Below are 57277 nucleotides of genomic sequence, written 5' to 3' on the forward strand. Positions count from 1 at the left end.
TGTTGTGGTTTGCGGACAGGCAGCTTTCAGGAGGTTGAGGCCAGTAGCAGTCATTCATACAATTTTGGCGACGACAGCTTCGCGCCAAATGAACATGTTTAGCGACCTGCTACACGATCCCAAAAGCGGTCGTTCGTTCACAACTGCTAGGGGGATCTTTTCGAACAAGCGGCATTGGCGTTTAGCCGCCGGTCGCATCTAGTCGGCGGGAGGTTCACCGCCTTTCACCTAGATTGCGGAGAGCGCCTGTCTAATGCCCGCCACTGCTTTACATACCAGCGCAATTCAGAATAAACAGCAGTTGGGATGGCTGCGCGGCTTTTGTCACAGTACGAACCAAGAGCGGGGGAATAACATGATCAAATCGTTGCGGCGACTTCTGGCGACCACCTACGGAGAGCATCGCGGTCTTTTTGGGAAGTTCGCGTTTGAGCTAGTGGTTGTGTTCATTGGTGTCACAGCCGCTTTTGCAATAGAGAATTGGCGGCAGGAGGCCGAAGAAGCGCGCTATCGATCAACAGTGGTTGTCGCAGTGGGGCAGACATTTGGGAGCGTTGCCACGCATGGACGCGGAATAAGCCGTGCAATTTCCGATAAGCTCCGTGTTTTCGACGACGGTGTAGCGCGAGGCGACCAGCCTAAACTACCCGTCTACCGTGAGCCGGGTGGTGAAGGGCCCCCAACCCAAATCTGGGACGGGCTCATGTCGACGGGTGCCTTGAAAGCCCTGAAGCCTGATATGGTTTGGCGTTTGGCTGCATTTTACAATGAGTTAAACTCTGTTGGGGACCGCTACCTCCGCTACAACGCCGTCACCGAGACACTTGTCTTCGGGCTAGATCCCGACCAGGCAGACGCTTGGGTGGATGGGCGGCTTAAGCCTGAGTTTCGCGCCTACGTCGAACAGTTGCGCGAGCTGCGGGCCGCGAATGACAGCGTCATCCGGAAAGCCGATCGGCTTCGTCGCGACATAGAACTAGATAACGCAAAGCACTGATCCGGTCCTGTCTGCTTTGTTGTCGAACACGGACTCTTCTGCAGCTAATTCACGACGGAATTTTTGGATCAATCATTATCGTAGAAGATGTGCCCACGATTGTCGGGCTTCAGTAATCGGAAAAAGGGTGCTGGCGTAACTTGTTCTGCATTCAGTTCCAACTTGACTTGGTTCGAATTGAGCCAACCGGTTTGCCGCTCAAGGTTATCGCGGACACGGCGGAAAGCGGTGTCCTGAGCGGAACTGATCGAGGATGCCAATACAAAACGGTGACAATAGAAACCCAATGGTTGCCACGTGTCACCTTCGTCATTATTCGGCGGTGCGGCGGCGGACCATTCCAATCGGCCATGGATCACGACATAGTAACATTGCATTCAAACCAAGATATACGGCGCGCCCACAAAAACAATACCGCCAGAAGCCGAACGTCCGCTTTGTTGTCGTGACCGGAAAGTCCGGTTAGGCAGCTTTGTTGTGGGGAGCGGACTGTCGGCTTTTGCCGAGATAATCGCAAAAGCAGACCCTCGGCGAGCCTAGGAATCAAATATGGTGACCTCGGACTTGTCCGAGGTCCGAGCCACCTAATTGTGGAGCAGACTTAGCGCAGCGGCGGGTAGCCCGAAGGTGCGCCTGAATGTCCTGCTGAAATGCGCAGAATCGGCAAAACCTGCTTCATGGGCAGCTTCAGTCAGCGAAATGCCTCGGGCATAGAGCGCAACGGCGCGCTCGAGCCGCAGCCACAGCACAAAGGTTTTGAAAGGAAGACCTGTTTGCGCCGCAAAAACATGTCGCGCCCGACTGTCAGAGAGACAGACATGATCCGCAGCAGATGGCAATGTAACGGTGTTTTCAAGGTTCTTTCGCGCATATGCAATCATTGCGAGCGCCCGCTGATCGGGTAAGGCTGTTCCATCCGCCTTCGGCAGTGCCTCCATAATTTGCTGGCCCAAACACAGCAGTTCCTCCTCGGCAAAGCCACTGCGAAAGCATCTGCGAAGGTCTTCGAGCGACGAAGCGAACGGCCCGCTGGTAACGTTTGCCCATCGCCGGTGCGCGAACAGAGTCTTGCCGAGTGCGCGGCCCACCGAACTTTCCGGTGCCACGAACAGCAAAGCGACAGCCCCGCTTGCTCTGAAACTATGCGACGTGTCGGACCAGACTGCGGCGACAGGCCCTGTCAGGCATTCGCTCGAAACGCCGATTTCGAATGACCCTTCAAGTTGGAACGTGATCTGTATCGCATGATGCGCATGAGGTTGAAGTTCGGCGGCTTCTTGCTCAACCTTCAGCAACCAAAGACTTGCGCCCTCCCAAAAGACGATGCGCCCTCTGCCGACGACAGTCATAGCCTATACCTCCGTTACTCTCGACGCGCCGACGGCGCATGCAGGCTTCGGGCAAGCTGACTGAATTTAGCCGCTATGTTCAATCAACTGCTCAGGGTTCATCGTATCATATGAACTCCACTAACCTAACGATGGAGTTCACCATGATCAAGAAATGCACATGTAATCCGTGCACTTGCGCCCCCACATGCAAGTGCGCCACCCAGCTCAAAGCCTGTAAGTGCGGGCCGTCGTGCAAATGCGGCGAGGCATGTAACTGCGCGAAATAACCTTCTCGCGGCGGAGCATTCCTTTCTGGCCTTTGGGCGAGTACATGCATCCAGTGTTCCCAGCACAAACGCTCCGTCGCGACAACGCTCAAAGGGAAGGAGGTCTTATGGAATATCTCGTCGGCGTGATCCTTGGTCTGGCAGTCGGTGGTTTTGCCGCGACGAGCGGCTTTGACCGCGACCGCGCCTTTTACCCGACGGTCCTGATTGTGATCGCTTCCTACTACGCGTTGTTTGCAGTGATGGGTGAGTCACCCTACTCGACACTGGCGATTGAGATTGCAGTCGGGTTGGTGTTTTCAGTTTTTGCGATACTCGGCTTCAGAAAGAGTCTGTGGCTGGCAGCCGCTGCTCTCGTCGGTCATGGCTTCTTTGATTTTTTCGTCCATCAAGCACTTGTCACGAACCTTGGTATGCCATTGTGGTGGCCTGGCTTTTGCGGCGCAATTGACCTCGTGATCGGGGGATGGTTAGCGAGCCGACTTTGGAAGGCGTCGAGGACAGTGCGCCGTGAGGGCTCCTTAACGTGAAAGCGATTGTTCGCGAAACATACGGCTCTCCCAGCGTGTTAAGGCTCGATGACGTTCCGACTCCCATTGTTGGTGACGATGATGTGCTGGTGCGCGTCCACGCGGCATCTGCAAATGCAGGCGACTGGCACCTTCTCCGCGGAACGCCGATTCCGTTCCGGCTGGTGGCTGGCCTGAACACGCCCAAATACAAAATCATCGGCAGTGATATAGCGGGAACGGTTGAAGCGGTTGGTCGCAACGTTTCCCAGTTCAAGCGCGGAGATGAAGTTTTCGGTGAAGTCTCTCGTTGTGGGTTCGGCGCGTACGCCGAGTATGTAGCGGCCCGTGAATGTGCATTGGCGCTGAAGCCAACAAACCTCTCTTTCGAAGAAGCTGCCTCAGTTCCAACATCGGGCTGCACCGCGCTTCAGGGGCTTCGAAAGGGCAAGATTCAGTCCGGGCAGAAGGTAGCGATTCACGGCGCCTCTGGCGGTGTTGGGACGTTTGCGGTGCAAATTGCCAAGGCATTGGGAGCGGAAGTGACCGGTATCTGTAGCACGAAAAAAGTCGAGATGATCCGCACGATTGGTGCCGATCACGTGCTCGACTACACACTCGCGGATTTTGTGAACTCCAACCCGAAGTTTGACCTGATTTTGGCCGCGAACGGCGACAGGTCTATTTTGGACTATCGACGTACGCTGACTCCTACTGGTCGATACGTGATGAGTGGTGGGTCGAACCGCCAACTATGTGAAGCGTTGCTCCTCGGCCCGCCGCTTTCGATCGCCCGCCAAAAATTGGGAAACCTGCTGGCGAAGCCCAACCAGTCGGACCTGATGGTGTTGAAAGATCTTATTGAAGCGGGAAAAGTGCGGCCTGTCATAGAGCGCAGCTACCGGCTGAGCGAAGTACCCGACGCTATCCGGTACCTCGAATCCGGGCATGCAAGTGGAAAGTTGGTGGTTGCCATGCCGCTAAAGTACGATTTGAGTCTGTGAGATCTTTTTTGACAGGCAACACACGAGACTGTCTTCAAAGCGATGAACGAACGGTCGCTTTCAGAGCTCGGCAGGTGGCAGTGCTGTTTCCACTTTTGGGTCGTGTTCGGTTAGTCCGCTTTTATCGCATATTCTCGGAAAGCTGCCTTTCATTCAGCTTATGAACAAAGGGCAGCTAACGAGGATTGGAAAATGTTGCCTGAATGTCTGGAAAGTTGGGGGGGCGGACTGTCCCGCAGGCCTCTGCACCAACCAGGCATGGCGGCAGCTTCTCGAAGAAGGGCAACATCTGCGCCCTTCGCAGCGTTTTGCGGACGACAACCTCGCCGGTCGCGTCAATTGCGTGAATCTGAAAAACGTTCTTGGCCAAATCGAGGCCGATTGTGCTAATATCCATGGCGGATGGCTCCTTTGCTCGGGTTTGCATGACAGCAACCCATCTTGGCACTTAAATGCCGTGAGCGGGAGCCATCCACCTCATCCGCTATTTGACTCTGTTATGCGAAAGCTGCCGTTGGGTGTGACTTATGCTGATTGTCCGCAAAGGTCAGTCTGATCACAAAAGATTGACCATATCGTATATAACGATATAGTCTTTTTATGCGACATGATTCGAACTTTGAAATTGCACACGACATTTCCCGAAACTTCGCGGCAATCTATCATCGATGCCATCCGCGATACACGATTGCGCTTAGCCACCAGAGCGTGCGTGTGTTGCAACTTCTCCATGAAGAGCGAGCAGTACAAGTTCAGCGGGTCGCAGAATTCCTAGGCTGCGCGGCGAATACGGCGTCAGAGCTCATCAGTCGTATGGTGAGCAAAGGGCTTATCGAGAAGCAGCGCTCTGAAGCAGATGAGCGGGTTGTGCGTCTTTGTCTGACCGATGCTGGAACAGCAGCATTTGATGAGCATGTCGGGCTAGACGTTCTGCGCTTGGCGCGGGCCCTTGCACTTGGTGATGATCAGGCAGCCAACGACATTCAAACCGCTTTTGCGAAGCTGCTCAACCTGATTGAAACCGCAAAATGATCATGTCACTGCTTGCCAAGTCGGCCTTGTCCGGCGTGATCGTGCTGCTAATTCTCATGGTTGCCAACACCAATCTGAAGCTGGCGGGCTGGTTGACGGCAATGCCGATGATTACTGCCCTCTCACTTGGTTGGCTATGGCTAGAAGGCAATCGAAGTCCCGTCATGACAACTTACCTGACTGGAGTGTTGATTGGTGTCGGGCACACAGCAATCCTGCTTGGAACGATCCTGTTACGCGTCAAAGCTGGGGCTAGTCTGCCAATGTCCTTACTGACTGGCGCGGTCGTTTGGGCGTTCGCTTCGATGGTCATTTATCAGGCAAAGATCATATGACGCACACAAGTTTTTGGGGTCACCGACCCGCCCTTCTTGGCATTGATATGCAAGTCGGCATATTGCGGGGATGTGGTGGAGAAGATCAAACTGCAGCAGACGCCGCGCTTTACGAAATGCTCACCCGAGTTGCGACCGTCCAGGCGCGATGCCGCAACCTCGGTGTCCCAGTTCTGCATGTCCAACATCGTGGCGGTACCGGGCACCGGCTTGATCCGGCGTCCGATGGCTGGGAAATAGATCCTGTCGTTGCGCCTCAAGGGTCAGAGGTGGCGATTTCAAAGAGCTGGTGTGATGCATTTTTCGAGACCGATGTTGACAGGCGATGCCGCGCATTGGGTATCGAAACCTTGATTGTCGCGGGCTGCATGACGCAATTTTGCATCGATACAAGCTGTCGGCGCGCATTGAGCCTTGGCTATAATGTGGTCTTACTGGGGGATGGCCATATGAATGCGGGCTCTCCCAACCTCTCGTTCCGGCAGGTCATCGACCACCATAATGCAACCCTCGCACAAGTCGATGCCGGCAGCGTGTCCCTTCGCGTCCACAGTTCCATAGAAATGCTAGGTTAGATATAGCTGCTACGGAATCGCGGTGGCAGGTGTAACGTCCCCAAATAATGTCCGCTTACAAGGACGACAATAAACTTAACCAAAGACCGAAAAGCTGTCGTGTCCCGACGGTCCGCTTTTATCGCATATTCTCGGAAAGCTGCCGTCACGATGACCGGCATAACTTTGAAAATTTGAGGCCACCCATCCGTATCAAAAATGGGCGGCCTCTCGGTCGGAAGCGATAGGGAGAAAAAGGAAAGCCCTGCCGCTTGTGACGGTTTGAACCGTCCGACCAATTCCGTTGCGGCCTAAACGGGCACAAACTTCGGCGCGAGATACGGCCTGCCAATTTGTAGCGGCAGGCCCACAGCAAGAATATCACCCCTTTCGCGAAGTCCGGTGAGCAACTTCACGGTTTCAGGCGGAACCTCAATTGCCGCCCGATTTTCGGCCGACAGTATGCCCTTGAAATCCAGAATTACTGCCACAGCATCATCAAGACTGGCAGCGGCATTCCGCGAAGAATGATTGCCGGTTGCCCTCTCTATCGCCGAAAGCGATGCCCATGCCGCGACAAGAGTTCGAGCAGCCAAAACGGCCTCTTTCGTCAATTCGGTCGCAACTGTTTCGAATATCGGGGCAGCGCGTGATTTGGCCTCTGCCTGCAATGCCCTTCGAGTGTGATAGGCATCATCAACCCGCCGCCGCAACACTGCCAATCCGGATCGCAATTGATCCCGCTCGGCTTCCAAGGCTGTAGCATTCGGCGTGTCCGAAGCCTGTCCATTCATCAATCGGTTGGCAATTTCCTCACCGTCCAGACCTCGCCAATCGGATAAGGTGCGGGCAATTTCCGACAGCCGCGCTTCTGCCTTTTCCGCCGCTGTAATGGCATCCTTGGCATTGGCGTCGATCTGAGCAAGCCGTGACTCGATATCGGACATATCCAGCGCCGCGATAGCCTTGGCGGTGCTTGCCAGTGTGGACGGCGCAATCATGCCGAACCTCCGAATCCGTTCATGGTGTTCACTTTGGCAACCGCTTTGGCCCAGCCGGTAGCAACGGCGCTTTCAGGTGCTGCAGGTTCATCAGGTTCATCATTGAAGCCTGCCATCCGGTTTGCCTTCGATGCGGCGCGCTTCCACGCTGCATCGGTTTCTCTAGCCTCCACAACGGCATCCGGCTCGACGCTTTTCAATTGGGCGATGATTTCCGATGCTGAGGCTTTCGTCATGTGTAACAGTTTACCAGCCGCCTTCTTTTTGCCGTTCGAAGCAGGATTGTCGAACACTGCATTGATCCGCGCATTCGTGGCCTCAGCAGCTATTGGGGCGGCCGATTTGATGGGTAATTTTGGTGCAGCGGGTGCGACCGTTGTGGATGCTTTTGCGCTTGATGCTGGCAAGAGCGGACGAAACTCGGGCAGTCGTTTGCTATATTTGGCATCCGTCGAAGGGACGAGCGCCTCGCCCTTGCCGCGATTGCGATAATCACCTGGGTCGCCCCAGTTTATCGGTTCAATGATTGCGCCGCGGTTGGCGGACAGGTTGGCAAATCTACTCATATCAAATTCCTTTCAGTTTAAATATTGCTGGCCAAATCCCCTTCGGGGAGGGCCAAACTTAGGTGTAAGCCCTCCCCCGTAGGGGGAGGTGTGTGCGTTGTGCGTATTTGTGCGGGGTTTGTGCGGAGCTCGTGCATCCTTTTGTGCAGGCTTTGTGCAGGGCTTTGTGCAGGGCTTTGTGCACTATTCACAGCGTGTATCCCGCTCTCACAAGACCATATTTCACGGTCCGGTTTGAGTATTTCTGAACGGGTTTGTTGGCCTCAATAACACCCAAAGACAAAAGCCGATTTAGGGCTCGCTCGAATGCTTCTTTGGGCATCCCTCTGGATTCGGGCATCGATGCGAAAACCTTGGGAGCATTGTTCGACCCGACCGCATGACTGACATTCCGTCCTTGCGCGATTGACGCATCAAGGCACTCCAAAAAGCGATCATTCTCTTGAACGATCGCAGCGGCGTGAGCCATTTCAGCAACGTAATCGCTTGGCAGTTCGTTATCGCAAACGAATGCGCCCTTGTGCCATCTAAAGGTCAGGGCTTCGCCTTTGGGGCCATAGTTGAATTTGGACCGGCTCAGAGTGCGGGAATCGGGGTCGGTATATCCGTCGCGCTCGGAAGCGGTATCCATGTAGAGGCGTGATCGAACGGCATTTTCCCAAGCCGTTGACCCTGAAAATTCGTCCCCTGCTTTATTCGGGTGCCCGATGAGCAATACTGAACCGTTCATCATTTCGGCCAATCGGTCGCATTTGCCAATGAAAGCAGATACCACATATCGGTCGTTTTCATTGCCAGCCAGCAGATGCGCCACATTATCTAGCGCCATTGCCTCGATGCCAGTAACCTCGATCATGCCGGCAATCTCTTCGAACAATGGAAGTATGGTTGTTTCCACACCAAAGCTCACAAGAGCAGCGCTTCGACCCTTCAAGCTGACAAGGTGTAACCAGCCGTCTAAATCAGTCATGGTGATGCCTAGCGCGTCGTTTATGGCCGATTGGCGACGATGCAATTCCTCGACGTCATCCTCGGCTGTGATGTAAGCAGCCCGCACGCGCTTGACGGGCTGGCCTAAGAAGGGTTTACCAACTGCGGCAGCTGTCATGGCTTGCTGCGCGATGAGGGATTTGCCCACCGAGCCCTTGCCAGTGAGATAAGTGGTGCCCTTTGCGAGTATCCACTGATCAATAAGCCAATGCCGCTTCGGAAGTTCTAAACCTTCCCAGATGGAAGGATTAATCGTGGCAAGACATGGCCGTACCACAGCGCGTTGAATCGCGTCCAAGCTACGCGGCGCGGCCATGTTTGACCTCCGTTCCCAATATCTTTGGCTTTCGTTCGGGCTGGCTCAAAATAGCGCTTAGCTGCTGATGTACGTTCGGATGATCGCAGCGGATTATGTCAAACAATGCCAGTTTACGAATTTGCGAGACAGCGGACCAATCCAAAATGACGGCTCCGTTACCTCCATTGCGAATCCAGTCGAGCGGAGTCGCGTGCAACGTGATTTCGCGAAATCCGTCCCAGAGAGGAGGCTCTTGTATTGCATCGATACCCAGCACCCAACCATCGCCGTTGCGCCAACGCAAGGCGGATGGGGCGAGTGTACGCCACGCAATTAAGTCGACGATCTCGCCTTCGTCCATTACGGGCATTATGACAGCGTCAATACCGTAAGGTTCGGACGTTGGCTCGAAAAACTGCTTTCCGCGCATATCGCACCTCATGACTCCAAACGGAGCTTGTTTCGCGCCAATGGCCGCTATGGCGGGTGCAGTGCATCCCAGCCGTTCCATTGCCGCCAAATGCCTGCCAGTGACGGCGGACACTGCCCTTTGCATCTCGTCATAAATGTCGAACAGGCGAGACATTACGCGGCCTCTTTGGTTTCAATTGCGGCGCGAATAATCGCAGAATACAATCGCGGCATCGCAAAGGCGGTCAGCACAATGTTGCAAATCCAATCCTTCTGTTCATCCGTTTTGTTATTTGGACCGAAAACCAAATCAGGCTTGCCATTATCGCCGGTGACAATCCAAAATTCGCAGCCAACGCTTTTGAGCTTGGCAACTATGCGACGCGCTTTGGGAAGACTGCTTGCCATCACGCGGCCTTGTCATTGCCGATGTTGAGCAGTGCTTCACGGGGTATGAGCCGCTTCCCGCCAACTTTAACTGAGCGAAGTTCACCCTTGCGGATCATTTCGAAAATAGTCGACTTTTTGAAAGGGATTATCTGCGTCGATTCATCGACGGTGTAAAATGGACGTTTAAGCATTTTGCCATCTCCTGATTGGATGACATCACTTTAAAATGGGGGTATCTGGAAATCAGTGGGAATTAAACGAGAGTTTAGTCCGGAGCATAATCGTCGCTTGGCACCTTTCTCAATATCAGATGCGCATATTCGTAAATATCGCTTTTATCCGGCGCGTTGCCGATTCCATGAAACATTTCAAAAATGTCTGTAAGATGTCTCACAATCTCTGCGGCGCCTGATTTTAACAGTGCGGGTTTGCGCGCGACATCAACAGTAAACTGCGCCTTTACCTGATCCCATTGCCATGACTTCACTCGTCCCGGTGCCTTGGGTTCCGCCTTTTGCGACCATACAATGGACCAGCGTCTATCGACCACCAATGCTTCTAAATGGGGGCGAGAAAAATACACGCCGCGTGCGAGCTGCCAAAGTTCGGCCTCAATGTGGTCTGAGAGGTAGTTCGTTTTAAAGAAGCGATATGGAAGGTCTGCCGCGTTCATTCGCCTGTTGACAAAAAATATGCCAGTCGAAAAGGACAACTCTGCATCGTGATCTACCGACATTTCATAACGCCAGAAGCCGTTTGGCGGGCTGTCGTTTGCGAAACATCCCGCCCCCTCAGGATCGACACTTTTAGATGCTCCAGATGGCAAATGGGCTAAAGCCGTTTCGGTGAACTCTGTGCACACAACAGGTAATCCCGCTTCCAGTATCATGCCGATAAGTGCTTTTCTAATTGTCAGGCCGCGCAGTGTCTCGAACCTGTTTTTGAGATTTGCGTACGCGTCTCCACATGCAATCCAATCATTGTCCATAGCTACCCCTTGGCCAACGCATCGACGGCGCTATGCCGCGGATTTTGCTTTATTGGGCAAGGCAGCAATATTGCTCCGCCCCTCCAAATAATTTCCCCAAGCGAATAGAAGCTTCGACCGCTTCTCTAAGAGTCCGCCTCGGTTGTACGATTTCTCGGTTTCGTCCTTCAGGGTGTGCGCCAAAGCCTTCTCAGCAATATCGCGGGTAAAGTTCGTTTTGTCGGCGGCCCACGTCCTGAAAGTTGCGCGCCATCCGTGCACGGTTGTGTTTGGCGCAACCTCTTTTTGCGCCTTTGCCATCGTTGCATCCGACAGCGGCCGATTGCCCTTGCCTGCAAAGATCAGTTCATCCGGTCGGGTCGATTTACGTTGAATTGACCTGAGAAGTCCAACCGCCGCGGGGTTAAGCGGTTGGACATGCTCTTTCTTTGCCTTCATGCGGTTGGCAGGAATGGTCCAAACGGCCTTATCCAGATCGATTTCGGCCCATGTCGCGCCCCTTGTTTCGCCGGATCGCGCTGCGGTGAGAATGGTAAACATAAGCGCTTGCCTGCCCACGGTGACATTTTGCCCAGTCAGAATCTTATAAACATCGGGGGCATGATCGTAATCGACTGCGCTGAAATTGGATCCCGATGGCTGCGATGCTGAATCTAAGACTTGCTTAACGGCCCCTCTTGGAGCCCCAGTCGAACGCCATCCCAGCCCTTGCGAATATTCGAGAACCGCAAAAATACGCTGTCGCACTCGACGAGCGGTTTCTGGCTTAGCGGTCCAAATAGGTGACAGGGCTCGAACGATTGCTGCAGAGTCAATATCGTTGACGGGTACATCCCCTATGTGAGGTAAAACATATTCCGCGATAGTATTTTGCCATTGACCAACATGTTTCCCATTCCTCCATTTAGGCGACTTAAAAAGAAAGTACGCATCGGAAGCCTCACGAAAGGTTGTGGCGCCTACGCCCAAAGCGGCGGCTGCAGCTCGATCAGAAGCAATCTGATAAGCAACAGGGTCAAAGCCTTGTCGCCACCATTCACGCCATTGACGGGCCTTAATACGGGCATCCGCCACTCCAATATCAGGAGGCGAGCCTAGGCCAAAATCTCGACGCAGTATTTTTCCGGCCGGCAGAGTGCGAGCAAGCCTGAGAACCCATGATCGCGACCCCGTATCACGCACATAGAGATGCAGGCCACTGACCTGCCCGTCAAAGTGCCTACCAGTCTTGGCGGCGTTCACCTTTGCAACGGTCAAATCAGCTATATCGCGCTTTTTCCGTCTCGGTGCTCGGGGGGACTCGTCCAACATCACGTCCCTCAATTAATTGAGTTGATGCTGGATTGCAATGGATTAGTTTGGAATAGCTTGGAATTTCTCAGTTAGAATAAAACCGCATTATTCCATTTGTTTATCCGTGATACTTCCCATTTTTCAGCCAATTTTGGAGCGTGGAAAAAAACATAGTTCGACGGACACCCTGTCCGCCACATTTCCCTCGCATTGAATATTTAGTTCGAGCTACGCCCAATCCATCAGGACAAGGCAACTTCCCGAATAGGCGCTTCGCCCAAATGTTGTCTTTTTCGTTCGTTTTTTAGGGCGTTTAAGGCATGGAGTGAATATGGCGTCCCAAATAATGATCCCGGCTTTTTCGGAACTTACCCGTGTGTTTGCTCGCATAGGTTGTCTTAGCTTTGGCGGGCCGGCGGGGCAGATTGCGTTGATGCATCGCGAGCTTGTCGAAGAACGCAAATGGATTGGAGAAGAGCAATATCTTCACGCGCTCAACTTTTGTCACTTACTGCCCGGTCCAGAGGCGCAGCAACTCGCCACCTGGATTGGCTGGCGTCTGCATGGCGTGAAGGGCGGGTTGGTGGCGGGGTTGCTGTTTGTAATTCCAGGCGCATTGGTTATTTTGACGCTTTCCATTCTATATGCCTATGCTGCCAACCTAAGCTGGTTCGCGGCCTTGTTTCTCGGCATGAAATCCGCCGTTCTTGCTATTGTGGTGCAAGCGTTGATCCGCATCGGCGGACGTGCGCTGAACACGCGGTTTAAGCAAATTATGTCCGTGGCGGCTTTTGTGGCGCTGTTTTTCTTTAATCTTCCCTTCCCCCTTATCGTCCTCGGCGCCGGGTTCATCGGTATTGTAACGGCGAAGATTCTGCCTGAATATTTGGGCATAAAGGCAGGAAATGCCGCGCCTGTCGCAACAGCCCGGCCGTGGGGCAAAACGGCGCAGACGATTGCGCTGTGGCTGGCAATATGGGTTGCGCCCATGATAGTCGTGTTGCTGACGGTCGGGCAAGATCATGTTCTCTGGAAAATTGGCAGCTTTTTCTCCCAACTGGCGATCGTCACCTTTGGCGGGGCATACGCCGTGCTGGCCTATATGGCTCAGGAAGCCGTGCAAGGCTTTGGATGGTTATCGGCAGGCGAAATGGCCGATGGTTTAGGACTAGCTGAAACCACACCGGGGCCGTTGATCATGGTCACCCAATTTGTCGGTTTTCTGGCTGCATATCGGGCACCCGAACCATTTACACCACTTATCGCGGGATTGATTGGCGCTGGCTTGACCACATGGGTCACCTTCGCGCCTTGCTTCCTATGGATTTTCACCTTTGCCCCCTGGATCGAACGACTGGAGAATGCAGTATGGCTCAAGGGTGGGTTATCCACTTTAACGGCTGCCGTTGTCGGTGTGATTGCCAATTTGACTATCTGGTTCGCGCTGCATCTATTGTTCGCGCAAGTTAGCGAGCAATATGCCGGAGCAATTCGGCTCTACATTCCGGAATTGGATAGCTTTAACCCAAGCGCCGTCCTACTCTCGATTATGGCCGCAATTTTGATATTCCGTCTGAAATGGAACGTAATCAAAACCCTTGCCGTTACAAGCCTTACCGGTCTGGCTTTAGGGTTTATAGGTTAGGGCCTCGCGTTTAACGCTACTTCTCGATGGTGAGCTTGGCTCCGTTTTCAACATTTTCGTTGAAACTAGTGACCAGCGAATCCACGATCATCTGGACTTCTTCATTCGCAAATTTTTCCGCGTCTTTCTGGTTTGATCCATAGGACCGTTCTGACTTTATCAAGATGTCCCGATATGCGCCGCGCTCGGGTATACATGCCTCGTCCGCAATTTTTGTAAAACTGTTTGGCGGCGTCTTGTCGTCGATCGCCTTGTTATGCGCAACGATCATGCAATTGTTGAAGGCTTTGCGGGCATCATCCATTGGATCAGCCTTCATTGCGGCCATGCTCAGCATACTTGCGACGACCAAAGTCAACATATTCATAACCCCCAGCTACGTTTCCATTTCATCGGTTCTGTGAACCTTGAACCTAATGAATACCACATTCGCGACACAGATATCAATGCACTAACATCGTTGCAGGTAAGCTGAATGCGTGCAAATCACTCGATCAATTTGCCACTTTTTACAACTGCATCAACCGTCTCGAGTTCGCGCACATTGGTCAATGGATCGCCATCGACTGCAATGATATCGGCATAACGCCCAACCGCAATCGCGCCGACATCCTTATCACGACCCAGTGCCTGCGCGCCGTTGCGGGTGGCTGCCTGTATAGCCTCCATCGGAGTCATGCCATATTCGACCATAACACGGAATTGCTTTCCGATGTCGCCATGCGGCATGACGCCCGCATCCGATCCGAAGACCATCTTGACCCCAGCCTTATGCGCTTTACGAAAATTATCGCGTTGTATTTGAGCAACTTCGCGGTCTTTTCTAAGATTATCTTCAAGCACGCCATTCTTCGCACCCTCGGCCTGTGTATAATCAGTGTTGTAGATATCCATCGAGAACCAGACCGGACGTACCCGGGCAGCGGCAAGCTTGATGCCTTCATCGTCAACGAGGCTTGCATGTTCAATCGTATCAATCCCGGCCTTGATCGCTGCTTTTATACCGTCCCCGCCATGAGCATGGGCAGCGACACGTATACCCCATTGATGCGCTTCGTCGGCAATAACGCGAAGTTCGCTTTCGGTTAGTTGCTGCTGCCCCGGTTCGGTGTTGCGGGAAAACACGCCGCCCGTGGCGCACACCTTGATGACTTCTGCGCCATATTTGCGTTGTCGCCGGACTTGATAGCGCAGTTCATCAGGGCTGTCGGCGATGCCCTCTTCCTTTTCGGCCTTTTCGAGGCTCGGCGGTAGGAAGGTTGAGTCGCAATGCCCGCCGGTCGCACCCAGCGCATAGCCCGCTGGAATAATACGCGGCCCGATTGCGTAGTCGTTTTCAATCGCCTGCTTCAGGCCGATATCGTTGCGGTTGCCGGAACCTACATTGCGCACGGTGGTGAAGCCCGCCTTCAACATCGCATGTGCGTTGCCAACAGCCGTCATGCCCCAGAAACTGTCGGTAAACTCCAGCCCGCGATAGCCGCCAATATCTGCAGGGCCGTCCAGATGGACGTGCATATCGATCAGGCCGGGCAGCAATGTCTTGCCCGACAGGTTGATATGCTTGACGTCACTGCCCCATCTGACGGTACGAGCGTCGGCAATACTGGAAATCCGTCCGTCTTCGCCTACGAAAATGGCCGGGAACTCTACAACCTTGCCGGTCAGCACATCGACCATCTTGTCGGCGGTGATCACAACATTCTGGGCGTTCGCCGAGGTTGCAAAAAGTGCGGCACCGCACAGAGCTAAAACGCGCGCTTTTTTCCCAAAGTTCACAGTCATTTCCATGTTTTGATATCCTACAGATTCCCTACGCCGAAAGGATGGCAAAAAGTAGGGGCGTAGGATAGCACAAAGTGATAACCTATAACTATCAATCACATATGCAGCATTTTTCCATAAGCCCCGAGCACGCTTTCGTGCATCATCTCGCTCAAGGTCGGGTGCGGGAATACAGTGTGCATGAAGTCGGCTTCGACCAATTCAGCGGTTTTGCCGATGGTATAGCCCTGGATCAACTCGGTTACTTCCGCACCGACCATGTGTGCCCCGAGCAATTCGCCGGTCTTGGCGTCGAACACGGTCTTGATGAAGCCTTCGGCCTCGCCCAGTGCGATTGCTTTTCCGTTGCCGATGAAGGGGAAGTTGCCGACTTTTACGTCATAACCAGCTTCGTTGGCCTTGGCCTCGGTCATCCCAACGCTTGCGACTTGCGGGTGGCAATAGGTGCATCCCGGGATATTCAGCGGATCCATTGCGTGCGGATGGCCACCGGCGATGGCTTCAGCGGCAATAACGCCTTCATGGCTGGCCTTGTGCGCCAACCACGGCGGCGCGGTCACGTCGCCGATAGCCCAGATGCCCGGTACATTGGTGCGGCACATCGGATCGGTATCGATATGACCCTTCGTGGTCGCTATGCCGAGCGCTTCCAGACCGATATTCTCGGTATTAGGGACGATGCCGATAGCGACGATGGTATGGCTATATTCGCCATTCACGACCGTGCCGTCCTTGCCCTTGATCGCGGCGGAAACTCCCGTTGCCGTGGCTTTCAAGCTTTCCACGCCTGCGCTAGTCATGATCGTCATTCCCTGTTTTTTCAGGGACTTTTCAAGAAAAGTTGAGACATCGGCGTCTTCGACAGGAACAATCCGGTCCATCATTTCGACAACCGTAACCTCGGCGCCCATGTCGTTGTAGAAGCTCGCAAATTCGATGCCGATGGCGCCGGAACCTATGACCAACAGCTTCTTCGGCATTTCGGGCGGCACCATCGCATGGCGATAGGTCCAGATGCGCTTTCCGTCGGCGGGGGCAAAGGGCAAATCACGTGCGCGTGCACCAGTGGCGATGATGATATTCTTGGCCGTCAGCTCTTCGGCTTTGCCGTCTGTGGTCACCGTCAACTTGCCCGGCGCAGTCAGCTTGCCGTCGCCCATATGGACGGTAATCTTGTTCTTCTTCATCAGATGCGTAACGCCCTGATTGAGCTGCTTTGCAACCCCGCGTGAGCGCTTCACCACCGCATCGATATCTGCGCTGATGTTGGCGGCAGTCAGGCCATAATCGCCCGCATGCTGCATATAATGATAGATTTCCGCCGACCTCAGCAATGCCTTGGTAGGAATGCAGCCCCAGTTAAGACAAATCCCGCCGAGATTCTCCCGTTCCACAATCGCGGTTTTCAGCCCGAGTTGGGCGGCGCGGATAGCGGCAACATAGCCACCGGGGCCGGAACCTAGGACGATAAGATCGTAATTACTCACAATGTAGCTCCATGCTCGTTAGCCCTCTCCCCTTGCGGGAGAGGGTTGGGTGTGGGGGCGCCGCACGTCTGTGCGGCATTATTTCGAGTGGCAGCGATAATCGCTTCGGCCACGCCTTCCATATTGCTCAAAATGTCGCTATTCCAGAAACGCAGAACGCGGAAGCCTTGGCCCATCAGCCAAGCATCGCGCTCGACATCGGCTTCACTTTCTACATGTTGACTGCCATCTGCCTCGGCAATCAACCGATGTTCAAAGCAGACAAAATCGACAATATAGCGGTCATCAATCACCTGCTGCCGACGCCATCGCAATTCGTTGAGCCGCTTATCACGCAGGATATACCAAAGCTTCCGTTCGGCATCTGTCGGATTAGCGCGCATATATCTGGCGCGCTTTTTCAAAAGTTCATGACGGGATTGAACTTGCACCAAAGTCTTTTGCGTCGCTTGCCGCGACGCGACCCCACACCCTCCCACGCCTGCGGCGCGGGCCCCTCCCTCTCCCGCAAGGGGAGAGGGGCTAGTCACTTGCGACCTGTCTGGATCTGTGCTTCTCAACAAGCAACCACCATAGAAATGCAGAAAATGCACCAAGCAGTGAGAAAACCAAAAGCCCGTTAAAGCTTTCAGCATCAAGCCCTTCCATGATAATAAACGGTAATGGTCCGACAGCCAGTCCAACCATTATTAAGTATCTGAGCTTTGGGAGCGGAAGTCTGCTTCCAACCCACAGCATCACTGGAGCCAAGAGCATTCCTGCAAAGGTAGCAAAAATGGCGGTATACCAGAACAACAGGTAAAAAGATCCCGGCCATTCGATTATCGAATAGTCGTCTGTAACCAACTCGTAGGCCCGGTTTCCCAGTCCCATCAAAATCCCATTTGCTGCCGCAATCAGCAGGATAGCGACAATGACTCGAGCTGGGTTTATCAAGCCACCAACCCCAAAGGCTTCTCCACCAGTCCCTTGAACACCTTCATCAACATCGCCCCATCTGCTCCGTCGATTGCGCGGTGGTCGAAGCTGCCAGTGGCGCTCATGACGGTGGCAATCGCCAATGCGTCGTCGACGATATAGGGGCGCTTTTCACCTGCCCCAATGGCTAGGATCATGCCCTGTGGCGGGTTGATGACGGCATCGAACTGTTTAATTCCCATCATGCCCATATTGGAAATCGACGCGGTGCCGCCCTGGAATTCATGGGGTTGCAACTTGCCTTCCTTGGCCTTGGCCGCAAGTGCCGCCATTTCTGTCGAAATTGCGGACACCGACTTGTTGCCAGCGTCAACGATAATGGGCGTAATCAAACCCGTCGGGATGCTCACCGCGACCGAAATGTCGGCGCGGCTGTATTGCAGCATATTATCGCCAGCGAAGGACACGTTGCAATTTGGCACCTGCATCAATGCCTTGGCCAGTGCCTTTATCAGCAGGTCATTCACGGACAGTTTGATGCCCTGCCCCTCCAACGCGCTGTTTAATTCGGCGCGAAGCTTCAACAACGCATCCAGACGCACATCGACTGTCAGGTAAATGTGCGGGACCTGTTGTTTGCTTTCGGTAAGGCGGCGCGCAATGGTTTTACGCATATTGGAAAGCTTGATCGCCTCGTGCGGAATTCCGAAATCGGGAACTGCTACCGGTGCCGCGATTGCCGCAGGGGGTATCGGAGCAGGCATTGCAACCGGGGCGGCCACTACCGGCGTGGCAATAACATCGTCTTTCACTATTCGCCCGTTCGGGCCGGTTCCAGTGATTGTCGAAAGGTCGATAGACAATTCGGATGCAATACGCTTCGCAAGCGGACTGGCCTTGATCCGGTCCCCATCAGATTTCGCAACAGCAACGGCCTGAACAGGCGCAGGTGTAGCATTTTCCAATTTGGGGGCTGTGGCCGCCGCCGGTGCGGGTTTAACAGGAGCAACAGCCGACGGGTCTTCAACTTCACTGGTAATTGTTGCGATTACAGTGCCGACTTTTACGCCATCGGCCCCTTCGGCAACCAGCAATTTTGTGATGATCCCCTCATCAACCGCTTCAAACTCCATTGTCGCCTTGTCGGTTTCGATTTCGGCCAGCAAATCACCAGATGAAACCTTGTCCCCTTCTTTCACCAGCCATTTTGCAAGCGTACCTTCTTCCATCGTGGGGGACAAAGCGGGCATTTTGAGTTCTATGGGCATTCGAACGGCCTTTTCTGGGTCAAGATTTCAGTTCATCGAATAGCCAAGCTTTCCCCAGCGTCAAGCGCGATAAGGTTGCCAAGCCTTCAAAATTCGCGCAGGCTATACGAATTCATAATGGCTTGAACAATAAGGACAAGCCGGGGGGTACGCATGCGGACATATTTGGTAGTCATTGACGAAACCGACGAAGCACGGCTGGCATTGCGTTTTGCATCCCGCCGCGCCGCAAAAACGGGAGGCGCGCTCCACATTTTGGCGTTGGTCGAACAGGCAGATTTTGTCGCATGGGGCGGTGTTCAAGCCACTATGGAAGAAGAAGCGCGGGTCCGGGCCGAAGAACTTGTAACTGCTGCGGCAGGTTCCATTTTTGAAGAAATGGGCATGCGGCCAGCCATCACTGTCAAATCGGGTGATGCGATCGAGGTGGTGAAAGCGATGCTGGCCGAGCATCCGGAAATTGCCGCCCTCGTGCTTGGCTCAGCCGCACAAGGCGCACCTGGCCCGCTGATCGCACATTTTACTGGCATAAATGCAGGAACCTTGCCCTGCCCTGTTATGGTGATCCCCGGATCGTTAAGTGCCGAAAGCATCGATGAACTGAGTTAATCGTCCCTTTATCGCCGTTTTCCTTGGTGCCTTATATTCTGGGGACGCCCACGTTTTCCGATGTCGAATTTACCCGCCTTGCCTTTGTGTCGAGGTCGATCCGAAGCATAGCTGCCACCTTCCGGCAATTCGAAACGCAGGGATCCTGAAACAGGATTGGCCTCCGCAAGACGCAACTCCAGTTTCATGCCGGGCCGGAATTCCTGTCGTGTCTTTTCGCCTATCAGCGTCTGGCTTGCTTCGTCATAATGGAAATAATCCTTACCGAGAGTTGACACAGGCACCAAACCATCGCCGCCAACCCCTTCAACTGTAGCGAAAAATCCGAAATTCTGCACGCCAGTAATGCGCGCTTGCACGATTTCCCCGACATGCGCCGACAGATAGGCGGCAATGTAGCGGTCGGTCGTCTCGCGCTCCGCTTCCATGGCGCGGCGTTCCGTTCGGCTGATCGCTTCGGCCGTGGCGGCGAGCTTTGCGACCGCAACCTCGGTCAGGCCTGTCATCGGCTCCACATCATTCAGCCTCGGCTTCGGCATTTCCAGGCCATAAGCACTGACAAGCGCGCGGTGGACGATCAGGTCGGCATAGCGACGAATGGGCGAGGTAAAATGCGCGTAACTGCCCAGCGATAGTCCGAAATGGCCGACATTTGTCGGGCCATAATAAGCCTGGGTCTGGCTGCGAAGCACGGCTTCCATGATTTGCGGACGGATTTCTTCGTCAATGACCTTGCTGAGGATCATATTGAACGTCTCGGGCTTGATGACCTGCCCTAGAGCGAAATCAATGTCGAAGGTCTGCAGATATTCCTTGAGAGCGACCAGCTTTTCGCGGCTCGGCGGTTCGTGCGCGCGGTAGATGAGCGGCGATTTCTTTGCCTCCAGCGCTTTTGCGGCGGCGACATTTGCGGCGATCATGAAATCCTCGACCAGCCGGTGTGCTTCCAGTTGTTCACGCTCCGCAACACCCGTGACCCGCCCCTGCTCGTCTAGTGTGATCCGCTTTTCCGGCAAGTTCAGTTCCAGCGGCGCGCGCTTGCTCCTTGCCCGCGCCAGCAACCGCCAGCACGCCCAAAGCGGCTTGAGCGCGGTCTCCAGCAGGGCACTTTCCATCTTTCCGTCAATCGCAGCCTGCGCGTCGGGATAGGGAATATTGGCGGAAATCCGGGCCACAGCGCGGGCGAAACGCCATGACGTCACTTGTCCGGTCTTGCCAATCGCCAAATGGCAGGCAATGACCGCGCGATCCTCCCCTGCCCGCAAAGAGCATTTGTCGGAGGACAATGCGTGGGGGAGCATCGGGACAACGAGGTCGGGGAAGTAAACACTATTGCCGCGTTTCACGGCTTCGCGGTCGAGCGCGCTGCCGGGGCGGACATAATAGCTGACATCGGCAATGGCGACGATCGCATCAAAGCCGCCCGTCTCCGCATTGGGCGCTGCCCAAATGGCATCGTCGAAATCACGGGCATCGCGTGGGTCGATCGCAATGATCGGCAAATGCCGCAAATCTTCGCGGTGGTCCGCAGTGACCGGCAAGCGGCTGACCAAAGCGGCCTCCACTTCGGCATTTTCCGGCATTTCAAACGGAATGCCATATTTGTGGATCGCAATCAGGCTGAAGCTTTTCGGCGCAAAGGGATCACCGAGCACTTGGGTCACCCGCGCCGACTTGCGTTGTGTGTTGCCGGTAAGTTCCGCCAAGACCAGATCGCCGGCCTTTGCGTCGGCTATGTCACCAATGGGCGTGTCGAAACGCGCCTTCTTGTCGACGGATTTCAGCCAGAAACGGCCATTGTCTCCTCCCTCAACAACGCCCAATATCTGCTCGCTTCCCTTGGCGAGCTTTTTCATGACATGCGCCGTCCAGCCATTGCCGCGCTCTTCGGTGCGGGCCAGGATACGGTCGCCTATTCCAAGCGCCCCGCGCTTTCCTTTGGCCTCTACAACACGGATTTTGGGAATCGGTATGCCTTCCGCTTCCCAATGTTCGGGAACGGCAACAGGCTGGTTGCCATCAATGCCGACGATTTTGAGAACCGTAACCTTGGGAACGCCGCCCATTTTGTGAAAGGCCCGACCCGGGGCCATGTCGACAAGGCCCTCATCCGTCATATCTTTTAGCAGCGCCTTGAGTGCGATTTTCTCATTTCCCCGCAGTCCAAATTCACGCGCGATTTCACGCTTTCCGGCGGGTTCGTTCGACGATTGGATAAATGCGAGAATTTGCTCGCGGGTTGGTAAGCCTAATATTTTGGCGTTTTTCAATTGCTGTGGCCTATTTGGTTCGCACGAAGACACGAAGACACAGAAGAAGTTCGGTCATTCAACAAGCGTTTGATCCCGTCTTTAAACAAGGGTGTTCCAAAATTTATAACGAACCCATGTGTGAGATTTGTCAAACGAAGATAGGTTATCACTTGCTTGGCGTGGACCGGAAGCGTTCGTTCTGCTGATTTGATTTCGATTATTACTCGTTTTTCAACAAGCAGATCGACCCGAAATGCGGACTGCATTTCAACCCCGTCATAATTGATATCTATCGAAACCTGTCGCTCTACCTCTAGGCCTCTACTCCGGAGCTTGGCCATCAAGATGACTTCATAGGCACTTTCCAATAGGCCAGAACCAATATCCCTTTGGATATTGAAGGCGGTATCTACAATGACTGTGCAAACAGCTTCTATATCCACAAACCAAATCTTCTTATCTTCGTGCCTTCGTGCGAACCCCTAATAAGTCCGCCCGATCAATATCCGCTCGACCGCACGCTCTCCGGTAAAGAAACAATTGCCATCCACAGGTGCGGCTTCAAGGGGGCTGTTGCGCATGGTCAGTTTCAGGGCCTTCAACTGCTCGACAATCTTATCGAGAGCAGCACCCGTATGACGTGCCCATTGCACTTCGACCCAGCCTGCAAAGCCTGCTTCGTCACCTGCAAAATGGGTCGCAAGGTTCGTCACATCGCGGCGGATATTCGCGTCCATGCGGGCCTTCGCCTCTGTATAAAGTGTCGCCTGAATATCTTCGATCATTGCAACAGCGCCGCTGACGAATTCGGTTCGTGGCGTAAAGGCTGTGGCGAGCTTGCCATCGTCCTTGTACAAACGGTCACGCCGTAAAACGGCAGCTTTCCCTTCGGAAACATCCCGGGGGCCGACTTCGACAATGATCGGTGCACCCTTTTTGACCCAAGACCAGCGTTTGTTGGACGCCTTTGTTGCTTTGGTGTCGAGCAATACACGAAGAGGCTCACCGAACGCCGAAAGCGCCAGCAATTCGGTACGCAGGGTGCGGCAATATTCCAAAACCGCATCGTCGTCGTCATTGTCGCGAAGCATCGGTATGATAATGATCTGGTGCGGTGCAATCTGGGGCGGGCAGCGCAAGCCGTCATCGTCGCCATGGATCATGATGACCCCGCCAATCAACCGCGTTGAGACACCCCAGCTAGTGGTGTGTGCATATTGCTGACTGCCCTCTTTGTCCTGATACCGGATTCCAGAAGACTCTGCAAAACCGGTGCCGAGATAATGCGACGTTCCAGCTTGCAAGGCTTTGCCGTCCTGCATCATCGCTTCGATGGAATAGGTCGCCACAGCACCCGGGAATCGTTCGTTTTCCGGCTTTTCACCGGCCACGACTGGCATCGCGAGAGGACCTTCCGCAAAAGCGCGGTACATTTCGAGTGCGCGCATGGTTTCCTTGAGCGCATCTTCCCTGTCGACATGGGCTGTATGCCCTTCCTGCCACAGGAACTCGCTCGTGCGCAAAAACATGCGCGTACGCATTTCCCAGCGCACCACATTGGCCCATTGGTTGACCATCAAAGGCAGATCGCGCCAGCTCTGGACCCAACGGCTCATAGCGGCACCGATTACTGTTTCCGATGTCGGGCGCACGACCAACGGCTCTTCCAGCTTGGATTCAGGATCGGGAATCAGCTTCCCCTTGCCGTCACCGACAAGCCGGTGATGCGTAACAACCGCCATTTCCTTGGCAAAGCCGTCCACATGGTCGGCCTCTTTTTCAAAGAAGGACAAGGGAATAAACAACGGGAAATAGCAGTTATCGACACCTGCGGCCTTGATCTCGGCATCCATCAGTTTCTGGATACGCTCCCAAATGCCGTAACCCCAAGGACGGATGACCATGCATCCCCGGACACCTGATTCCTCAGCGAGATCGCCTTCGGAAATAACCTCCTGGTACCAGCCCGCAAAATTCTGGGTCCGGGTGACATTTAATGCATGCTTTATCAAGTTCTTATCCGCGATATATGTTATAAATTATAATATTAGTCAGCTGACAGTTTGTCGATCTTTGCCTGAAGGTCGGCCATCTGCTTTTTCAGATCATCTATGCTTTCCGCCTTTTCCGGTTTTTTACCGGCGAGGTTAGGCATCAACGCCTCCCGCGCAGAACGCATGAATTCGATATTCTGCTTTGCGATATGCCCAAACGGGCCCGATGTGATGGCGGTTTCGATGACTTCCTGAACCTGTTTCTGGTTCTTGCGGAAATTGTCCATCGAGCTTTCGAGGAACTGAGGGACCATCCCCTGCATCGAATCCCCATACATTGCGATCAACTGCCGAAGGAAGCCGACCGGCAACATTTGCTGGCCACTATTCTCTTCCTCCATGATGATCTGGGTCAGAACGCCATGGGTGATATCTTCATTGGTCTTCGCGTCCAGAACCTTGAAATCAATTTCTTTCCGCGTCAGATCGGCTAGGAAATCCAACGTAATATATTTGGATGACTGCGTATTATAGAGCCGCCGGTTGGCATATTTTTTGATGATGACCGGGCCGTCACCATTTTTGCTGGCTGCGCGTGCCATGAAATGTGTTCCTTTCGGGATATTCTTGGCGGCATTAGCACTAGTTTATCGTGCACTGCAACAATCACCAAATGATCGGCTATATTCAGGTCGAATCACGAGGTATTTTTCCAGAGCACAACATGATGGTGACTTACGAGATTGAATTCAAAATACCGCCGACCAGCAACAATTAGCATCATTCCATGCTGTTCCTGAGCGGCCTTTGATTGTTAGGTGTAATCAAGGCGCTTTTTCCAATTCCGACAAAAAATGACGTGTTTTTGAAATAATATTATCAATTTCATCGCGGTGATACTTCAATATTACGGGGCTGCTGTTGTTGCCCTGACACAGCATTGTGGCAAAGCTGCAACATGTTCACAAAATTGCAATTAAATATCCGGTGGCCCTTGCTTAACTGGCAATGGTGCGCTTTACCGAACGCCTAATTTAGCTGGGGAGCTATATATAATGAAGAAGTCACGTTTGATGATTGCCGTTTCGGCAGTCAGCTTGTCCTTGTTTGCTGCATTGCCTTCATACGCTCAAGAAGCACCAAGCGATGAAGCTACCGTAGAAGAAGATGAAGATGCTGCAGAAGAAGGCACTGCTAAGCCTATTCTCGTAACTGGTTCGCGAATCGCGCGTCCTACGCTGCAATCTGCGGTGCCGCTGACCTCGGTCACAATTGAAGATTTGACTGGGACCGGCGAAGTTTCGCTCGGCGATGCGTTGAATGATCTTCCTTCACTTCGTTCGACATTTAGTTCGGGCAACTCGAGCCGCTTTATTGGTACCGCTGGTTTGAGCTTGCTCGATCTTCGTGGACTGGGAACCGAGCGTACATTGGTATTGGTCAATGGCCGTCGCCATGTAACCTCGACACCGGGTGACAACGGTTTTGACGTGAACACCATTCCGACCGACCTCGTTGAACGGATTGATATCGTCACCGGTGGTAACTCGGCTATTTATGGCTCCGACGCCGTTGCTGGTGTTGTGAACTTCATTATGAAACGCGACTTTGATGGAATTGCTGCACGGGCACAGGGCGGCATTTCGTCGCGCGGTGATCGTGGCACGTCGTTCGTCAGCGTTTTAGCTGGCCAAAACTTTGGAGATGGTCGCGGTAACGTTGCCGTATCTGCTGAATATACTCACCAAGAACCTTTGTTGCTCCGTGATCGTGATAAGCTGACCGGGGCTGCGAGCGGCCGTTGCCAATTTCAACGTACCGATAGCGTTGCAGGTGAACTCGCGGCAGGCGATGGAATTCCGGATACAACTTTCTTGTGCGGTATTCGCAACGCATCGATTTCGGATGCTGGTACGGTTGCCGGTCTCGGCAACGGCGTTTTCTTGCGCTTCAACGACGCAGGCGATCTTTTCATCGACACACCAACTCGTAACTTCGTTTCGGCTGGCTCGACCGGCTTTGTGCAGGGCGGCAACGGCTCGACTTTGAGCAATACCGGCAGCTTGCTTGCTGCGGTCGATCGCTATGCTCTCAATGTTCTGGCACATTATGATGTGTCCGATGCGTTCAAACCGTTTCTTGAAGCCAAATATGTGCGCGTGGATGTCGCAGGTGAAGGTCAGCCTAGTTTCTTCTCTGGTGGCCCAAGCTTCGTTGGTGGACCAGACTTCAGCTGCGGTAACGGCTTCCTCTCGGCGGCCAATCTGGCCACCTTGCAAGGTTTCGGTCTTTGCGCCGATCCAAGCGAAACATTCCCAGTTTCACGTTTCAATATCGATCTTGGTGGCCGTGCCTTTGTTGGTAAACGCGAAACATACCGCGTCGTAGCCGGCGTCGAAGGCACGTTTAACGAAGACTGGAAATATGAACTTGCGTTAAATTATGGTCGTTTCGAAGCTTTTGGACGCAACACAAACAACTTGTATTTGTTTGATGAAAATTTTGATCCAGACGGCTTCAACCTCGCGGTAGATGCTGTACTTGCACCAGTGGGTTATAGCGGAACCAATTTTGTTACCAATTCCGCTGGACAACGCGTAATCTGCGCGATTAACGCGGCAAGCAATGTTCGTCCCGACTGCGTTCCCTTGAACCTGTTTGGTCAAGGGCGGTCTGATCCGCGTGCAGTTGCATTTGCGAATACTGCAGGTACGACCGATGAATTCGCCAGCCAGTTCGTCGCATCGGCATTTGTCGGTGGTGATCTGTCACAATTGTTCGAATTGCCAGGCGGTCCGATTGCATTCGCGTTCGGCGCAGAATATCGCAAGGAAAAGGCGAGCATTGATTATGATGAGGTAACATCGGGTGACCGTACATTCCTTAACGCCCTTCAAGACTTTACACCACCAGATGTGACCGTGAAGGAAGCTTATGGTGAAGTTCAGATACCATTGTTGAAGGATCTTCCTTTTGCGAAAGAACTGTCGGTAAACCTTGCGGGCCGTGTCTCCGATTATAATACTGCAACCGGTACTGTATATGCCTACAATATTCAGGGCGTTTACGCTCCTATTGAAGACATCCGGTTCCGGGCCGCTTATGCGACGTCGGTTCGTGCTCCTACCCAGGGCGACCTGTTTTCACCTCAATCTGAAAACTTTGCTCAATTGACCGATCCATGCGACCTGCCCGCTCCAGGAAGTACGGTTGCGCTTAACTGTGCGGCTGCTGGTGTTCCAACATTGGCTAATCAGGCATTGGTTACTGCGTGTTCAAGCACCAGCACGCCGGTTGCTTTAAATGCTCCGTTCCGTAACTGCCTTGCAATTCAGGCAAGTACCGGTTTCTTGTCAGGTGGTAATCCTACCTTGGTTGAGGAGCGTGGCAAGAGTTTGACATTGGGCGTGGTTATTGAACCTAGCTTCGTGCCGGGGCTGAGCTTGACGGTTGACTATTACAACATCGAAGTAAAAAGCCTGATATCGGCGTTGAGCGCACAGACGATCCTGAATTTGTGCTACGGTAACTCTTCGGGGATTAACAACCCATTCTGCGCGACCGTTCAACGTGATCCGACAACTGGTTTATTTGTTGAGCCTGCACTGATTTCAGGGGGCGTCAACTTCGCAGCTCAGAAAACCAAGGGTATCGACATTGATCTTGCCTATCGGAAAACATTCGACAACGGTCATCGTTTGACCGCTCGTGCGATTGCTACGCGGGTAATCACGCTCAACAACTTCGTTAACCCATTACAACCAACCGAACCAAATCGTCAGTTAAGCGAGCTGGGTGACCCGAAATGGTCGGCTTCTTTCTCGCTAAGCTATGATTTTGGCGACTTTGATGTGTTGTATGCGGCACGTTATATCGGCAAGCAGACAATCGGGTTGTATGAAACACAAAACTCATACACCGCGATTTGCCCTGTCTCAGGCGTAACACCAAACCAAGGTGGAACGTGTACCCCAGGTCAGTTGACGGTCATTCCACCTAATAACGCTGATGCGTTCCCACGGGTTTATTATCCAGACGTCTTGTATCATGACATTCGTGTCGGGTTTGACGTGGGCAACGACTTCCGCTTCTATGCGGGTGTAAATAACCTTCTTGATCGTCAGCCACCGCTTGGATTGCTGGGTACTGCAGGCGGCGATCCATTCGACAGCTTTGGACGTAACTTCTTCTTCGGACTTGAAGCAAACTTCTAAATCGAGATACATCACAAATGGAAAGGGCGCCCACGTGGCGCCCTTTTTTTGCTTTAGAGCAAACTGAGACTTAATCCCAAACCCGTTGGAACCTGCTGCCTAAATTGGTCAGCATTTCATATTGCGAAAGCCCTGCGCGTTCAGCGGATAGTTTTAGATCATATACGATATCGACCCAGTCACCTTCGGCCAGATCGGGCGCTTGCGTGATATCGGCCGTTACAAGGTCCATTGAAATTCTGCCAATGACGGGCAATACAACATCGTGGGCAATGACAGTTCCGTGTCCGGCCCATTGGCGCAAATATCCATCGGCATATCCTATCGATAATGTCGCGACTTTTGTGGGCGCTTGGCAAATATATGTGGCGTTATAGCCAACGCTATCCCCTGCATTCAGAATCCGGGTTTGCAATATACGTGATTTCAGACAGACAACCGGCTGTATTTGCTTTGCCATATCCGGGCGGGACACTCCGCCATAAATTCCAAGTCCCGGGCGAACGAGGTCAAAATGATAGTCAGTTCCCAGAAACACGCCAGCGCTGTTGGCAAGGCTATAACGATTGGCCCGGGTTGATGTTATCCTGCGCCGAAACTGTTCCAGTTGCTTGGCATTTTGCGAACCGTCTTCATCAGCTGACGCCAAATGCGACATCAAAATATCGATATCCAATCCGGAAAACAGGCCATCTGAAATCTGACCAGGGCCGATACCGAGCCGGTTTATACCGGTATCGACCATCACATGGCATTTTTCCCCACCAGACTCTTTCCACAACGCAACCTGTTTCGGAGTGTTGAGTACCGGAATGGCACCAAGCTCCCTGACGGCCGCTATGTCGGCCGCATCGATGCCGTTCAGTACCGCGATCCATTCAGGCGGTACCAGGTTTGCGATCTCCAAAGCTTCACCCCAATGTGCGACAAAGAAATCCCGACAACCCGCATCGCGAAGATGCGTAACAACCTCTCTTGCCCCAAGCCCGTAGCCATTGGCTTTGACTGCCGCCCCGCAGGCAGCATTTCCTTGTGATTTCAAAAAGCGCCAATTGCCAACCAACGCGTCGCGATTAAGATGCAAGCGTAGGGGAGAGGAAAATTCAACCATATAAACTCTTTGCGTGTGACGGCAAAGCTGTCAATCCAACTCGGTTTGGCCCGATGTCTCCGGAAGCCAGATTAAGGCAACTATAAATGCCATTCCGGTAACGGCGACCGTGTACCACAACCCTGAAAAAGGCTGCCCGGTTTGTGCAACAATATATTGCGAGATATACGGCAGGAAGCCGCCAAAATAGCCGGTGCCGATATGATAGGGAATGGACATAGATGTGTAGCGGATTTTGGCCGGGAACATTTCAACCATAATCGCGGCGACCTGACCATAGGTCATCCCCGATAGGGCAACCATTAAGAACACTGACAAAATGATTTTCCAGGGCTGTCGCTGGGCAGGATCCGATTTGTCGGGATATCCCGCCTTCTCCAACGCAGCAATATAAGCTTTCTCGTCAAATCCTGTGAGTTGAGTGGTCCCAATTTTAAGAATCACATTTTCGCTCTCGACTTTGCTATATGCAATGCCGCGTTTGGTCAGAAAGTTGAGGGCTTTTGCACATTCGCTCTCATGCACCCGGTTAAGGGCATTAAAATCACACGATGGCAACGACAATGTGACCGGATTACGCTCGGTAGCTTTGGCTAATGCCGGGTTAGCGGCATCGGCCATCATCCAGAATATCGGAAACACGCCAATGATGGCCAGAGCATAACCCAAAAGCAAAAGGCGCTTGCGTCCCCATCTATCCGACAACCAACCACAAGCCACATAAGTGGGTGCCGCGAGTGCAGCCCCTATGGCCATATAAAGCAACGCATCTGTCTCCGGCACACGCGCGGTCCCCGTTAGAAAGTATAATGTTCCGAATTGCGAGGTGTAGTAAATGACAGTCAAACCCGCAGCCACGCCGAACATGGCTACAAAAATACGTTTGATATTGCCGGGATATTTGAAGCTATCCACAAAGGGATTTTTCGAAGTCGTGCCCGCTTCTTTCATCGCCTTGAAAACCGGACTTTCCGAGAGTTTCAGCCGCATATAAAGCGAAATTGCCAGCAACAGGATGGAGGTCAGAAATGGTATCCTCCAGCCCCATTGTTCAAATGCATCAGTGCTCATTGATTGGCGGGTTGCCAGTACAACGATAACGGCAAGCAGAAATCCACCCGCAACCGATGCCTGAATCCAACTGGTATATTGCCCGCGTTTACCGTTGGGTGCATGCTCTGCGACATAGATTGCTGCCCCGCCATATTCGCCGCCCAAAGCAAGCCCTTGCAAGCAACGCAGCAAAAGCAACAATCCGGCTGCCCATACGCCCGCGACCTCAAAAGTCGGCAAGACACCAATGGCCGCAGTAGCCAATCCCATGAGGGTTATGGTGACGAGAAATGTGTATTTACGACCGATTTTATCACCGAAATAGCCGAATAATATGGCACCAAACGGACGAACGCCAAAGCCGGCCCCAAATATTGCCAGCGACGCCAATGTCGCTGCAGTCGGGTTGTCAGCCGGGAAAAACAGTTTGCCGATTAACGCGGCCAGAATGCCATAGACAAAGAAATCATACCATTCGAACACTGTTCCCAATGACGACGCCGTTATCACCAATCGATCACGCTTCGGATCCAGCGGTGCTTCGCCGATTGCAGCACTATTCATAATTTCCCTCTCCAAACTTCTCCCATTGTCTTATAGCCAATGTCGTAACGTTCAAGCGGCTTGTTGTGCTTTTCCATGAGCTGTCAAAATGCGATGTCCAAGGAGAAGGTTGTGACCCGTTTCATCGACTTATCGATTTCGATCACCAATGATGTCATCTCTGACCCACCCGTCATGCAACCCCACATTACATATATGACACATGAAAACACATGGAAGCAAATCGCCATGTTCTTCCCGGGATTGACCAAAGATGACCTTCCCGATGGAGAGGGTTGGGCTGTTGAGAGTCTTACGCTGTCGACACATAATGGAACACATATGGATGCCCCTTGGCACTTTCATTCGACGACGGACGGTGGAAAGCGCCCTGCCCCGTCAATCGACGAGGCGCCGCTCGACTTGTTTTTCCAGTCGGGAGTAAAGCTAGATTTTTCGAACAAGCCGTCCGGGCATGTGGTGAGCGCGCTTGAAGTCGAACAGGAATTGACCCGAATTGGCTACGCTTTGAAACCGCTTGATATTGTTTTGGTGCAATCTGGAGCGGTCTATGGGACTGATAATTTTACCGATCAAGGTTGCGGAATGGGTGCGGAGGCAACGCTGTATTTAACCGCGCGCGGCGTTCAGGTGGTGGGTACAGATGCGTGGAGTTGGGATGCGCCCTTTAGCCATACCGCAAAACGATGGGCCGAGACGCGCAATCCGTCTATTATCTGGGAGGGTCACAAGGCAGGAAGGATCAATCCATATTATCAGATCGAAAAGTTGACCAATCTGGCTTCCTTACCCGCTTTTGGTTGGAAACTCAGTTGCTTCCCCGTAAAAATCGAGCGGGCAAGTGCGGGTTGGATCCGGGCTGTGGCAATTTTGGAGTGAAGTTATCGAACGGCTCAATTCGATAATGCAAGAATTGCCAACGTCCATCCGCTAAGCACCGCTAATGTAATCCAGGTAAATATAACACCGATACTGCGCGGCAATGGCGGCTTGCCTGGTGCTGACGGGGTGTAAAGACCGATGACATGGGAAACGCGGCCTGCCAAAAAAATAACTCCAATAGCCATTAAACCAATGTGGTGCGCACGGCTCATTTCCAGAAAGGCCAAAAGCAATATCACTATCGGAGCGTGCTCGGCCAAATTACCGTGACTTCGGCTCGCACTGATTAACTTTGGATCCCCATTATCGCCAAAGGCAACACTGCCACGCATACGATGACGCACGGTATCGATGGCCGTTATCAAAAGTATTATTGCGCAAACTGCGGCGACAAATGCGGTGACGGGTAATGTCATGATGGTTTCTCCCAAGCAACGCATCGGCAATGACAGGCATGATACTCTTACTCAAGTGAGTATTGCGCGAAATGTTATAGACGCTGTGTAGCTTTCTCCAGGTGCGATAATTGGCATATCTCCATCACTTCTGTTCAATGCATTGTTTATGTGCGGCACGGGTTCGAAGCAGAAATAGTTTTCGTTCGATGGAGTATAAAGGACAGCATGCGGCAAATCGGAGATTATTTCTAAGGCATATGCGCGGCCCATCCATTCAATCAGCGCATTACCGGACCACGCGCCGTAAAAATTGTCGAAGTGCGAACCTATTATTTCTCTTCCGCCACCAAAACTGGTGTTGGATGTTTGCTGTTCGGGTTTAATTGGTAGGCCATCTTCGGACGCACCGTAAAAACTGGCGGCATCAAAGCGCAATGAAGCGCCTGCGCTATCAAAATAGGGATGGTGCCCAAACCCCATTGGTAAATTGCGTTCTGCGGTGTTCCGGATCGATAATTTCAGTCTTAAAGAATCTGGGCCAACAGAAACCTCTTGTTCGGCGTGGAACGGCCAAGGCCAGTCATTGTCGCCTTTATGGGCAAGATATAATTTTACCGAATTGGGAGACTGAGATTCCGTCAACCATTGCCGCTGCCATCCTACACCGTGAATTGCATGTGGTGCGGCTATTTTGTGGGGTTGCAGGAAAAAAGTTTCTTCATCCCAGTCGAAGCAGGCCGCTGCAATCCGGTTTGAGTAAGGAACTAGCGGGAAAGATGCCATTCCTAGAGGATCAGCGGCGTTAGTCGCACGACGCAACATAGGTTGATCGCCCATCACCCATGACGCAATGCTGCCGCCAACCGACGGTGCAATCGTGCAATGGCTGACGCCGTTTTTTATTTGAATAATGTCGGACAAAGCCGAAACCTTATTCCATTTCCAGAATAATTGCATCCACCGCGAGACTTTCGCCCGCCGATGCATTGATGCTTTTCACGACACCTGATTTTTCGGCGCGAAGAATATTTTCCATTTTCATCGCCTCAACAATCGCAAGCGGCTGACCTGCTTCGACCTTGTCGCCGACAGACACGTGCACGGCGGTGATGAGTCCCGGCATCGGGCAGATGAGATATTTGGACAAATCCGGTGGAATTTTTTCGATCATATGCATCGATAGATGCGCGATATGTCCGGGCAAGACGTGGGCAACATGGGTCGCACCCCGCGTTGTTAGCTTCAGCCCGGTACGGGTTTTTGAAACCTTTACGGCCAGATCGTCGTCGTCTACCTCTGCCTCTATCAAACGATCGCCAGGAATATATTCCATCGAAAGCGCAAATTCTTCGCCATCGACAAGGATTGCGCCATCGTCCATTTCGATTTCGTGGACTGCGCCGCTTATTTTGACTTGCCAACGCGATGGTGGTGGCAAAATATGACCCAGCTGCCCGTCGACATGGCGTGCCCGGTCAGCATCGGCAGTAGCAATAAATCCGGCAATGGCAGCTAGTGATTTTTTGAGCTTGGTACCCGCAGTCGCTCCATGAAAGCCATCGGGATATTCTTCGGCAATAAACCCGGTCGTCAACTCGCCTGAGCGGAACCGGGGGTGCTGCATAATCGCACTCACGAAATCGATATTGTGGCCAAGGCCTTCAATCTCGAAACGGTCGAGCGCTGCGATTTGCAAGTCAGCGGCCTCGTCACGGGTTGGACCCCAAGTGATCAATTTGGCGATCATCGGGTCATAGAACATGGAGACTTCTCCGCCATCGTACACGCCGTCATCGACACGGATACCATCGACACCGCGACGACCGTTTTCTGCACCGTCATCGGTCCAGCCCTCGACCGGTGGGCGATAGCGGGTCAGGCGGCCCGTGCTCGGCAGAAATCCGCGATAGGGGTCTTCGGCATAGACGCGGTTCTCGATGGCCCAACCGTCGATCATGATATCGTCCTGAGTTATCGCAAGCTTCTCGCCAGCGGCAACGCGGATCATCTGTTCGACCAGATCGATGCCAGTGATGCATTCGGTGACCGGATGCTCAACCTGCAACCGCGTGTTCATTTCGAGGAAGTAGAAACTTTCGCCGCTCGGGTCAGCGCCCGACACGATCAGCTCGACCGTGCCCGCCGAATAATAGCCCACAGCGCGCGACAAGGCGACGCATTGTTCCCCCATTGCCTTGCGCATTTTTGGCGTGACGAACGGCGATGGCGCTTCTTCAACAACCTTCTGGTGCCGCCGCTGGATCGAACATTCGCGTTCGTTCAAGTAAAGGATATTGCCGTGTTGGTCGCCCAGTATCTGGATTTCGATATGGCGCGGATTGAGGATGAATTTCTCGATAAACACGCGGTCGTCGCCGAACGAATTCAGGCCTTCCCGTTTCGTGGCTTCGAAACCCTCGCGTACGTCCTGCTCATTATAGGCAAGCCGCATCCCCTTGCCGCCGCCGCCGGCGCTGGCCTTCATCATCACCGGATAGCCGATCTCCGCCGAAATCCGCACCGCATGTTCGGTATCGTCAATCTCGCCGACAAAGCCGGGGACGACGTTGACGCCAGCCTTCATCGCGAGTTTCTTCGACTCGATCTTGTCCCCCATCGCGGCAATCGCGTTCACCGGCGGGCCGATAAAGGCGATGCCCTCTGCCGCCAGCGCCTCCGCAAAACTGGTGCGTTCGGACAGGAAACCATAGCCTGGATGCACCGCCTCCGCTCCGGTTTGCTTGCAAGCCGCGATGATTTGCTCGGCCAGCAGATAAGACTGCGCGGCAGGCGAAGGCCCGATATGCACCGCCTCATCGGCCATCTGCACAAAGGGCGCGCGGGCGTCGGCATCGGAATAGACCGCGACGGTCGCGATCCCCATCCGGCGCGCTGTCTTTATAATGCGGCAAGCAATTTCGCCACGGTTTGCGATCAGGATTTTATTGAACATCAATCTCGGTCTTTCATAAAATACCTAGTCATCAAGATGCCGCCAATAACCACAGCAATCAGAGAGCCTGGAAATAAGGCAAATTTTACAAGCTTGAATTGCGCACATCCAGGAGTGTCATATTCTTCTGCACAGTCCCCCAACGACACGGCTACAAGCGCGTTGAGGACCAGCACTAAACCCACGATGCTGTACATTGCACAGCCTAATTTCTGACCACCTGTAAGTGCGGGTCGATCAGAAAAACTCACACCGCCACCTCCAGCGCCCTACACGCCCGCAGTGGCTCCTCCGCCTCCATTGGCACAAGCCCAAGCTTCGCCAGCATCGCTGCGTCCTTGTCGTCACCTGCATTGGCGGCGGTCAGCAGCTTGTCGCCAGTGAAGATACTGTTCGCACCTGCCATAAAGCACAAGGCCTGCGTCGCCTCGCTCATGCTCTCACGCCCCGCGCTCAACCGCACCATGCTCATGGGCATCGTGACGCGCGCCACAGCGATCGTGCGGACGAATTCGATGTCATCGATCTTCGCCAGCGGCGTATCCGCCAGCATATCGCCCAGCACGGTGCCCTTCACCGGCACCAGCGCGTTGACTGGCACGCTTTCGGGATGCTGAGGCAGCGTTGCCAAGGTATGGATGAAGCCCACCCGGTCGGCGCGGGTTTCTCCCATGCCGACAATCCCGCCGCTGCACACGTTGATGCCCGCGCGACGCACCTCGGTCAGCGTATCGAGCCGGTCCTCCATCGTCCGCGTGGTGATGATCTCGTTATAACGTTCGGGCGAAGTGTCGATATTGTGGTTGTAATAATCGAGCCCCGCCTCGGCCAACATATCGGCCTGTTTGGGCGATAACATCCCCAGCGTCATGCAGGTTTCCATGCCCATCTGCCGCACGCCTTTGACGATTTCGACAATCGCGGGCATGTCGCGGTCCTTGGGGTTACGCCACGCCGCGCCCATGCAGAAACGGCGTGAACCATTGTCCGCCGCCTGCGCCGCCTTTTGCAACACCGCCTGCACATCCATCAGCTTGGTCGCCTCGACCCCGCTGTCGGCCTTGACCGATTGGCTGCAATAACCGCAATCTTCGGGACAACCGCCGGTCTTGATGCTCAGCAAGGTGCAAAGCTGAATTTGTCCCACAGCATGATGCGCGCGATGGACAGTTGCGGCCTGATAGACCAGTTCATCAAACGGCAAGTCAAACAGTGTCGCGATTTCTTCGCGGGTCCAGTCGGTTCTAGCAATCATAGATAAATCTCTTCTCTGCGGTCTCTGCGTGATCTCTGCGCCTCTGCGCGAAACCTGCAACGTTTTTTGGTTCGCGCAGAGGCACAGAGGAAGCAAAGACCGCAGAGAGTTTTATTGTTTGGGTCAAGCAGCTTCTCCCAAAGGCGGCATATTGTGGCCAAGCATACGTAACACATCGGCCGCGCATTCCACTACGTTCGATCCCGGACCGTAAATGCCTTGGACCCCTGCATCGCGCAAGAAATCATAGTCTTGCGGCGGAATAACTCCGCCCGCGATGACCTTGATATCGTTGCGGCCCGCTTCGCGCAAACCCTTGATCAGTTCGGGGATGAGCGTTTTGTGGCCCGCGGCAAGCGATGATGCACCAACCACATCGACCGAATTTTCTAGTGCCAGAACCACTGTTTCCTGTGGTGTTTGGAACAACGGACCAGATACAATCTCAAAGCCCATATCACCAAAGGCCGAGGATATTATATTTGCTCCGCGATCATGTCCGTCCTGCCCCATCTTGGCGACGAGCAATTTGGGTTTACGGCCCAGCCGGCGTTCAACGGCTTGGACGCCTTCGATAACCTGCGCCCAGCTTCTGTCGAATTCATAGGCACTGCCATAAATGCCTGAGACCGGCGTTGGCGTCGTCGCGTAGCGGCCGAAAACAGCCTCCATAGCGTCGGAAATTTCTCCCAATGTCGCGCGCGCACGCGCTGCATCGACGGCGAGAGCCAAGAGGTTCTCATTCGCCTTCGCGCCTTCCGTCAACGCCTTGAGTGCCGCCTGACATGCGCTTTCATCGCGTGCCGCACGGGTCTTTGCGACGCGGGCGATCTGGCCCTGTCGGACAAAGTCATTATCGACTTCGAGCGTATCGAGTTGTTCCTCGGTCGCGAGTTTATATTTGTTGACCCCGACTATGACATCCTCGCCCTTGTCGACACGCGCCTGACGTGCCGCAGCCGCCTCTTCAATCAGACGCTTGGGCATGCCGGATGCCACGGCTTTGGTCATACCGCCCAATGCATCTACCTCGCCGATGATTGTCCACGCCTGATCGACCAATTCTGCGGTCAGTGCCTCGACATAATAGGAACCGCCCAACGGATCGACGACCTTCGTAATTCCGCTTTCTTCCGCCAAAACGATCTGCGTGTTGCGGGCAATCCGCGCCGAAAAGTCAGTCGGCAATGCTATGGCTTCATCAAGCGCATTGGTGTGCAAGGATTGCGTTCCACCCAAGGTCGCGGCCATCGCTTCGATCGTGGTGCGGATAACATTGTTATAGGGGTCTTGCTCTTGCAGCGACACGCCCGATGTCTGGCAATGGGTGCGCAACATTTTGGAGCGCTCATCTTTGGCACCAAGACCATCCATGACGCGATGCCAGAGCGTACGTGCGGCACGCAGCTTCGACACTTCCATGAAGAAGTTCATGCCGATACCGAAGAAGAAGGAAAGCCGACCGGCAAAGGCATCGATGTCCAAGCCGCTCGCCATTGCACGCTGCACATATTCTTTGCCATCGGCGATGGTGAACGCCAGTTCCTGCACCGCCGTCGCGCCGGCTTCATGCATATGGTAGCCGGAAATCGAAATGCTGTTGAACTTGGGCATATGCGCGCTGGTGTAGGCGATGATGTCAGAAACGATCCGCATCGAAGGTTCGGGCGGATAGATGTATGTGTTGCGAACCATGAACTCTTTCAGAATATCGTTCTGAATGGTCCCGTCCAGTTGCGCTTGTGAAACGCCCTGTTCTTCACCAGCGACAATGAAGAAGGCGAGGATGGGTATGACCGCGCCGTTCATGGTCATGCTGACCGACATCTGGTCCAACGGAATACCGTCAAACAGGATTTTCATGTCCTCGACACTGTCGATAGCGACACCTGCTTTGCCGACATCGCCAATAACACGGGGATGGTCACTGTCATAACCGCGGTGCGTCGCTAGGTCGAAGGCAACAGACAGACCTTTTTGCCCTGCGGCCAGGTTCCGGCGGTAAAAGGCGTTGGATTCTTCTGCAGTTGAAAAGCCTGCATATTGACGAATGGTCCACGGCCGACCCGCATACATCGACGCCCGAACGCCCCGCGTGAACGGCGCAAAACCGGGAAGCCCCGGATCGCCTGCGTCATCGGATGTGTAAAGGGGTTTGACAGCGATACCCTCTGGTGTGTGCCAGGTCAGGTCCTTGCCCTTGACCTCTTTATCCGCTGCCTTTTTCCAATCGTCGTAATTTGTCATTCGATCTTCCCAATTCCCTCTCCCCTAAAGAAGAGAAGGGGTTATGCCCCTTTAAACTCTGCTTTGCGTTTCTGAAGGAATGCAATTCCACCTTCGCGTGCATCCGCGCTGGAACCTGCAATACGTTGGCCTTCGGCTTCGGCCTGCAAGGTGTCGGCGAGACCATGTTCAAGCGCGGTCAAAATGTTCTTGCGCATGGTCGCATAGGCAAGCGTTGGCCCGGTTGAGAGCCGTGTCGCGAGAGCCTTGGTTTCTTCCGCAAGCGCTTCGTCTGCTACGCATTTATAGATGAGGCCCCAATCTTCGGCCTGCTCACCGAAAATCTTTTCACCCAGCATCATCATCTGTGTGGCGCGTGCTTTTCCGACAAGCCTAGGCAGTATCCATGTGGAACCACCATCTGGCACCAGACCGATATTGACGAAAGCCTGCAGGAAATATCCGCTTTTGCCCGCAAGCACGAAATCACCAACCAGACCGATGGAACAGCCCACGCCTGCGGCCGGTCCGTTCACCGCGGTGATCACGGGAATATTGAGCCGCAGCAACTTGACGATCATCGGATTATATTTCTCGGTCAGTGCGATATAGCTGCCCTGCCCACCGGTGACTGGACGGTCACTGCGCGCAGCTAGGTCAGCGCCGGAACAAAAGGCACGACCCGCGCCGGTGATGACGAGCACGCGGGCGCCTTCCAATCGGTCCAGCGCATCGGAAATCTCGTCCGCCATAGGCAGCGAACAGGCATTGAGCCTCTCCGGACGGTTGAGTGTGATCGTCGCGATCTGGTCCGCGATGTCGAGGCTGATAGTTTCGTAGGTCATTTTGTACTCACTCCCTTACTTTTCTCGTCACCCTGAACTTGTTTCAGGGTCCATTTCGCCTCTATACCTTTCGGTTTCAGTTGCAGGATGGACCCTGAAACAAGTTCAGGGTGACGGTGAGGTGTTTGGTCGGATTAGTGCTCTGCCGATATAGGCGGCACCTCCATAATCTCGGTCAGCACACCGCCCATATCCTTGGGGTGTACAAAGAAAATCAACGTCCCATGCGCGCCAATGCGCGGCTCGCCTAATACGCGCTTGCCCAATTCCTCAAATTCAGACTTGGCGGCGTGGATATCGGGTACTTCATAACAAACATGATGCTGTCCGCCAGCAGGGTTCTTTTCGAGAAAAGCCGCGATAGACGCGTTACCGGGCAGCGGCTCGATCAATTCTATCTGGGTTCCGTTCAGCGCGCCATCCGAGCCCGGCGTATCGACAAAGCAGACCTTCACACCCTGTTCGGGCAAATCAAATGGGTCGTGGATTTTCGTCGCGCCCATCACATCGCGATAAAAGACGATGCTATCCGCGATCGAAGGCGTTGCAACGCCGATATGGTTGAGACGCCCTAGTTTCATTTGTTCACCTAAAGAAAAGTATATCCAATATCCGAGGTCAGCTTGCCTTCGCAGTCGAATATTTGCGCTGTTACCCGCTGTCCCATGACATCAAGAGTGCGGTCATATCGGTACTGAATGCAATCATCTCCATCCGATTCCAGTTGTTCAAATCCCGCGACTTTCATGTCTGCTGCCAGTTTCTCTCTTCCCCGCGATTCAACGAAGTGTTGAAGCGCATTCCTGTCATTTGTGAGCACCAACGTCTCAAGCTCGTTCGCAGGTTCCGGCGGCGACATTTCGCTGCACCCAGCATGCAGCAAGGCCGCAAGTAAGCTAGAGCGGAATATTATCATGCTTCTTCCAAGGGTTTTCCAACGCCTTGTTCCGCAGCTTCCGTAACCCCAAGGCAATCCGTTTCCGCGTCGAATGCGGGTAGATCACTTCGTCGATAAAGCCCTTGCTCGCTGCGACGAAGGGGTTGGCGAAGCGGTCTTCATACTCCTTGGTTTTTTCGGCGATTTCCTCCGGCCCCAGCCCGCGGAAGATGATTTCCACCGCGCCCTTCGCGCCCATCACCGCGATTTCGGCGGTGGGCCAGGCATAATTGAGGTCGCCGCGCAAATGCTTCGACGCCATCACGTCATAGGCACCGCCATAGGCCTTGCGCGTGATCACGGTGATCTTGGGCACGGTCGCCTCGGCATAGGCAAACAGCAGTTTTGCGCCATGCTTGATGATGCCGCCAAATTCCTGCGCGGTGCCGGGAAGGAAGCCGGGGACGTCGACGAAGGTGATGATGGGGATTTCGAACGCGTCGCAGAAACGGACGAACCGCGCTGCCTTGCGGCTGCTGTTGATGTCGAGCACACCCGCGAGTACCATCGGTTGGTTGGCGACGATACCGACGGTGCGGCCTTCGATCCGGCCAAATCCGATGATGATGTTCGCCGCATGGGTCGGCTGCACTTCAAAAAAGTCACCCTCGTCCACTGTCTTGCGGATAAGTTCGTGCATATCATAGGGCTGGTTCGCGCTTGGCGGGATGAGCGTGTCCAGACTTGGCTCCATCCGGTCCCATGGATCTTCCGTTGGGCGCTCCGGCACGCCAGTGCGGTTATTGTCCGGCAGATAATCGAAAAAGTCGCGTACCGAGAGCAGTGCTTCAATGTCATTCTCGAACGCATTATCCGCCACGCCGGATTTGGTGGTGTGCGACACGGCCCCGCCAAGTTCTTCCTGCGTCACCACTTCGTTGGTCACTGTCTTGACCACATCGGGGCCGGTCACGAACATATAACTGCTGTCCTTCACCATGAAGATGAAGTCGGTCATGGCGGGGGAATAAACCGCGCCACCTGCACAGGGGCCCATGATGAGGCTGATCTGCGGCACAACACCGGATGCGAGCACATTGCGCTGGAACACTTCGGCATAGCCACCAAGGCTTGCCACGCCCTCCTGAATACGCGCACCGCCGCTGTCGTTAAGACCGATGACCGGCGCGCCAACCTTCATGGCGTTATCCATCACCTTGCAGATTTTCATCGCATGCGCTTCGGAAAGCGACCCGCCGAAAACGGTAAAATCCTGGCTGTAGACATAGACGAGGCGGCCGTTGATCGTGCCGCTACCGGTTACAACGCCGTCACCCGGAATTTTCTGCTCAGCCATGCCAAAGTCGGTACAATTATGCTCGACATATGCGTCCAGTTCTTCAAACGAACCTTCGTCCAGCAGGATGTCGATCCGCTCGCGCGCCGTCAGGCGACCCTTCGCATGCTGCGCATCAATACGCTTTTGACCACCGCCCATTTTCGATGCTTCGCGCCGCTTTTCAAGTTCCGCAATGTTCGCCGACATGGCAATCCCCCATAATCAATGCACTTTCTTGCGTTAGTAACCACGCAATGTCCAATGTGAATTTGCAAAGTTGCGAAGTGAATATTTGCAAAGTATATCTGAACCGACGCGTTTCACAAAAAAGATTGGTTGTATGTATGGCGAAACGCCGGATATTTGCAGGAACGCAATTACGCAACCTTAGAGTTGCGCGCAATCTCAAGCAGGCGGAAATGGCAGTTTTGCTAAATATCTCGGTATCATATCTCTCGCAACTGGAACATGATGACCGTCCATTAACCCCTGCGTTGATTGAAATATTATCACGCGATTTTCCGCTTGATTGGCAGGAATTTGAAGAAGATGCGACAACGCGACGCTTTGCGGCCTTGCGTGAAGCGGCCAGTGATCCCCTGTTCCCGGCGCCGTTAACGGTCGATCAATTAACCCGCATTGCGGAGCAACAGCCGGCACTCGCGGACCAGTTTGTGACGTTGCATAATGCCTATCGGCGCACGGGCGAAAGATTGCAAATTGTTGATGAGGCGTTAGCGAGTGAAAACACAGGAGGTAGCCGCCTGCCTTGGGAAGAGGTGCGGGACTGGTTTCATATTGCGGGGAACTATGTGGATCGACTGGATCGTGCAGCCGAGGAGTTGGCAACCCGGCTGATGGGAAAATCCCCTTCCCCCAGCGCCGACGATATCGAGAGCTATCTGCGAGAAGCCTTGGCTATTTCGCTGATGTACACTGCCAATGCAGGATTGCGCGAATTTGATCCGGCAGCCGGGCATTTAACCATCGACCAAAGCCAACCAGCGGAAAGCAAGCGTTTCCAACTCGCCCACCAGCTCGTTGCCATTGCGCTTCAGGATGATATTTCAGCCATTATCGAAGGCGCAAACCTAAAAAATGCATCATCACGCCAATTGTTGTTCGTCGGCCTGGCCAATTACGCGGCAGGTGCCTTGTTGATGCCGTACAATCGCTTCCGTCAAGAGGCGCGCAATTTACGCCATGATATCGACCGCTTACGTCAAATATTCAGTGTCAGCTTTGAACAAGCCTGTCACCGCCTTTCAACGTTACAAAGAACTGGCGAGCGCGGTCTGCCCTTCTTTTTTTGTCGCGTTGATATGGCGGGAAATATTACCAAACGGCACAGTGCAACCCGTTTGCAATTTGCCCGTTTTGGGGGGGCTTGTCCCCTATGGATAGTGCACGAAGCCGTTGCTATTCCCGACCGCATATTGGTTCAATTGGCCGAAACACCAGACGGAGTTCGCTATGTCTCGATGGCCAAAGGGCTGGTAAAGCCGTCGGGAAGCTATGCCCGGGCGCCAAGGCGATATGCCGTTGCTCTTGGTTGTGAAATCGAACATGCCAGAGACTTTATCTATGCCGATGGCCTGGACCTGGGTTCACCTTATGCCGCCACACCTATTGGCGCATCTTGTAGAATATGTCCCCGAGCCGACTGCGATCAACGGGCCTTTCCGCCCAGTGACCGCGCGATCATCGTTGATCCGGACCGGAGGGAGGTTGTGCCATATCGGATTGCCTGAAAAGCCCACTTTGCCTATAGGCGCGACATGTCGAAGCACCATCCCGTTAAAGTTGCAGCGCTCTATCGCTTTGCACATTTTGAAAACCCGTCCAAATATCAGCCGCTAATAGCAGAGCGGTGCGCGTTGCACGACATAAAGGGTACGATTTTACTCGCACATGAGGGCATAAATGGCACCATTGCTGGCAAACCGGGCGGAATTGACGAGGTGGTATCCTTTCTCAAATCCCTGCCCGGCTGCGCTGAATTGGACGTCAAATATTCGCATGCCGCGACGATGCCATTCTATCGTTTGAAGGTCCGGCTAAAGCAGGAAATTGTGACAATGGGCGTCGACGGCATAGATCCGAAGCGCGAGGTGGGCACTTATGTGCAACCCGAGGACTGGAATGCCCTGATTTCAGACCCGGACACCGTTCTAATCGACACACGCAACGACTATGAAGTTGCCATCGGCACTTTTGTAGGGGCGGTCGATCCCCGAACCAAGGCGTTTCGCGATTTTCCCCAATGGTTCCGCGAAAATCGCGAGAGTCTTTCACAAGGCAAAACCAAATTTGCGATGTTTTGCACCGGCGGCATACGCTGTGAAAAGTCGACCGCATTTTTGAAGGCGGAAGGTATCGACGATGTTTTCCACCTTGAAGGCGGCATCTTGCGCTATCTGGAAACAATATCGGAACAAGACAGCAAATGGCAGGGCGAATGTTTTGTCTTTGATGATCGGGTTTCTGTGAAACACGGGCTGGAATTGGGAAGCAAGCAGTTATGCCGCGCGTGCCGCCACCCTATTTCGGATGACGACAAGCAGTCGCCGTTGTTCAAAGAAGGCATATCATGCCCGGCCTGCTATCATGAACGCAGCGAGGAAGACCGCAGCCGTTTCGCCGAGCGCCAAAAGCAAATCGCCTTGGCGCGCGAGCGGGGGCAACGGCACATTGGCGCGACATTGCACCGCGATTGACCTTGGGGACCTTACCGATCCTGTATAGTTTTCGCAGATGCCCCTATGCCATGCGGGCACGGATGGCTTTGGCAGTCAGCGGGATGAATGTGGAGCTACGCGAGGTAGTTCTGCGCGACAAGCCGCCGGAATTGCTTGCGATATCTGCGAAAGCCACAGTGCCTGTATTGGTTAAATGTAATGGCGAGGTTATCGACGAAAGCCTTGATATCATGCGCTGGGCCTTGGCGCAAAACGACCCTGAAAACTGGCTTTCCGTTATTGACGAAGACCTGATTTCGGCCAATGACGGCCCTTTCAAGCAAGCGTTGGACCGCTTCAAATATCCCCACCGCTTTGGACTTACCGATGGCTTGGACTCGCGTGATGAAGCACTGGTACATGTGCAGCGACTGAACCGGATATTATCGGAAAAGCCATATTTGGGCGGCAAGACTGTTAGCCTTACCGACATCGCGATTTTCCCTTTTATTCGGCAATTCGCCGCAACCGACAGAATCTGGTTTGACAGCCAGTCTTTGGACGGGATCAAAAAATGGCTGGGTGAGCTGGTAAACTCGACGCTTTTTGACACCATGATGCGACGTTACCCGCAGTGGAATGCGTCATCGCCTCTGACTTACTTCCCCTAGTTATTTCATCAAAACCAGCTCTTCGGACATGCTGGGGTGCAGCGCGACCGTATCATCAAACGCTTGCTTAGTTAGCCCTGCCTTTACGGCAATTGCAGCCGCTTGAAGTATTTCGCCACTTTCTGGACCAATGAGATGCAGGCCAACGACTTTATCGGTGGAACCATCCACAATCATTTTATAGAGCGCCCGTTCATTACGTCCCGCCAAAACGTTTTTCATCGCCCTGAAATCGCTGCGATATACCTTTACCTCTGACAAGGTTGCATCTGCCTGCTCTTCCGTCATTCCGACAGATGCAATGGGCGGGTTGCTGAACACGGCGGTCGGAATGCAGCTGTAATCAATAATGCGTGGAGCATTGCCAAAAACTGTGTCGGCAAAGGCGTGGCCTTCCCGAATGGCGACCGGTGTCAATTGAACGCGATTGGTTACATCGCCCACGGCATATATGCTCGGCACGTTGGTACGATTGTCGTCACCGACAATGACAGCGCCACTTTTGTCCAGCGCAACACCGGCTGTTTCCAACCCAAGGTTTTTGCTGTTTGGATTGCGGCCGATCGCCCACATGAGCAGATCCGTTTCCAACATACCTGCATCACCGCCATCAATCATTATGCTGCCATCATTCTGTTTCACAGCGCTTTTGAACGGAAAGTTCATCCGTATATCGATGCCTTTTTCCCGGCTCATTCCCACCAGCTTTTCAACGATTTCCTGATCATAGCTGCGCAGCATCTTGTCGCCGCGCGTGACCAAAGTCACATTGACGCCCAGTTCGTTGAATATTCCTGCAAATTCATTGGCAATGTACCCGGCGCCCGCAATTACTGCACGCTTGGGCAGTTCGGGCAAATGAAACACTTCGTTCGATGTGATACCCAAATCGGCACCGGGTACATCGGGGATAGATGGCCATGCACCGGTTGCAACCAAGATATATTTGGCAGAAACTTCACGACCACTAGCTAGGCGGATGCTGTTTGGCCCGGAAACTGAAGCTCTTTCATGGAATATTTCGACGTTGTTGCTGGTAAATATGTCGCCATAAAGACCTTCCAGCCGGTCGACCTCTGCTGCAACATTGTCGCGCAACGTCGGCCAGTCAAAACGCGCGCCTTCTGTATTCCAGCCAAAGCGTTTGGCATCTGCCAAATCTTCGGCAAAATGCGAACCATAAACCAGCAGCTTTTTCGGGACGCAGCCGCGAATAACGCACGTACCGCCAACACGATATTCTTCGGCCACAGCGACCCGAGCGCCGTGCGATGCGGAAATACGCGCCGCCCTTACGCCACCTGAACCTGCACCTATTACAAACAGGTCATAATCATATTCTGCCATTATCTTGTTCTTTCAGTTATTACGGTAACGTAGGAACAAAGTGTCATTCAACAAATCGATTATATATGACACTATGAACGGTTTCAGATAGCGCCAAGTGCAGCTTCAATTAAAGCTGTTGTCGATGGGTCAAAGCCGACAGGGCCATTTTCGCCAATATCCTTCGCAATTTGTTTTCCTAATTCAACGCCAAACTGGTCGAACGGGTTTATTCCCAGCATTACGGCGTTGGTAAAAGTGCGATGTTCGTAAAATGCAATCAATGCACCCACGGTGGCGGGAGTTACATCATCAAGCAAGATCGTTGTTGAAGGGCGGTTGCCGGCATAATTACGCGCAAGATCGTCACTATGCCGCCCTGACATCAGCGCAGCACCCTGCGCAAAACAGTTTATGAGCAAGGCTTCGTGGTGGGCGGGGACAAAGTCGTGACCCGGGGTTTTGCTGACGATAAATTCTACAGGTATCAAATGTGTGCCCTGGTGCAACAATTGAAACACTGCATGTTGGGCATCTGTCCCGACACCGCCCCATGTCACGGGAGAGCTATGCCGTCCCAAAGGGGCGCCGTTGGCCGTAACCGATTTCCCGTTCGATTCCATTTCCAACTGCTGAAGATAGTCTGGCAATAATCGTAAGCGTTCATCATAGGCAAACACGGCGCGGGTTTGACTCGATTTACATTGTGCATAGAATAGATCGGCGAATGCGGCCATTGCCGGGGCATTTTCAAAAATGGGGGCATTCCGGAAATGCCTGTCCATGACTGCGGCACCTTCAAGCAATTCTTCAAAAGCCGACCAGCCCAAACCTAATGCGACGGGAAACCCTATTGAACACCAAAGTGAATATCGCCCTCCGACGGCTTCGTTAAAAGGCAGAATGCGGCTTTCATCAATGCCCCATGCCATCGCTTTTTCCGGATATGCCGTCAACGCGACAAATTGGGCATGTGGGTCCGCTACCCCGCCATTTTGCATCCATTCTATCGCACTTGTTGCGTTCAACAAGGTTTCGGTCGTTGTGAAAGTTTTCGATGCGACGGCAACGATCGTTTTGTGAGGATCCATGTTACGCGTGGCTTCTGCCAACGCTGCCCCATCCACATTGGATACGACTTTGACGTCAAATCTTGCGTCATCTCGTCCCAATGCATCGACCAGCAACTTTGGTCCAAGGGCTGATCCCCCAATACCGATATGCAATATATGCTTGATCTCACCCAAGGCGCCCGCCTCGATTGCATCAATTAAGCTCCGCATCCGGTTCTGCAATTCTTTAGCATGGGCCACCGCCTCGGCATTTCCCGACCCCCGTTCCGCCGTATGTTCAGCAGCGCGGCCTTCCGTCGGATTTACGATAGCCCCTGTAAACAAAGCTTCTTTCTGAGCCGAGAGATCGGCGGCGATTGCCATCTCAGAAAAGCCGGTCAACAAGCCATCATCGAGGTGGGTTTTTGACAGATCAAAGCGAATTCCAGCAAGTTCTATCGTAAGTTTTTCGACCCTTTGGGTGTCCTTTTCGAACAGAGAAACAAGCGTTTGATTCTCGTGCCTATCAAGCGCGTCCCAATTACTGTTCGTCATTCGCTTTTCCCATCATTTCGTTGTTAGAATCTCGGTACTGGCCAATAGCGCGGCTTGCCACTAGAAGACCAGATATTCCGTCTGTAATTGACAGCTAATTTGCGAGTTTTTGTGACATCATCCACTGAACAATCTGGATCTGGTACCGCTGATACCAATACGCTCCACATTCCCAGCAAAACCCCATCGGAATGGCGCGAATATGGCGCGTTCCTGTTCAAGCTCGCTCTATTCGTATTCATATTACGCAGTTTTATCGTGTCGCCGTTTAACATTCCATCGGAATCGATGCAGCCACGGTTGTTGATCGGGGACTATTTGTTGGTTGCAAAATGGCCTTATGGATATTCTAAATATAGCTTGCCATTTTCTCTCCCGATTATTCCCGGCAGACTGTTTGCACGTCAGCCTGAACGCGGCGATGTCGTGGTTTTCAAAGCGCCGCCTTCATTGAAGGATGATTACATAAAGAGGGTTATCGGTTTACCGGGCGATGTCATCCAAATGCGAAATGGAGTTCTGGAAATCAACGGCGTTGCGGTAAAAAAGGAGAAGATTGCCGATCTTGTCATCCCAGTTTCGGATAATATGAAAGATGCGGCAGCTCTGGATGGTTCGCAATTTCCATGCTGGCGCCCGGATTTTGAGGAGCCTTCAAAATCTGGCGAAGCACAATGTCGCTATCCACGGTATCGCGAGACACTACCGAGCGGACGATCTTACGAAATTCTCGATCTAGATTCGGGCTTACCCGGGGACGACACAGAAGCTTTTGTCGTTGGTGAAGGGCAGATATTTCTCATGGGTGACAACCGAGACCGCAGCGCGGATAGCCGCTTTCCAGCGGACGGAAAAGCAATCGGGATCGTTGACCAAAAATATTTGGTCGGAAAAGCGTTGGTTAGCGTTTTTTCAACTGACGGATCTGCAAACCTAATGCTGCCCTGGACATGGTTCAGCGCCGCAAGGCCGGAGCGAATGGGACAAGGCTATTGAACGAAATTTCACAAGTGCAATGGCTAAAGCAATTACTTCCGGTCACACCTTCGGACCTCGAGATATATGAACGCGCACTTACCCATGGCAGTACCGGCCAGCCTGATTACCAGCGCCTGGAATTTTTAGGCGACCGCATCTTGGGCTTGGTAATTGCAGATTTACTGTACCATCGCTTTGATTCAGAAGCCGAAGGCAGGTTATCACATCGGCTCAACGCTTTGGTATCTGGTTCAACCTGTGCCGAAATCGCACGACAGATCGAACTTTTTTCATACATAAAGTTAGGAAAACAGGCACGCGATGACGGCGCCCAACAAAGTGATAATGTTTTGGGCGACGCAATGGAGGCGCTTATCGGAGCGCTCTATCTGGACCATGGGCTTGACGCGGCGCGCGCTTTTATCGAACGACTGTGGGGCCCATTGATCGAAACAGCAAATGGTGCGCCCAAGCACCCGAAATCGTCACTTCAGGAATGGTGCGCCGCCAATGGTCGCAAAGTTCCGGAATACCAGATCACTAAAAAGGAAGGCCCACCCCACGCCATGCGTTTTGAAATTACAGTCACGGTCAAGGGTTTTGATCCCGTAAGTGCTTCGGCCAATAGCAAACAAGCGGCTGAAACGGCCGCGGCTCTTGCATTTCTTGAGGCTTATGCATGACCAAAAAATGTGGTCATGTCGCCATTATCGGCGCTCCGAATGCTGGTAAATCGACTCTGGTAAATGCTCTCGTCGGGCAGAAAATCGCAATTGTCAGTCCAAAGGCGCAGACCACCCGGACACGTATGCTAGGGGTGGCTTTAGAGGGTGACACCCAAATCATATTGGTCGATACGCCCGGTATTTTCGCAGCGCAGCGTCGGCTTGACCGGGCTATGGTTGCTGCCGCTTGGGACGGCGCTGGGGATGCGGATTTGATCGCTTTGATCGTCGATGGACGCGCCGGCGCAGGCCCTAAAGTCGAAAAAATACTTGAAGGTGTCAAAAACCGGCCAGAACGCAAGTGGCTGGTTCTTAACAAGGTCGATATAGCAGCCAAGGAAAAGCTGTTGTCATTGACGTCAAAAATCACTGATATTTGTGAATTTGAACAGATTTACTACATCAGTGCCGCGACAGGTGATGGATTGGCCGAGTTTAAGACAGCGTTGGCGAATGCGATGCCGGAGGGCGAATGGCATTTCCCTGAAGATCAGGTGTCGGATGCAACCGATCGTTTGATCGCCTCGGAAATTACGCGCGAGCAACTCTATTTGCAACTCCATGAAGAACTGCCTTATGCAAGTGCAGTCGAAACAGAAAAATATGTAGAACGCGACGACGGTTCGCTGGAAATCCATCAGCAAATCCTGGTCGCACGCCCCACACAAAGAGCAATCGTTCTCGGTAAGGGAGGCACACGGATAAAGGCGATTGGCGAAGCTGCACGCACCGAATTGGCAAAGCTAATGGGCGTGCGCGTACATCTTTATTTGCACGTTAAAGTCCACGCAAAATGGGATGAAGACCGCAGTATATACCGCGACATTGGTCTTGAATGGGTGGAATAGCGCCACAAGCGCTATACGGTTAATCCGCTTTCTTTTCTTTCTTCGCCTTTTTTACTGGCGCCTTTTTCTTTGGTGCAGCTTTCTTAGGAGCGGCTTTCTTCTTTACCTTTACTTTCGAAGGCATCGCGGCCCGTGTATCGATTAACTGCGCGGCTTCTTCCAAAGTCAGGGCATCAGGTGAAACTGATTTTGGCAATGTTGCGTTAGTGGTGCCATCGGTCACATAAGGACCAAAGCGCCCTTCCATCACTTTTATTTCCAAATCGGTACGCGGATGTTTGCCCAGTTCTTTTAGCGGAGCACGCGCCGCGCCCCGCCCACGGCCCGGGTTGGCCGCAGCCTCTGCAAGCTTGACTACGGCACTGTTCATGCCTGTTTCAAAAACTTCCGCCGTCGAAGATAAACGTGCATATTTACCAGCATGAACAAGATAAGGGCCATAACGCCCGATGGCAGCCGAGACAGGCTCGCCACTCTCTGGATGAAGGCCTATTGTGCGCGGGAGCGAGAGCAGCTTTACAGCCCATTCCAGACCAAATTCCTCGCCCGGAACATCCTTAGGAATCGAAGCGCGTTTCGCTTCTGCTCCTTCTCCCATTTCAACATAAGGACCAAATCGGCCTGATTTCCGGCTTATCTCCAGTTCCGTCTCGGGATGCACGCCCAAGACTTCCGGACCAGTATCTTCCCCATTTTCACCGCCTGGTTGCGCAAATTTTCGTGTGTATTTGCAATCAGGGTAGTTTGAGCACGCGACAAAGGCACCAAAGCGCCCCCCGCGCAGAGCCAGCTTACCTTCGCCGCATTTCGGGCACAACCGCGGATCGATGCCGTCTTCGCGTTCTGGAAAGAGATAAGGCGAGAGAAATTTGTCAAGCTCGGCCGTTATGTCAGATGGTTTTTGGTCCATAACTTCAACCGTCTTGGGTTTGAAATCACGCCAAAAACTCTCCAAAAATGCCTGCCATTGCGCGCGACCACCGCTGATATCGTCCAGTTGATCTTCAAGCCCTGCGGTATAATCATAAGCCACATAACGTTCGAAAAACCGCTCGAGAAACGCCGTTAATAAACGTCCCGATTCCTCTGCAAAAAAACGATTTTTTTCAACCCGGACATATGCACGGTCTTTAAGTACCTGAATCGTCGATGCATAGGTCGAAGGGCGTCCAATGCCCAGCTCTTCAAGTCGTTTTACCAACGTGGCTTCGGAGAATCGAGGTGGTGGCTGGGTAAAATGCTGGGTCTTTTCTACTGCATGTTTTGCAGGACAATCACCAACGGCCATCGGCGGCAAAATGGCACTGTCTTCGCCCTCGCTATCATCAAGCCCTTCTTCATATACCGCGAGAAATCCGGGAAATTTCATAACTTGCCCGGTTGCTCGCAATCCTGATTGCCCTGTACCATCGAGGAGATCGACCGTTGTACGTTCCATCCTCGCCGATGCCATCTGACTGGCCATCGCACGCTTGTAAATCAGGTCATACAGACGGCCATGATCTCCGGAGCCTGCTTTATCTTTTGAAAAGTCCGTGGGCCTGATTGCTTCGTGCGCTTCTTGAGCGTTCTTTGCCTTGGTTTGATAAATTCGCGGTTTTTCCGGAAGATAGCCATTATCAAAGCGGTCCGCGATAGTTTTGCGTGCGGCTGAAATCGCGCTGCCATCCATTTGCACACCGTCGGTACGCATATATGTAATGGCACCATCTTCATAAAGACCCTGTGCCACCCGCATTGTATGACTTGCAGAAAAACCCAGTTTTCGGGCCGCCTCCTGCTGCAATGTAGAGGTTGTGAAAGGGGGCTGAGGATTGCGTGTAACAGGCTTTGTTTCCACGCTCTCAATCACGAAATTGCCTGATTCTACGGCCAACCGTGCTGCTTCTGCCTGCGCTTCGGTTTTCAGGTCCATTTTATCGAGCTTGACGCCCAAATGCCTTGTCAATCGCGCCTCAAACTTTTGCCCTTTATGCTCCATAGCCGCTTTTACAGACCAATATTCTTGAGCTTTAAATGCCTCAATTTCCCTGTCGCGTTCGACTATAAGACGCAAAGCAACAGATTGAACCCGACCCGCCGATTTTGCTCCCGGTAATTTGCGCCAAAGTACCGGTGAAAGTGTAAATCCCACGAGATAATCAAGCGCCCTACGTGCACGATATGCATCGATCAAATCGATATCCAGCTCACGCGGGCTTTTCATAGCCTCTGTTACCGCCGCTTTCGTAATTGCGTTAAATGTTACGCGCCCTACGTTTTTGGGAAGCGCCTTTTTGTTGGCGAGCACCTCCTGCACGTGCCAACTTATTGCTTCACCTTCTCGATCAGGGTCGGTTGCGAGGATCAAGCCATCTGCTTTTTTGGCTTCGTCGGTTATCGCTTTAAGCTGCTTGGCTTTATCGGCATAATTGTCCCACAGCATTTCAAAGCCATTTTCAGGATCAACCGAACCGTCTTTGGGGGGCAGATCCCGAATATGACCGTAAGATGCGAGCACCTTAAAACCGGGGCCCAAATATTTCTCGATTGTCTTGGCTTTAGCAGGTGATTCAACAATGACTAATTGCATGATATTTTTAACTTTTCTAAAATCTCTCGCGTACGCGTATAGGCTGATGGGGTTAATAGTGTTCCGTCAAGCCATAAAATTCATGCCGCCAAACGAACTTTTCCGCCAGCCCCACGCTCCAATTTTCCAGCCAGTTCCATTTCGAGAAGGACCATTTGGACGGCTGCTTGGCTGCGGCCCGATTGCCTGACCAATTCATCGACTGACACATAAGTCATGCCCATTAAATTGATAACAGACTGATGATCTTGCCCAACATTTTCGTCGACGGGTTCCGCTGCCGCGAAATTTTTTAAGGAATGTCGAACCATTTTTGAATCCATAGGACGAAGCAATTCCGCAATATCCGCCGCATTTTGCACCAATATCGCACCTTCCCGAATGAGTTGGTTGCATCCATGCGACCGGGGATCGAGCGGCGATCCGGGAACCGCCATAACCTCCCTGCCCGCCTCCGCAGCCAGCCGGGCGGTGATGAGTGAGCCGGATTTAGGAGCCGCTTCGACAACGACGGTTCCCGACGCCAATCCTGCGATAATCCGGTTTCGATATGGAAAATGGCGCGCCCGTGGTTCGGTTACAGGCGGCTGCTCGGCAATCAACACCCCGCGTTCGGCAATTGCGTCCTGCAAATCGCGATTCTCGGGAGGATAAGCCACGTCGATACTGCCTGCAATAACCGCAACCGTTCCGCTGTCGATCGATCCGACATGTGCAGCAGTATCTATTCCTCGTGCGAGACCTGAGACGACCGTAAAACCGGCCTGACCCAATTCAAACGCCAGCGTCCGCGAAAAACGGCAAGCCCCGGCAGAAGCGTTTCGTGCACCAACTATTGCCACTGTCGGGCGATCCAGAAACTTAATTTGACCCCGCACCGTGATAACAGGCGGCGCATTTTCAAGATGGGAGAGAAGAACCGGATAGTCCACATCATCCATAAAAATATAACGCGCGCCCAAAGCCTCAACCTTGGCCATTTCGCGTTCTATCAATTGTGGCTCGGCAAGCTTCATATTGTTACCGCCGCCTCTAAGAACGAGGTCAGGCAAGGCATCCAGTGCCTGTTTTGCATCCCCAAAACGGGCAATGAGTTGTCGATAGGTAACCGGCCCGATATTCGGCGAACGAATAAGGCGCAGTCGATCAAACAGGGTATCACCAGACGGCATTTTTCAGAATCAGGCTTTGCTTTTTCCGATTTTAGGTTCGGTGCCGCGAATTAAGTTTCTGATATTTATATGGTGTTTCCAAAAGATTATTCCGGAACACACTATGAGCAACGGGACAAGTTCATAACGCCCCAAATATGCCGCTGCTATTGGCGCAACCAAAGAAGCGAGCAGCCCTCCCACTGATGAAATCCGAAAAATTAACAGCGCCCCGATCCAAGTGATCGCGTAAACGACGCCAATTTGCCAACATAGACCAAAGAGGATTCCGGCATAAGTGGCGACCCCCTTGCCACCTTTGAACTTAAGCCAAACGGGGTAAAGATGTCCAAAAAAGGCGCCCGCTGCCGCGAATGACATGCTGCCTGGTATAAAATAATGCGCCAGCAAGACCGCCACGAAACCTTTCAACAAATCGAGTAGCAGGGTCAGTGCAGCCAAGCCCTTTCGTCCGGTTCTCAGAACGTTCGTTGCACCTATGTTGCCAGAGCCGATATCCCGAATATCGCCACCACCCGCTGCTTTTGTGAGCAATAGCCCGAAGGGAATCGAGCCGAGTAAATAGCCTATCAATAATGCCGAAATAAAATTGGGCCACATGGCTGTCATGATACGAATCCTCTTAACTAACTGTATTACGTAGCTGTTTTGTTCCACGTGCTCAAGTGAGCTTGGCTTGCCTTAAACAAACCGCATAGTTATCAATTCCCAATGATATCCAATGATCCCACTGCACCGCTTTTGTTTTTTGATTCAGGTATCGGTGGCTTGTCAGTTTTGAACGAAGTCAGGCGCGCTTTGCCCAACGCGCCTTTGGTATATGCCGCGGATTACGCTGGCTTACCGTATGGAACAAAGAGCGAGGCCGAAATTATGGCGCGGGTTCCAGCTTTGCTTGGCCGTCTGGTTGAAAGATATCGCCCACGCTTGGTGACTATTGCATGCAATACGGCTTGCACAATTGCCTTGTCGCATGTCCGTGCAGCTTTGGATGTGCCTGTCGTTGGGACGGTTCCCGCCATCAAACCAGCAGCAGAATCCACGCGGACAGGAGTTATTGGGTTATTGGGAACGGCAGCAACCATTAGGCAAAGCTATGTTGACCGGCTACAAATGGCCCATGCGCCGGGTATGAATTTGCTTCGTCACGCCGCACCAGAGCTTGTGCACGCGGCAGAAGCAAAGCTTCGCGCGGAGGCTGTCGATCCTCGAGTTTATACAGATGCGATGCGGGGCCTAACCAATCACCCTGATGGAGATCATCTCGATGTGACCGTGCTGGGCTGCACCCATTTCCCGCTGGTTCAAGAGGAGCTTTCAATTGCAGCACCAAATATGCGGTTTGTTGATGGCGCAGCGGGCATCGCCCGCCGCATTTGCCATCTAACCGATGGCCAATCATGGCCAAATGAGCCAACCGATGGCGTTTTTGTAACTACTGGCCCGGTAGCTGAACTTGAAAGTCTACGTCCCGCACTTGCTACATTCGGTTTGACACAGATCAAAGCGCTTTGAACGACCCCACGTCATAGACGCAATCGCGATGACGGTTATTGCAAGTCGTTCTCGCTAGATTTTTATATTTCCGGCGATTAAAGGCCACTATATGCTGCTTAAGCAGTCCATTTCGGGGTTTATGTTCCGTGAATTACGACGCAGTTTTTGACAAAGCAATTGATCGGCTTCATGCTGAGGGACGCTATCGTGTCTTTATTGATATTTTACGTAACAAGGGCGCATATCCGAATGCCCGTTGTTTTGCGGGTCATAACGGGCCAAAGCCAATAACCGTTTGGTGCTCCAACGATTATTTGTGCATGGGGCAACACCCCAAAGTTATCGCCGCTATGGAAGACGCTTTACACGATGTGGGCGCTGGATCTGGCGGAACACGCAATATTGGCGGCAACACGCATTACCACATTGAGTTGGAAACAGAGCTTGCTGACCTTCATGGTAAAGACGGCGCATTGTTGTTCACCTCAGGCTATGTTTCAAATGATGCAACCTTGTCGACGTTGGCCAAAGTTTTGCCGGGCTGCATCATCTATTCCGACGAACTCAATCACGCATCGATGATTGCCGGCATCCGCAACGCAGGATGCGAAAAGCGCGTGTGGCGCCATAATGATCTGGCCCATCTTGAAGAGCTGTTAGCCGCCGATGATCCCGAAGCGCCGAAACTGATCGCTTTTGAAAGCGTCTATTCGATGGATGGCGACGTTGCCCCTATCGAAGCCGTCTGCGATTTGGCCGACAAGTATAACGCCCTTACCTATTGTGACGAAGTCCATGCCGTTGGCATGTATGGCGCACGCGGCGGCGGTATTACCGAGCGCGACGGGGTAGCGGACCGCGTTACCATCATCGAAGGCACATTGGGCAAGGCCTTTGGCGTGATGGGTGGTTATATCGCCGCCGACCAAAAAATCGTCGACGTTATCCGCAGCTACGCGCCGGGCTTCATCTTCACAACGTCGCTTTCGCCTGTTTTGGTCGCTGGTGTATTGGCGGCCGTAAAACATCTGAAAGCGTCCAGTGAAGAGCGCGATGCGCAGCAAGCAAATGCGGCCATGCTGAAAACTCTATTTGCCGATGCAGGCCTTCCGGTGATGATGAGCAACACTCACATCGTCCCGTTGATGGTCGGTGACCCGGTCAAGGCAAAGAAAATCAGCGACACCTTGCTCGCGGAATATGGCGTCTATGTTCAGCCGATCAATTACCCCACTGTCCCGCGCGGTACCGAGCGTCTGCGCTTTACGCCAGGACCACATCATAATGAAACCATGATGCGCGAGTTAACCGATGCCTTGGTGGAAATCTGGGAACGCTTTGAATTGCGCGTCGCGCAAGCGGCCTAGCCTATCATCTGAGTGAAGGTTTCGCGATCTATATTCCCGCCGGACAGTGTCACGGCGGTGACGGGCTTTAGCGATACCTTTCCAGCCAAAACAGCAGCCAACGCAACGGCACCCCCGGGTTCAACCACAAGGTGCAGTTTTTCAAAAGCCAGACGCATGGCGGCCGCGACCTCGT

Annotated in this window: 57 protein-coding genes and 1 pseudogene (1 of these 58 cut by a window edge); 18 read left to right on the top strand and 40 right to left on the bottom strand. The window is 53.1% G+C overall.

Annotated features, from left to right (window positions below):
* Nucleotides 1-355: 355 nt before the first annotated feature.
* Nucleotides 356-997, top strand: a complete 642-nt coding sequence (locus tag ACKVOS_RS03585) for a hypothetical protein (RefSeq protein ID WP_409210644.1) — start codon at nucleotides 356-358, stop codon at nucleotides 995-997.
* Between the two features lie 68 nt (nucleotides 998-1065).
* Here ACKVOS_RS03585 and ACKVOS_RS03590 read toward each other — a convergent pair whose 3' ends face one another.
* Nucleotides 1066-1374: a hypothetical protein gene (locus ACKVOS_RS03590; protein ID WP_409210645.1), complete on the bottom strand. Its 309-nt coding sequence runs from the start codon at nucleotides 1372-1374 to the stop codon at nucleotides 1066-1068.
* A 207-nt stretch (nucleotides 1375-1581) separates the two neighbouring features.
* Nucleotides 1582-2346, bottom strand: coding sequence for an AraC family transcriptional regulator (locus ACKVOS_RS03595; RefSeq protein WP_409210646.1), 765 nt, complete (start codon nucleotides 2344-2346; stop codon nucleotides 1582-1584).
* Nucleotides 2347-2722: 376 nt separating this feature from the next.
* On the opposite strand from ACKVOS_RS03595, the gene ACKVOS_RS03600 reads away from it, so the two are divergent.
* A complete protein-coding gene (locus ACKVOS_RS03600; RefSeq protein ID WP_409210647.1) occupies nucleotides 2723-3145 on the top strand; it encodes a hypothetical protein in 423 nt (140 codons plus the stop codon).
* The gene (locus tag ACKVOS_RS03605; RefSeq protein ID WP_409210648.1) at nucleotides 3142-4128 is read left to right on the top strand and encodes an NAD(P)-dependent alcohol dehydrogenase; all 987 of its coding nucleotides are present in this window, start codon (nucleotides 3142-3144) and stop codon (nucleotides 4126-4128) included. Before ACKVOS_RS03600 ends, ACKVOS_RS03605 begins: the two co-directional genes overlap by 4 nt.
* 229 nt (nucleotides 4129-4357) lie before the next feature.
* Here the strand turns inward: ACKVOS_RS03605 and ACKVOS_RS03610 are convergent.
* Nucleotides 4358-4525: pseudogene (locus ACKVOS_RS03610) on the bottom strand (IS110 family transposase); the annotation flags it as partial.
* Nucleotides 4526-4728: 203 nt separating this feature from the next.
* Between ACKVOS_RS03610 and ACKVOS_RS03615 the strand changes: the two are divergent.
* Genes ACKVOS_RS03615 through ACKVOS_RS03625 form a run of 3 tightly spaced genes read left to right on the top strand, consistent with a single transcriptional unit; the run spans nucleotide 4729 to nucleotide 6070 of the window.
* Nucleotides 4729-5160: a MarR family winged helix-turn-helix transcriptional regulator gene (locus tag ACKVOS_RS03615; RefSeq protein ID WP_409210649.1), complete on the top strand. Its 432-nt coding sequence runs from the start codon at nucleotides 4729-4731 to the stop codon at nucleotides 5158-5160.
* Entirely contained in the window at nucleotides 5157-5495 is a 339-nt protein-coding gene (locus ACKVOS_RS03620) for a hypothetical protein (RefSeq protein WP_409210650.1), read from the top strand. The genes ACKVOS_RS03615 and ACKVOS_RS03620 overlap by 4 nt, the downstream gene beginning before the upstream one ends.
* Nucleotides 5492-6070 carry an isochorismatase family protein gene (locus ACKVOS_RS03625; RefSeq protein WP_409210651.1) on the top strand — a complete coding sequence of 193 codons (579 nt, stop codon included), beginning with the start codon at nucleotides 5492-5494 and terminating at the stop codon, nucleotides 6068-6070. The genes ACKVOS_RS03620 and ACKVOS_RS03625 overlap by 4 nt, the downstream gene beginning before the upstream one ends.
* Before the next feature lie 290 nt (nucleotides 6071-6360).
* Here the strand turns inward: ACKVOS_RS03625 and ACKVOS_RS03630 are convergent, their stop codons facing one another.
* From ACKVOS_RS03630 to ACKVOS_RS03665, 8 genes are all read right to left on the bottom strand, one after another.
* On the bottom strand, nucleotides 6361-7050 hold the full coding sequence (locus ACKVOS_RS03630; RefSeq protein WP_409210652.1) for a hypothetical protein: 690 nt from the start codon (nucleotides 7048-7050) through the stop codon (nucleotides 6361-6363).
* Nucleotides 7047-7616 carry a hypothetical protein gene (locus ACKVOS_RS03635; protein ID WP_409210653.1) on the bottom strand — a complete coding sequence of 190 codons (570 nt, stop codon included), beginning with the start codon at nucleotides 7614-7616 and terminating at the stop codon, nucleotides 7047-7049. Before ACKVOS_RS03635 ends, ACKVOS_RS03630 begins: the two co-directional genes overlap by 4 nt.
* A 187-nt stretch (nucleotides 7617-7803) precedes the next feature.
* Nucleotides 7804-8922, bottom strand: a complete 1119-nt coding sequence (locus ACKVOS_RS03640; protein WP_409210654.1) for an AAA family ATPase — start codon at nucleotides 8920-8922, stop codon at nucleotides 7804-7806.
* Nucleotides 8906-9490, bottom strand: a complete 585-nt coding sequence (locus ACKVOS_RS03645; RefSeq protein WP_409210655.1) for a hypothetical protein — start codon at nucleotides 9488-9490, stop codon at nucleotides 8906-8908. Before ACKVOS_RS03645 ends, ACKVOS_RS03640 begins: the two co-directional genes overlap by 17 nt.
* Complete coding sequence (locus tag ACKVOS_RS03650; RefSeq protein ID WP_409210656.1) at nucleotides 9490-9723, bottom strand: hypothetical protein; 234 nt, start codon at nucleotides 9721-9723, stop codon at nucleotides 9490-9492. Before ACKVOS_RS03650 ends, ACKVOS_RS03645 begins: the two co-directional genes overlap by 1 nt.
* A complete protein-coding gene (locus tag ACKVOS_RS03655) occupies nucleotides 9723-9896 on the bottom strand; it encodes an excisionase family DNA-binding protein (protein WP_409210657.1) in 174 nt (57 codons plus the stop codon). The genes ACKVOS_RS03650 and ACKVOS_RS03655 overlap by 1 nt, the downstream gene beginning before the upstream one ends.
* Before the next feature lie 74 nt (nucleotides 9897-9970).
* The gene (locus ACKVOS_RS03660) at nucleotides 9971-10693 is read right to left on the bottom strand and encodes a hypothetical protein (protein ID WP_409210658.1); all 723 of its coding nucleotides are present in this window, start codon (nucleotides 10691-10693) and stop codon (nucleotides 9971-9973) included.
* Between the two features lie 30 nt (nucleotides 10694-10723).
* Nucleotides 10724-11950, bottom strand: a complete 1227-nt coding sequence (locus ACKVOS_RS03665; protein ID WP_409210659.1) for a tyrosine-type recombinase/integrase — start codon at nucleotides 11948-11950, stop codon at nucleotides 10724-10726.
* Nucleotides 11951-12317: 367 nt separating this feature from the next.
* Here ACKVOS_RS03665 and chrA point away from each other — a divergent pair, with 367 nt between their 5' ends.
* Nucleotides 12318-13631 carry a chromate efflux transporter gene (gene chrA / locus ACKVOS_RS03670; RefSeq protein ID WP_409210660.1) on the top strand — a complete coding sequence of 438 codons (1314 nt, stop codon included), beginning with the start codon at nucleotides 12318-12320 and terminating at the stop codon, nucleotides 13629-13631.
* 16 nt (nucleotides 13632-13647) lie between these two features.
* Here chrA and ACKVOS_RS03675 read toward each other — a convergent pair whose 3' ends face one another.
* From ACKVOS_RS03675 to ACKVOS_RS03705, 7 genes are all read right to left on the bottom strand, one after another.
* Nucleotides 13648-13998 carry a hypothetical protein gene (locus ACKVOS_RS03675; RefSeq protein WP_409210661.1) on the bottom strand — a complete coding sequence of 117 codons (351 nt, stop codon included), beginning with the start codon at nucleotides 13996-13998 and terminating at the stop codon, nucleotides 13648-13650.
* Nucleotides 13999-14082: 84 nt separating this feature from the next.
* Nucleotides 14083-14130 carry a hypothetical protein gene (locus ACKVOS_RS03680; RefSeq protein ID WP_409210699.1) on the bottom strand — a complete coding sequence of 16 codons (48 nt, stop codon included), beginning with the start codon at nucleotides 14128-14130 and terminating at the stop codon, nucleotides 14083-14085.
* Nucleotides 14118-15422 carry an amidohydrolase family protein gene (locus ACKVOS_RS03685; protein ID WP_409210662.1) on the bottom strand — a complete coding sequence of 435 codons (1305 nt, stop codon included), beginning with the start codon at nucleotides 15420-15422 and terminating at the stop codon, nucleotides 14118-14120. Before ACKVOS_RS03685 ends, ACKVOS_RS03680 begins: the two co-directional genes overlap by 13 nt.
* Nucleotides 15423-15511: 89 nt before the next feature.
* Nucleotides 15512-16906 carry a dihydrolipoyl dehydrogenase gene (gene lpdA, locus ACKVOS_RS03690; RefSeq protein ID WP_409210700.1) on the bottom strand — a complete coding sequence of 465 codons (1395 nt, stop codon included), beginning with the start codon at nucleotides 16904-16906 and terminating at the stop codon, nucleotides 15512-15514.
* Nucleotides 16900-17334 (bottom strand): endonuclease domain-containing protein, encoded by a 435-nt coding sequence (locus tag ACKVOS_RS03695; protein ID WP_409210663.1) that lies wholly within the window; start codon nucleotides 17332-17334, stop codon nucleotides 16900-16902. The genes lpdA and ACKVOS_RS03695 overlap by 7 nt, the downstream gene beginning before the upstream one ends.
* A gap of 91 nt (nucleotides 17335-17425) precedes the next feature.
* Nucleotides 17426-17839 carry a hypothetical protein gene (locus ACKVOS_RS03700; RefSeq protein ID WP_409210664.1) on the bottom strand — a complete coding sequence of 138 codons (414 nt, stop codon included), beginning with the start codon at nucleotides 17837-17839 and terminating at the stop codon, nucleotides 17426-17428.
* Nucleotides 17836-19089, bottom strand: a complete 1254-nt coding sequence (locus ACKVOS_RS03705; protein ID WP_409210665.1) for a pyruvate dehydrogenase complex dihydrolipoamide acetyltransferase — start codon at nucleotides 19087-19089, stop codon at nucleotides 17836-17838. The genes ACKVOS_RS03700 and ACKVOS_RS03705 overlap by 4 nt, the downstream gene beginning before the upstream one ends.
* A 153-nt stretch (nucleotides 19090-19242) precedes the next feature.
* Here ACKVOS_RS03705 and ACKVOS_RS03710 point away from each other — a divergent pair, with 153 nt between their 5' ends.
* Nucleotides 19243-19698 carry a universal stress protein gene (locus tag ACKVOS_RS03710; protein WP_409210666.1) on the top strand — a complete coding sequence of 152 codons (456 nt, stop codon included), beginning with the start codon at nucleotides 19243-19245 and terminating at the stop codon, nucleotides 19696-19698.
* An 8-nt stretch (nucleotides 19699-19706) separates the two neighbouring features.
* Here ACKVOS_RS03710 and rnr read toward each other — a convergent pair whose 3' ends face one another.
* Genes rnr through phaR form a run of 4 tightly spaced genes read right to left on the bottom strand, consistent with a single transcriptional unit; the run spans nucleotide 19707 to nucleotide 24546 of the window.
* Nucleotides 19707-22001: a ribonuclease R gene (rnr, locus tag ACKVOS_RS03715; RefSeq protein ID WP_409210667.1), complete on the bottom strand. Its 2295-nt coding sequence runs from the start codon at nucleotides 21999-22001 to the stop codon at nucleotides 19707-19709.
* Nucleotides 21965-22393, bottom strand: coding sequence for a GxxExxY protein (locus ACKVOS_RS03720; protein WP_409210668.1), 429 nt, complete (start codon nucleotides 22391-22393; stop codon nucleotides 21965-21967). The genes rnr and ACKVOS_RS03720 overlap by 37 nt, the downstream gene beginning before the upstream one ends.
* 39 nt (nucleotides 22394-22432) lie before the next feature.
* Entirely contained in the window at nucleotides 22433-23962 is a 1530-nt protein-coding gene (gene proS / locus ACKVOS_RS03725; RefSeq protein ID WP_409210669.1) for a proline--tRNA ligase, read from the bottom strand.
* Between the two features lie 35 nt (nucleotides 23963-23997).
* Nucleotides 23998-24546 (bottom strand): polyhydroxyalkanoate synthesis repressor PhaR, encoded by a 549-nt coding sequence (gene phaR, locus ACKVOS_RS03730; protein ID WP_158898468.1) that lies wholly within the window; start codon nucleotides 24544-24546, stop codon nucleotides 23998-24000.
* Between the two features lie 453 nt (nucleotides 24547-24999).
* Here phaR and ACKVOS_RS03735 point away from each other — a divergent pair, with 453 nt between their 5' ends.
* Nucleotides 25000-28158: a TonB-dependent receptor domain-containing protein gene (locus ACKVOS_RS03735; protein WP_409210670.1), complete on the top strand. Its 3159-nt coding sequence runs from the start codon at nucleotides 25000-25002 to the stop codon at nucleotides 28156-28158.
* Nucleotides 28159-28228: 70 nt separating this feature from the next.
* Here the strand turns inward: ACKVOS_RS03735 and alr are convergent, their stop codons facing one another.
* Nucleotides 28229-29269 (bottom strand): alanine racemase, encoded by a 1041-nt coding sequence (gene alr / locus ACKVOS_RS03740; protein WP_409210671.1) that lies wholly within the window; start codon nucleotides 29267-29269, stop codon nucleotides 28229-28231.
* A 30-nt stretch (nucleotides 29270-29299) separates the two neighbouring features.
* Nucleotides 29300-30886, bottom strand: coding sequence for an MFS transporter (locus tag ACKVOS_RS03745; protein ID WP_409210672.1), 1587 nt, complete (start codon nucleotides 30884-30886; stop codon nucleotides 29300-29302).
* A gap of 111 nt (nucleotides 30887-30997) precedes the next feature.
* Between ACKVOS_RS03745 and ACKVOS_RS03750 the strand changes: the two genes are divergently transcribed.
* The gene (locus tag ACKVOS_RS03750) at nucleotides 30998-31765 is read left to right on the top strand and encodes a cyclase family protein (protein ID WP_409210673.1); all 768 of its coding nucleotides are present in this window, start codon (nucleotides 30998-31000) and stop codon (nucleotides 31763-31765) included.
* A gap of 14 nt (nucleotides 31766-31779) precedes the next feature.
* Here ACKVOS_RS03750 and ACKVOS_RS03755 read toward each other — a convergent pair whose 3' ends face one another.
* From ACKVOS_RS03755 to ACKVOS_RS03800, 10 genes are all read right to left on the bottom strand, one after another.
* Nucleotides 31780-32184: an MAPEG family protein gene (locus tag ACKVOS_RS03755; RefSeq protein WP_409210674.1), complete on the bottom strand. Its 405-nt coding sequence runs from the start codon at nucleotides 32182-32184 to the stop codon at nucleotides 31780-31782.
* 51 nt (nucleotides 32185-32235) lie between these two features.
* Entirely contained in the window at nucleotides 32236-33087 is an 852-nt protein-coding gene (locus ACKVOS_RS03760) for an aldose 1-epimerase (RefSeq protein WP_409210675.1), read from the bottom strand.
* A gap of 10 nt (nucleotides 33088-33097) precedes the next feature.
* Nucleotides 33098-35119 carry a biotin carboxylase N-terminal domain-containing protein gene (locus ACKVOS_RS03765; protein ID WP_409210676.1) on the bottom strand — a complete coding sequence of 674 codons (2022 nt, stop codon included), beginning with the start codon at nucleotides 35117-35119 and terminating at the stop codon, nucleotides 33098-33100.
* Nucleotides 35119-35370, bottom strand: a complete 252-nt coding sequence (locus tag ACKVOS_RS03770; protein ID WP_409210677.1) for a hypothetical protein — start codon at nucleotides 35368-35370, stop codon at nucleotides 35119-35121. Before ACKVOS_RS03770 ends, ACKVOS_RS03765 begins: the two co-directional genes overlap by 1 nt.
* A complete protein-coding gene (gene bioB / locus ACKVOS_RS03775) occupies nucleotides 35367-36374 on the bottom strand; it encodes a biotin synthase BioB (RefSeq protein WP_409210678.1) in 1008 nt (335 codons plus the stop codon). Before bioB ends, ACKVOS_RS03770 begins: the two co-directional genes overlap by 4 nt.
* Before the next feature lie 123 nt (nucleotides 36375-36497).
* Nucleotides 36498-38621: a methylmalonyl-CoA mutase gene (scpA, locus tag ACKVOS_RS03780; RefSeq protein ID WP_409210679.1), complete on the bottom strand. Its 2124-nt coding sequence runs from the start codon at nucleotides 38619-38621 to the stop codon at nucleotides 36498-36500.
* Between the two features lie 41 nt (nucleotides 38622-38662).
* A complete protein-coding gene (locus ACKVOS_RS03785) occupies nucleotides 38663-39445 on the bottom strand; it encodes an enoyl-CoA hydratase-related protein (protein ID WP_409210680.1) in 783 nt (260 codons plus the stop codon).
* Nucleotides 39446-39579: 134 nt separating this feature from the next.
* Nucleotides 39580-40026, bottom strand: a complete 447-nt coding sequence (mce, locus tag ACKVOS_RS03790; protein WP_409210681.1) for a methylmalonyl-CoA epimerase — start codon at nucleotides 40024-40026, stop codon at nucleotides 39580-39582.
* An 8-nt stretch (nucleotides 40027-40034) separates the two neighbouring features.
* Nucleotides 40035-40361, bottom strand: coding sequence for a hypothetical protein (locus tag ACKVOS_RS03795; RefSeq protein ID WP_409210682.1), 327 nt, complete (start codon nucleotides 40359-40361; stop codon nucleotides 40035-40037).
* Nucleotides 40342-41868: an acyl-CoA carboxylase subunit beta gene (locus tag ACKVOS_RS03800; RefSeq protein WP_409210683.1), complete on the bottom strand. Its 1527-nt coding sequence runs from the start codon at nucleotides 41866-41868 to the stop codon at nucleotides 40342-40344. The genes ACKVOS_RS03795 and ACKVOS_RS03800 overlap by 20 nt, the downstream gene beginning before the upstream one ends.
* 137 nt (nucleotides 41869-42005) lie before the next feature.
* Here ACKVOS_RS03800 and ACKVOS_RS03805 point away from each other — a divergent pair, with 137 nt between their 5' ends.
* From ACKVOS_RS03805 to ACKVOS_RS03815, 3 genes are read left to right on the top strand one after another with little or no spacing between them, the layout of a single operon-like run.
* A complete protein-coding gene (locus ACKVOS_RS03805; RefSeq protein ID WP_409210684.1) occupies nucleotides 42006-43412 on the top strand; it encodes a short-chain fatty acyl-CoA regulator family protein in 1407 nt (468 codons plus the stop codon).
* Nucleotides 43413-43439: 27 nt separating this feature from the next.
* Complete coding sequence (locus ACKVOS_RS03810) at nucleotides 43440-44378, top strand: rhodanese-related sulfurtransferase (protein WP_409210685.1); 939 nt, start codon at nucleotides 43440-43442, stop codon at nucleotides 44376-44378.
* 2 nt (nucleotides 44379-44380) lie between these two features.
* Nucleotides 44381-45010 carry a glutathione S-transferase gene (locus ACKVOS_RS03815; RefSeq protein ID WP_409210686.1) on the top strand — a complete coding sequence of 210 codons (630 nt, stop codon included), beginning with the start codon at nucleotides 44381-44383 and terminating at the stop codon, nucleotides 45008-45010.
* Here ACKVOS_RS03815 and gorA read toward each other — a convergent pair whose 3' ends face one another.
* Together gorA and pgi are read right to left on the bottom strand one after the other, a co-directional pair.
* The gene (gene gorA, locus ACKVOS_RS03820) at nucleotides 45011-46357 is read right to left on the bottom strand and encodes a glutathione-disulfide reductase (RefSeq protein ID WP_409210687.1); all 1347 of its coding nucleotides are present in this window, start codon (nucleotides 46355-46357) and stop codon (nucleotides 45011-45013) included.
* A gap of 83 nt (nucleotides 46358-46440) precedes the next feature.
* On the bottom strand, nucleotides 46441-47943 hold the full coding sequence (pgi, locus tag ACKVOS_RS03825; RefSeq protein ID WP_409210688.1) for a glucose-6-phosphate isomerase: 1503 nt from the start codon (nucleotides 47941-47943) through the stop codon (nucleotides 46441-46443).
* Between the two features lie 168 nt (nucleotides 47944-48111).
* On the opposite strand from pgi, the gene lepB reads away from it, so the two are divergent.
* From lepB to era, 3 genes are read left to right on the top strand one after another with little or no spacing between them, the layout of a single operon-like run.
* Entirely contained in the window at nucleotides 48112-48939 is an 828-nt protein-coding gene (lepB, locus tag ACKVOS_RS03830; RefSeq protein ID WP_409210701.1) for a signal peptidase I, read from the top strand.
* The gene (rnc, locus tag ACKVOS_RS03835) at nucleotides 48936-49604 is read left to right on the top strand and encodes a ribonuclease III (protein WP_409210689.1); all 669 of its coding nucleotides are present in this window, start codon (nucleotides 48936-48938) and stop codon (nucleotides 49602-49604) included. Before lepB ends, rnc begins: the two co-directional genes overlap by 4 nt.
* Nucleotides 49601-50494 carry a GTPase Era gene (era, locus tag ACKVOS_RS03840; protein WP_409210690.1) on the top strand — a complete coding sequence of 298 codons (894 nt, stop codon included), beginning with the start codon at nucleotides 49601-49603 and terminating at the stop codon, nucleotides 50492-50494. The genes rnc and era overlap by 4 nt, the downstream gene beginning before the upstream one ends.
* A gap of 19 nt (nucleotides 50495-50513) precedes the next feature.
* Here the strand turns inward: era and topA are convergent, their stop codons facing one another.
* The 3 genes from topA to plsY all read right to left on the bottom strand — a co-directional run bounded on the left by topA (nucleotide 50514) and on the right by plsY (nucleotide 54847).
* On the bottom strand, nucleotides 50514-53066 hold the full coding sequence (topA, locus tag ACKVOS_RS03845) for a type I DNA topoisomerase (RefSeq protein ID WP_409210691.1): 2553 nt from the start codon (nucleotides 53064-53066) through the stop codon (nucleotides 50514-50516).
* A gap of 80 nt (nucleotides 53067-53146) precedes the next feature.
* On the bottom strand, nucleotides 53147-54238 hold the full coding sequence (gene dprA / locus ACKVOS_RS03850) for a DNA-processing protein DprA (RefSeq protein ID WP_409210692.1): 1092 nt from the start codon (nucleotides 54236-54238) through the stop codon (nucleotides 53147-53149).
* Between the two features lie 9 nt (nucleotides 54239-54247).
* Entirely contained in the window at nucleotides 54248-54847 is a 600-nt protein-coding gene (plsY, locus tag ACKVOS_RS03855) for a glycerol-3-phosphate 1-O-acyltransferase PlsY (protein ID WP_409210702.1), read from the bottom strand.
* Nucleotides 54848-54952: 105 nt separating this feature from the next.
* On the opposite strand from plsY, the gene murI reads away from it, so the two are divergent.
* Both murI and hemA read left to right on the top strand, forming a co-directional pair.
* The gene (gene murI / locus ACKVOS_RS03860; protein ID WP_409210703.1) at nucleotides 54953-55753 is read left to right on the top strand and encodes a glutamate racemase; all 801 of its coding nucleotides are present in this window, start codon (nucleotides 54953-54955) and stop codon (nucleotides 55751-55753) included.
* Between the two features lie 128 nt (nucleotides 55754-55881).
* On the top strand, nucleotides 55882-57102 hold the full coding sequence (hemA, locus tag ACKVOS_RS03865) for a 5-aminolevulinate synthase (protein ID WP_409210693.1): 1221 nt from the start codon (nucleotides 55882-55884) through the stop codon (nucleotides 57100-57102).
* Here the strand turns inward: hemA and ACKVOS_RS03870 are convergent.
* Nucleotides 57099-57277 carry the final stretch of a threonine/serine dehydratase gene (locus ACKVOS_RS03870; protein ID WP_409210694.1) on the bottom strand. Its footprint extends 799 nt past the window's final position, so 179 of the gene's 978 nt are visible here — the last part of the coding sequence; the start codon falls outside the window, past its right edge — the gene reads right to left on this strand; it ends in the stop codon at nucleotides 57099-57101. The genes hemA and ACKVOS_RS03870 overlap by 4 nt on opposite strands.

Source organism: Sphingorhabdus sp., assembly GCF_046154385.1.
Classification (GTDB): domain Bacteria; phylum Pseudomonadota; class Alphaproteobacteria; order Sphingomonadales; family Sphingomonadaceae; genus Sphingorhabdus_B.

Excerpts from the sequence above, each read along its gene's own strand:
- ACKVOS_RS03585 (WP_409210644.1), top strand. The coding sequence starts at position 356 with ATGATCAAATCGTTGCGGCGACTTCTGGCGACCACCTACGGAGAGCAT.
- ACKVOS_RS03590 (WP_409210645.1), bottom strand. The coding sequence starts at position 1,374 with ATGCAATGTTACTATGTCGTGATCCATGGCCGATTGGAATGGTCCGCC.
- ACKVOS_RS03595 (WP_409210646.1), bottom strand. The coding sequence starts at position 2,346 with ATGACTGTCGTCGGCAGAGGGCGCATCGTCTTTTGGGAGGGCGCAAGT.
- ACKVOS_RS03600 (WP_409210647.1), top strand. The coding sequence starts at position 2,723 with ATGGAATATCTCGTCGGCGTGATCCTTGGTCTGGCAGTCGGTGGTTTT.
- ACKVOS_RS03615 (WP_409210649.1), top strand. The coding sequence starts at position 4,729 with ATGCGACATGATTCGAACTTTGAAATTGCACACGACATTTCCCGAAAC.
- ACKVOS_RS03620 (WP_409210650.1), top strand. The coding sequence starts at position 5,157 with ATGATCATGTCACTGCTTGCCAAGTCGGCCTTGTCCGGCGTGATCGTG.
- ACKVOS_RS03625 (WP_409210651.1), top strand. The coding sequence starts at position 5,492 with ATGACGCACACAAGTTTTTGGGGTCACCGACCCGCCCTTCTTGGCATT.
- ACKVOS_RS03630 (WP_409210652.1), bottom strand. The coding sequence starts at position 7,050 with ATGATTGCGCCGTCCACACTGGCAAGCACCGCCAAGGCTATCGCGGCG.
- ACKVOS_RS03635 (WP_409210653.1), bottom strand. The coding sequence starts at position 7,616 with ATGAGTAGATTTGCCAACCTGTCCGCCAACCGCGGCGCAATCATTGAA.
- ACKVOS_RS03640 (WP_409210654.1), bottom strand. The coding sequence starts at position 8,922 with ATGGCCGCGCCGCGTAGCTTGGACGCGATTCAACGCGCTGTGGTACGG.
- ACKVOS_RS03645 (WP_409210655.1), bottom strand. The coding sequence starts at position 9,490 with ATGTCTCGCCTGTTCGACATTTATGACGAGATGCAAAGGGCAGTGTCC.
- ACKVOS_RS03650 (WP_409210656.1), bottom strand. The coding sequence starts at position 9,723 with ATGGCAAGCAGTCTTCCCAAAGCGCGTCGCATAGTTGCCAAGCTCAAA.
- ACKVOS_RS03655 (WP_409210657.1), bottom strand. The coding sequence starts at position 9,896 with ATGCTTAAACGTCCATTTTACACCGTCGATGAATCGACGCAGATAATC.
- ACKVOS_RS03660 (WP_409210658.1), bottom strand. The coding sequence starts at position 10,693 with ATGGACAATGATTGGATTGCATGTGGAGACGCGTACGCAAATCTCAAA.
- chrA (WP_409210660.1), top strand. The coding sequence starts at position 12,318 with ATGGCGTCCCAAATAATGATCCCGGCTTTTTCGGAACTTACCCGTGTG.
- ACKVOS_RS03675 (WP_409210661.1), bottom strand. The coding sequence starts at position 13,998 with ATGAATATGTTGACTTTGGTCGTCGCAAGTATGCTGAGCATGGCCGCA.
- ACKVOS_RS03685 (WP_409210662.1), bottom strand. The coding sequence starts at position 15,422 with ATGGAAATGACTGTGAACTTTGGGAAAAAAGCGCGCGTTTTAGCTCTG.
- ACKVOS_RS03705 (WP_409210665.1), bottom strand. The coding sequence starts at position 19,089 with ATGCCCATAGAACTCAAAATGCCCGCTTTGTCCCCCACGATGGAAGAA.
- ACKVOS_RS03710 (WP_409210666.1), top strand. The coding sequence starts at position 19,243 with ATGCGGACATATTTGGTAGTCATTGACGAAACCGACGAAGCACGGCTG.
- phaR (WP_158898468.1), bottom strand. The coding sequence starts at position 24,546 with ATGGCACGCGCAGCCAGCAAAAATGGTGACGGCCCGGTCATCATCAAA.
- ACKVOS_RS03735 (WP_409210670.1), top strand. The coding sequence starts at position 25,000 with ATGAAGAAGTCACGTTTGATGATTGCCGTTTCGGCAGTCAGCTTGTCC.
- alr (WP_409210671.1), bottom strand. The coding sequence starts at position 29,269 with ATGGTTGAATTTTCCTCTCCCCTACGCTTGCATCTTAATCGCGACGCG.
- ACKVOS_RS03745 (WP_409210672.1), bottom strand. The coding sequence starts at position 30,886 with ATGAATAGTGCTGCAATCGGCGAAGCACCGCTGGATCCGAAGCGTGAT.
- ACKVOS_RS03755 (WP_409210674.1), bottom strand. The coding sequence starts at position 32,184 with ATGACATTACCCGTCACCGCATTTGTCGCCGCAGTTTGCGCAATAATA.
- ACKVOS_RS03765 (WP_409210676.1), bottom strand. The coding sequence starts at position 35,119 with ATGTTCAATAAAATCCTGATCGCAAACCGTGGCGAAATTGCTTGCCGC.
- bioB (WP_409210678.1), bottom strand. The coding sequence starts at position 36,374 with ATGATTGCTAGAACCGACTGGACCCGCGAAGAAATCGCGACACTGTTT.
- scpA (WP_409210679.1), bottom strand. The coding sequence starts at position 38,621 with ATGACAAATTACGACGATTGGAAAAAGGCAGCGGATAAAGAGGTCAAG.
- ACKVOS_RS03785 (WP_409210680.1), bottom strand. The coding sequence starts at position 39,445 with ATGACCTACGAAACTATCAGCCTCGACATCGCGGACCAGATCGCGACG.
- mce (WP_409210681.1), bottom strand. The coding sequence starts at position 40,026 with ATGAAACTAGGGCGTCTCAACCATATCGGCGTTGCAACGCCTTCGATC.
- ACKVOS_RS03795 (WP_409210682.1), bottom strand. The coding sequence starts at position 40,361 with ATGATAATATTCCGCTCTAGCTTACTTGCGGCCTTGCTGCATGCTGGG.
- ACKVOS_RS03800 (WP_409210683.1), bottom strand. The coding sequence starts at position 41,868 with ATGTCGGCGAACATTGCGGAACTTGAAAAGCGGCGCGAAGCATCGAAA.
- ACKVOS_RS03805 (WP_409210684.1), top strand. The coding sequence starts at position 42,006 with ATGGCGAAACGCCGGATATTTGCAGGAACGCAATTACGCAACCTTAGA.
- ACKVOS_RS03810 (WP_409210685.1), top strand. The coding sequence starts at position 43,440 with ATGTCGAAGCACCATCCCGTTAAAGTTGCAGCGCTCTATCGCTTTGCA.
- gorA (WP_409210687.1), bottom strand. The coding sequence starts at position 46,357 with ATGGCAGAATATGATTATGACCTGTTTGTAATAGGTGCAGGTTCAGGT.
- pgi (WP_409210688.1), bottom strand. The coding sequence starts at position 47,943 with ATGACGAACAGTAATTGGGACGCGCTTGATAGGCACGAGAATCAAACG.
- era (WP_409210690.1), top strand. The coding sequence starts at position 49,601 with ATGACCAAAAAATGTGGTCATGTCGCCATTATCGGCGCTCCGAATGCT.
- topA (WP_409210691.1), bottom strand. The coding sequence starts at position 53,066 with ATGCAATTAGTCATTGTTGAATCACCTGCTAAAGCCAAGACAATCGAG.
- dprA (WP_409210692.1), bottom strand. The coding sequence starts at position 54,238 with ATGCCGTCTGGTGATACCCTGTTTGATCGACTGCGCCTTATTCGTTCG.
- plsY (WP_409210702.1), bottom strand. The coding sequence starts at position 54,847 with ATGACAGCCATGTGGCCCAATTTTATTTCGGCATTATTGATAGGCTAT.